The organism is Williamsia muralis NBRC 105860 (assembly GCF_001598915.1).
Classification (GTDB): Bacteria; Actinomycetota; Actinomycetes; order Mycobacteriales; family Mycobacteriaceae; genus Williamsia; species Williamsia muralis.
Genome location: NZ_BDAP01000003.1, coordinates 691,861 through 749,531 on the forward strand (window position 1 = coordinate 691,861; position 57,671 = coordinate 749,531).

Consider the following 57,671-nt stretch of genomic DNA (forward strand, 5'->3'; position numbering starts at 1 on the left):
CATCCCGTACCGGCTACTCCCGATTCCCGATCCTCGATGGCGGCGACCTCGACAACATCATCGGCATCGTCCACATAAAGCAGGCGTTCACCGTCCCTCTGACCGCGCGCGCGACCACGCAACTGGGCACCCTCGCGCGGGACGTCCCCGTGGTTCCGGCAAGTCTCGACGGTGACGCACTGATGCAGCAGATCCGGGCAGACGGATTCCAGGTGGCCGTGGTCGTCGACGAGTACGGCGGCACAGCCGGGATCGTCACCACCGAAGACCTGATCGAAGAGATCGTCGGCGACGTCACCGACGAACACGACGACGAGCAAGCCGACGTCCAGCGCGATGGGGACGGATACATCTGCAACGGACTGCTGCGTATCGACGAGTTGCTGGATGCGATCGGATACCGGGCACCGGACGGCCAATACGACACCCTGGGCGGGCTGTTGATGTTCCAGCTCGGTCGCATCGCCAGAGAAGGTGACGTGATCGATCTCCCCGTCCGTACAACCGCTTCCGAGGACGACGAGGATTCGTCGCTGACGGAGTCGGATCAACGGTGGCAGGCGCGTGTGGTCCGGATGGAAGGTCGCCGGATCGACGTCGTCGCGTTGACGCCGCTGTCCGGGTCAGATGTGGAGCATTCCGATGGGTGATCTCTTCGGTGTTGTCCTGACTGTGTTCCTCCTGGGCGGCAACGCCTTTTTCGTCGCCGCCGAGTTCTCACTGATCTCTGCTCGTCGCGACCGCCTCGAGGCACTCGAGGAGCAAGGCAAACGCCGGGCGCGCACGGTCATCGAGGCAGGCGAACATCTGTCGCTGATGTTGGCCGCAGCCCAGCTGGGCATCACGATCTGTTCGATCCTGCTCGGACGGGTCGGGGAACCGGCGATCGCGCACCTCATCGAAAAGCCATTGGAACTCGTCCACGTACCGCACGGCCTTCTGCACCCGATCGCCTTTGCGCTCGCGTTGTCGCTGGTGGTTGTGCTGCACATCCTCCTCGGCGAGATGGTGCCGAAGAACATCGCGCTTGCCGGCCCCGAACGTTCGGCGATGCTCCTGGTGCCGGTGCACCTGCTGTTCATCAAGATCGCCCGACCGCTGATCGCGTTCTACAACTGGTCGGCGAACGTCTCGCTGCGCATCATGCGGGTGGAGCCGAAAGACGAACTGGACGCGACCGTCTCGGCCAACGAGCTGTCGCAGATGTTGGGCGAGTCACGGCAAGAAGGCCTCATCGACGAAGAAGAGCACGACAGGCTCACGCGTGCACTCCAGACCTCTGGTCGGACGGTACTCGAAGTGGCGATCCCGCTCAGCGAACTGCGCAGTGTGCAGGTCACCAAGGACGCCGAGACCGGCCGTGTCGGGCCAACTCTCGGCTCGATCGAGCAAGCAGTCACCGACACCGGTTTCTCGCGTTACCCGGTGCGCGGCACCGACGGCACCTACACCGGTTACCTTCACCTCAAGGATGTCCTCGACGAGATCCTCGACGAATCGGTGGGTCCCGACAGCATCATCGGTGTCGACAAGATCCATCCGCTCCCGGTCCTGGCGGACCGCACAGCGCTCGACGAGGCCACCTCGGCCATGCGGCGCACCAGTTCCCATCTCGCCGCCGTGGTCGACGACAACGGTCGCACGGTTGCGGTGGTTGCCCTGGAGGATCTCGTCGAGGAGTTCGTGGGAACGGTGCGCGACGAAACGCACCGCGTGTGAGTGGGTTCGTGGCCGTCCAGTCTCCTGTCGCCCAGGACTGGCAGGCCGCCGCACAGGCACATCGTGAGCGGGTCGACTCTCTGCTGAGCCGGCACCCGGGACGAATTCACGACGCCACCGGGGGCGAGGTCGTTCATCCCGTGTGGGGATTCTTGTTCACCTACTACAGCTATCGCCCCGCTCAATTGCGCCGCTGGCACCCCGGTTTCGGACACCCGATCAGCGGTCCCGCCGCTCGCCGCTACCTCGACTACTCCGGATACGCAGAGGTCAACGGGGTGGTCACCGTGGATCCGCGCCACCTCGCCAAGCGACGCGAGACCGTCGAGTACGTCCACGACCTGCTGTCGGCAACCCGCGAACGCCCCGCCCGGCTGAACTGTTTCGGTCTGCATGAGTGGGCGATGGTGTACGCCGCCCCTTCCGAGCAGATCAGGCACGCGGGCGTTCCTCTGCGACTGTCATCCGCCGACACCGACGCAGTGGTCCGTTCCCTGCCGCTTCGATGCACCCACTACGACGCGTACCGCTTCTTCACCGAACCTGCTCGGCCACTGAACCTGACGGTGCTCGACCGGACGACTCAACAGGACGCAGAACAACCAGGGTGCATCCATGCCGGAATGGATCTGTACAAGTGGGCGTTCAAGCTGTCGCCGCTTTTACCTTCCGAGCTCGTGGTGGACGCATTCGAGATGGCACTGCGCTTCCGCGAGCTCGACATGCGGGCAAGTCCCTATGACCTGACGGCGTTCGGATTCGAACCCATCGCCATCGAAGAGGCCGCCGGCCGTAGCGAATACGTCCGGGCACAGTCGGTCCTGACCCATCACGCCCAGATTGTCCGTGCCCGGCTCATCGACCGATGCAGTGCGCTGCTGACCGGCGAGGAGCCTTTTCCTACCCATGAGTAACATAGAGGTCGAAATTGACCTGGATCGAAAGAAAGTGAGGCCGGTTATGGCTCAGCGCGTCACCGTCGACGGCGGCTTGCAGGTTGCGTCCGTTCTTTACGACTTCATCAACAACGAGGTGTTGCCCGGCACCGGCGTAGACCAGGATGCGTTCTGGGCAGGTGCTGCGGCGGTCATCACCGACCTCACCCCACGCAACCGTGAGCTGCTCGCCATCCGCGACGACCTTCAGGCCAAGGTCGACCAGTGGCACCGCGACAACCCGGTCTCGGACCCCGCTTCGTTCGATTCCGACGCCTACAAGGTGTTCCTGACCGACATCGGTTACCTCGCCCCGGTCCCCGACGATTTCCAGATCACCACCTCAGGTGTGGATGACGAGATCACCAGCACCGCCGGGCCGCAGCTGGTGGTGCCCATCCTCAACGCCCGGTTTGCCCTGAACGCTTCGAACGCCCGTTGGGGATCGCTCTACGACGCGCTGTACGGGACCGATGTCATCCCCGAGTCCGACGGCGCCGAGAAGGGCAAGTCGTACAACAAGGTTCGCGGCGACAAGGTCATCGCGTTCGCCAAGGACTTCCTCGACACTGCAGCACCTCTGGAGTCCGGCAAGCACGCCGACGCCACCGGTTACGCCGTCGTCGACCAGCAGGTGCAGGTCACCCTCGCCGGTGGTTCCACCACCGGCTTCGCCGATCCCGCCGCGTTCGCCGGATACTCCGGTGACGCAGCTGCTCCCAGCGGTATCCTCGTGCGCCACAACGGACTTCATCTGGAGATCCAGATCGACGCGGACTCCCCCATCGGGTCGACAGACCCGGCCGGGGTCAAAGATGTGCTGGTCGAGTCTGCGGTCACCACGATCATGGACTTCGAGGATTCGGTCGCCGCCGTCGACGCCGAGGACAAGGTCACCGGCTACCGCAACTGGCTCGGCCTGAACAAGGGCGATCTGGCCGAAGAGGTCACCAAGGGCGGTAAGACCTTCACCCGCGTGCTCAATCCCGACCGCACCTACACCGCTCCTGACGGGTCGGAATTGACCCTGCACGGGCGGTCGCTGTTGTTCGTGCGCAACGTCGGTCACCTGATGACCAACGACGCGATCATCGCCGCCGACGGCAGCGAGGTCCCCGAGGGCATCCTCGATGCGCTGTTCACCTCGTTGATCGGTAGCCACGGCCTCAAAGCCGACGGGCTGCAGAACTCGCGGACCGGTTCGATCTACATCGTGAAGCCGAAGATGCACGGCCCAGACGAGGTCGCCTTCACGGTCGAGTTGTTCGGCCGGGTCGAGCAGGTCCTGGGGTTGCCCACCGGCACGCTCAAGGTCGGGATCATGGACGAGGAACGCCGCACCACGGTGAACCTCAAGGCCTGCATCAAAGCAGCGGCCGACCGCGTTGTGTTCATCAACACCGGTTTCCTCGACCGCACCGGCGACGAAATCCACACCTCGATGGAAGCCGGAGCCGTCGTCCGCAAGGCAGAGATGAAGGCGCAGACCTGGATCAAGGCCTACGAAGACTTCAACGTCGACACCGGCCTGCACGCGGGCCTGCAGCACAAAGCGCAGATCGGTAAGGGGATGTGGGCCATGCCCGACCTGATGGCCGACATGCTCGAGCAGAAGATCGGTCACCCCAAGGCCGGCGCGAACACCGCATGGGTGCCCTCTCCCACCGCCGCGACGCTGCATGCGCTGCACTACCACCAGATCGACGTGTTCGAACGCCAGAACGAGATCGCCAAACGCGATCCGGCGTCGGTCGAGGACATCCTCACCATCCCCCTCGCTCCCCGCACCGACTGGAGCGACGAGGAAAAGCGTGAAGAACTCGACAACAACTGCCAGTCCATCCTCGGGTACGTGGTGCGGTGGATCGATCACGGCGTCGGCTGCTCCAAGGTGCCCGACATCCACGACGTCGCACTGATGGAAGACCGCGCGACACTACGGATCTCGAGCCAGCTACTGGCCAACTGGCTCCGCCACGGCATCGTGTCCGAAGCAGACGTCGTCGCAGCTCTCGAGCGGATGGCACCGGTGGTCGACAAGCAGAACGCCGGCGACCCGACCTACCGGCCGATGGCCGCCGACTTCGAGGCATCCATCGCCTTCCAGGCAGCCAAGGAACTCATCCTCGAAGGCGGCCGGCAACCCAACGGCTACACCGAGCCGATCCTGCACCGGCGTCGGCGCGAGTTCAAGGCCGCCAACGCCTGACCTCCGAAGCGCGGCGCAGGGCGTCGTCGTCTGATAATTTCCTTGTGGCCCGAGCACTGTGCTCGGGCCACAAGGCATTTCTCACCGAAAGTCGAGCACCGTGCTTTCTGACGTCCGTAAACTCGCCCTGCTGGCCGTTGCCGCGGCAGCCCTCACCTTCTCGGCCGCGGGCTGCACCAGCGACGAGACCGGCACAGCCACAACTGCTTCCAGTTCTGCGGCCGTGTCCACCGCAGACCCTTCGGAGACGTCGGAGGCCCCCTCCACCACTTCGGAGGACAGCGGTGAGATCACCGAGATCGACGCCGAGGTCGGTGACTGCGTGAACCTCACCGGCACGATGCTCGACGCGAAGATCGCCCCGGCAACCTGCGGTGCCGTCGACTCCCACTACACCGTCGTGGCGAAGGTCGCCGATGAGAACAGCTGCCCGTCGGACGTCGATCAGACGTACTACGAGGAGCTGAACGGCTCCACGACCGGGGTGCTCTGTCTCGACATCGACTGGGTTGTCGGCAAGTGCTTCGAGATGGGCACCGCGTCGGACAGCACCGTCCAGGTGCCCTGTACCGGGTCCACCGGCGAGCGCATCATCGCGGTCCTGCCCAACACCGTGGACGAGACCGACTGCCCCGCAGAGACAGAGACCTATTACACCTACGACGAACGCAAGAAGATCGTCTGCACCGTCGCACTGTCCTGACCTGGGTTCGTGCCGATGCCTTCGGCGCGGGCGGCTCCACCACCAGGAGATACGACCGCATAGACTGCGCAGCACAAGTCAGTCGGCAACCCGGTGGAGCTGTGACCAGCCTTCGCCGAAGCTGTAGGTTGCGGTGGACATGAACTTCGTGGATTGAGGTGTGCGTGGGCGAGCATCGCAGGGCCGGTGGCAGACGCGGTGTCAGCCGTGGCCTTCTTGTACTGGCCATCGCAGTGGTCGTCGTCGTCGCGCTCGGATTCCTATGGGTTCTGTTGGGCGACCGGATCAACGAACAGGGCAAGGATGCGGCCGCCCGCTGCGTCGAGGGCGATCTCTCGGTGTCGATCGTCAGCGACCCCGGTCTCGCGGTCCCTCTCAAGGCCGTCGCGGACAAGTACAACAAGACGCGTCCCACCGAACGCGACCGTTGCATCACGATCGAGGTTCGCCCAGGCGATGCCAAGGTGACACTGGACGGCCTCACCGGGGATTGGGACACCGCGTCGCGCGGACAATTCCCGGCCGCATGGATTCCGCAGTCGTCCGTGTGGAGTTCACAACTCATCGCTGCCCGGCCGGATGTGGTCGACGGATCCCCGTCGTCACTCGTGACCAGTCCGGTGGTCCTGGCGATACCGGCTGCAGCGGCCGAGGCCATGGACGGCGATGTCGGCTGGATCGAGTTGCCGACCCTACAGCGCTCGACCAAGGCGATGGACGATCTCGGACTCCGCGGCTGGGGCGAACTCAAGATGGCGATGCCCGTTGGCCCGCAATCGGACGCGACGATGCTGGCGGCCCAGGCCATCGCCACCGAGGTGTCGCGCACACCCAGCGGACCGTTGTCTCCGGAAGACGCTGCCTCCCCGCTTGTCTCGTCAACGCTCCGCGCGATGCTCGCCTCAGCGCCGGCGACGGATCTGGGATCGTCCGAGAGCGGGGTGCGGGCACTGCAGCAGCAAGCCGATCCCGCGACAGGCAGTATCCATGCCGTACCGATCACCGAACAGCAGCTGTATGCGATCACCAAGGACGACGCCAACTCTTCGGTGGTGGCGCTGTTCCCCTCCGGGCCGACACCCATGGCCGACTTCCCGGTGGTCGAGATGACCGGTGATCAGGTGGACGCGGCACAACGAGACGCCGTCGGCGCCTTCATCGACTATGTCCACGACCCCGAACAGATCTCGACCATCACCTCACTGGGTTTCCGCGGCGCAGGTCAGCTGCCGCCGGCAACCTCGACCGTGACGTTCCCGGTGACGCCGACACCCATGCCGATGCCGTCGCCCGAGGCACAGAACGCGATCACCGAGGTGCTCACCCGGCGCAGCTGAACCCCGCCCGGTTTCAGGCGAACGCCTCGATCGGCGGGCAACTGCAGACCAGATTGCGGTCGCCGAACGCGCCGTCGATACGCCGCACCGCGGGCCACACCTTCGCTCGGGCACCCGCGGACGGCAGTCCGTTCGGGTACACGGCGACCAGTCGGTCATAGCTGTGCTCCCAGTCCCCGACGAGACACTCGGCGGTGTGCGGGGCACCTCGCAGTGGGTTGTCGTCGGCCGGCCACTGACCGTCCGCCACTTTGTCGATCTCCGCGCGAATAGAGATCATCGCGTCGCAGAATGCCTCGATCTCGTCGAGGTTCTCGCTCTCGGTGGGCTCGATCATCAGCGTTCCGGCGACTGGGAAACTCATCGTCGGAGCGTGGAATCCGTAATCGGCCAGACGTTTTGCGACGTCGTCCACTGTCACGCCCGTGCTCTTGGTGATCGGTCGCAGGTCGATGATGCACTCGTGCGCCACCCGGTTGCCCGCGCCGGTGTACAGCACGGGGTACGAGTCGTTCAGCCGGGCAGCGATGTAGTTGGCGGAGGCGATCGCCGTCAGCGTTGCCTCCCGCAAGCCCTCGGCTCCCATCATCCGGATGTATGCGTAGGTGATCGGCAGGATCGACGCCGAGCCGTAGGGCGCACCCGAGATGGTGAGATCGCCAGGCAGCTCATCAGCCAGTGGATGTCCCGGCAGGAACGGCGCGAGGTGCTCTCGCACTCCGATCGGGCCGACGCCGGGACCGCCGCCACCGTGCGGGATGCAGAACGTCTTGTGCAGGTTCAGATGGCTGACGTCTCCACCGAAGCGCCCCGGGCGAGCCACTCCCACCAGTGCGTTGAGATTGGCACCGTCGACGTAGACCTGGCCGCCTGCGTCGTGCACCGCGGCGCAGATGTCACCGACCTCGTCCTCGAAGACACCGTGGGTCGAGGGATAGGTGAGCATGATCGCTGCCAGATCGGCGGCGTTGGCGTCCACCTTGGCGCGTAGGTCGTCTACGTCCACGTCGCCGTTGTCACGGCAGGACACCACGACCACCCGCATGCCCGCCATGACCGCGGATGCTGCGTTGGTCCCGTGGGCACTCGACGGGATGAGGCAGACCGTGCGGTTCGAGTCACCGCGGCTGCGGTGGTATTCGCGAATGGCCAACAGCCCGGCATATTCGCCCTGCGAGCCCGCGTTGGGCTGGACGCTGACCCGGTCGTAGCCGGTGATCGCGACGAGCCAGTCCTCGAGCGAAGCGATGATCTTGCGCATGCCGGGTACGTCACCTGCCGGAGCAAAGGGATGCAGCCGGGAGATGGTCGGCCAGGTGATGGCTTCCATCTCGGCGGCGGCGTTCAACTTCATCGTGCACGAGCCGAGTGGGATCATGCTCCGATCCAATGCGATGTCCTTGTCGGCAAGACTCCGCAGGTACCGCATCATCGCGGTTTCGGTGCGGTACCTGTTGAACGCCGGATGGGTCAGGTATTCGCTTGTGCGGCTGTCGATCTCAGGCCAGTCCTTGGCGGCGTTCGAGGCGTCGACCCCAAACGCGTCGCGGACCGCGGACACGTGGTCCGCGGTGGTCGCCTCATCGCAGGCGATCGCGACATGGTCGTCGTCCACCAGTCGGAGGTTGATGCCACGTTCCTTGGCTGCGGCGACGACGCCGGCGGCCCGTCCCGGCACGGAGGTCAGCACGGTGTCGAAGAACTTGTCGTGCACCACCTCGACACCACCGGACCGCAGCGCCGCCGCTAGTGTGCGGGCATGCCCGTGCACCCGGCTCGCGATGGCGCGAAGGCCGTCGGCGCCGTGGTAGCTGGCGTACATTGCGGCGATGATCGCGAGCAGCACCTGCGCGGTGCAGATGTTGCTGGTCGCCTTCTCTCGCCGGATGTGCTGCTCACGGGTCTGCAGCGACAACCGGTAGGCGAGGTTGCCGTCGGCGTCCTTCGAGACACCGACGAGGCGACCCGGCAATTGCCGGGCGTGTTTGGCGTGGACTGCCAGGTAACCGGCGTGGGGTCCACCGAAGCCCATGGGCACCCCGAAGCGTTGGGTGGTCCCGAAACACACGTCGGCCCCCAGCTCGCCGGGCGCAGCGATCAGCGTGAGGGCCAGCAGGTCGGCGCCGACGGCGACCAGCGCACCGCGCTCGTGTGCCGCCTCGATGAGCGGCGTGCAGTCGATGACGCGGCCTGACGCTGCCGGGGTCTGCAGGAGGACGCCGAAGAAGTCTCCGTCGGGAAGTCCTTGCGCGAGGTCGGTGGTGACGATCTCGATCCCCAGCGGTTCGGCGCGGGTGGCGATCACCGCTGCCGTTTGCGGGAAGACGTCACTGTCGACGACAAATCGGGGCGACTTGCTCTTGCCAGCCCGGCGCAGCAGGGTCATGGCCTCGGCGGCCGCAGTCGACTCGTCGAGCATCGACGCATTGGCCACCTCCATGCCGGTCAGGTCCGACACCATCGTCTGGAAGTTGAGCAGGGCTTCGAGGCGGCCTTGACTGATCTCGGGCTGGTAAGGGGTGTAGGCGGTGTACCACGCCGGGTTCTCGAGGATGTTGCGGACAAGGACAGGCGGGGTGAGGGTGTCGTAGTAGCCGAGGCCGATCATCGTCGTCGCGACGGTGTTCTCGGCTGCGAGTGCGGCGAGTTCGGCGAGCACTTCGTGTTCGGATGCCGCCGGCGGCAGTGCTTCTAGACCGTTGTCCTGCGGGCCGTCGAGAATGCCTGCAGGCACCACTTGCCGGGCCAGGTCGTCGAGCGAGTCGGCGCCGATGAGCGAGAGGATTCGGCCGAGCTCGCTGTTGTCAGGACCGATGTGTCGATGAGTGAAGGAAGAGCCGGTCATGGTGGGACCTCCGCAGCGGTCACCGACGGGGCGACCACAGGTTGTGCCGACCGAAGCCGGACGCCGGTCCTCCCCCTCTGTCCTATCCACACTGCCCGAGGGACCGGTGGACGCCTGAGAGATTCAGCCGCAGTTGATGCGGCCTTTCACCATGGGCGGACGGCTGATGCCGCCACTCTCCAGAGACGCCGACGACGACACGGTCCTGGGTGCCTGAGAGTTTGACGGAGAGGTGTTGCTCCTTCGGCGGTCACACTGCTGTGACGCTCTCCCGGGTCGCTGCGACGCGGGTTCAGTCTAGACCGACGCCGGGAGACATTGCCGGAGGGGCGATGTTCTAGCCGGTGCGGCGAGCCCGGCTCTTGCGGCGCGAGGCCAGCTCGTCCTCGGGGGCGGCTTCGGTGACACCGCCGTCGGCACGCTCGGCCGGGAAGTCGGCGATGGTTCCGCTCAGTTCACGCATGGCACCGCTGACCGCGATCCCGAAAACACCCTGACCGCCCTGCAGGAGGTCGACGACTTCCTCGGCGGACGTGCACTCGTACACCGTCGTCCCGTCGGAGAACAGGGTGATGCGCGCCAGGTCTTCGACCCCGCGCTTGCGGAGGTGATCGACGGCCACGCGGATGTTCTGCAGCGAGATGCCCGTGTCCAGAAGTCGCTTGACGATCTTCAGGACCAGGATGTCCTTGAAGGAATAGAGCCGCTGGCTGCCGGAGCCTGCGGCGCCGCGGATGGACGGGACGACCAGCGAGGTGCGGGCCCAGTAGTCGAGCTGGCGGTAGGTGATACCCGCGATCTGGCACGCGCTGGGCACTCGGTAGCCGACGAGTTCGTCGGGCACGGTGTCGTTGGGGAACAGTCCCGGGATGATGTCGTCCAGCGACCCCTGCGACGGTCGGTCGATCCGGTGGGCATTCTCCCCTTGGGCAGTCTCCCCCACATGGGCAGTTTCACCGTCGTGTGGCTGATCGCCCACTGGGATCTCCTCGCGTGCTCTGTCGGTGACCGTCCGAGCGACGTCTTGGCGCCGACGGGCCCAAGTTTACGCGCTCTGACTGGTCAAAATCACATCACCGCAATTTTCACGGCCTGGGAATGACCGTAGGTCCAGGAGGGGCGCCGATCAACGCGACTCGCCCTAACCCTGAACCTAAACTCGAGCTTTAGACGATTCGTGACCCCACGGTTTCCGTTCTGTGATCCAAGCCGGCTGCATCACCGTCAGAACGGAAGGCTCATGCGCCTCCGGTGGCCTTGAAGTCGTCCGGCGACACCGAGTCGAGGAACTCCTTGAACTTCTCCACCTCGTCCTCTTTGACCTCGCCTGCCGGTTCGTCGTCGGCGTCGTCGCTGTCGTCATCGGGCATCAGCAACCCGGCTTCGGCGAGTACGGACTCCTCGGCGTAGATCGGCACCTCTGCTCGCATCGCGATCGCGATGGAATCCGAGGGCCGGGCGGAGATGCGCAGATCCCCGGCGAACACCAGGTCTGCGTAGAACGTGCCCTCTTGCATGTCGACGATGCGGACTTCGACGAGTTCATGACCGAGCGCATTGATCAGGTTGACGATCAAGTCGTGCGTCAGCGGTCGGGGCGGCTCGATACCCTTCTGTCGCAAGGCAATCGAGGCTGCTTCGCTCTGCCCGATCCAGATGGGCAGGAAGCGCTCACCACTGGTCTCCTGCAGGAGCAGGACCGGCTGGCTCTGCGGCGGTTCGACCCGGATACCTACAACGCGCATTTCACTCATGCGATCGGCCCTCCCAACGCTTGTGTGGGCGAATGCTGCACCGCCATCAATCCTATGGCAAGTGAGGCCGCGCGACGACCGAGAAAGCCAAGAGTGGCTCAGTCGAGCACTTCGCGGACGGCCTGCTTGACCAATTGGGTGTGCAGTGTCACCGACAGGGCGGCGATCTCTCGCACCATCTCCTCGGCCCGGTCGCGGGCCCCGGTGCCCTTGCCCTTGGCGATGGGTCCGGCGATCTGCGCGACCAGACCCGCCTCGCGTTCCGCCGAGACCTTGAATGCCCGCAGATGCCGCGCCTGGAGACCGAAGTTCGCGAGGGCTGCTGCTGCCGCGACCAGCCGCACAGCATCCTCATCGAAGAAGCCGCGAGGACCCGGCACGAGTAGACCGTTGTCGCACAGTTCGGTGACGAAAGCCGAGTCGACCCCGGTGCGCTCGAGGAGGGTGTCACGGCTGAGCCGGCCACCCCCGCCCTGCGAGAAGTCCGTCGCCGGCGCCACCCAGTTCTTCGCGGAAGACAGCAGTCGGGGCCCGGCTTGTGTATCGGACTGAGCGCCACGATCGATCTCGTCGAGTTGTTCCTTGATCACCTTGAGCGGAAGGTAACGATCGCGCTGAGCAGTGAGCACGAACCGCAACCGCTCGCAGTCCGCCCGACTGAATCGGCGGTAACCCGATGGCGACCGCTCGGGTGTGATCAGACCTTCAGACTCGAGAAACCGGATCTTCGAGATGGTGACATCCGGGAATTCGCCGCGCAGCTGATCGAGGACCGAGCCGATTGACATCGATCCTTCAGATTGCTGCCCCGCCGACGGAGAGGTCACGCGTTCGAGGAACCTTCGTCACCACTGGGGCCGGTCAGGAAGACGAGACGGAACTTGCCGATCTGCACCTCGTCGCCGTTGGCGAGAACGGCGGAATCGACCGGCTCGCGGTTGACGTAGGTGCCGTTGAGGCTGCCCACATCCACCACCTGGAAGTCGTTGTCGCCCAAGCGGAACTCAGCGTGACGGCGACTGACCGTCACGTCGTCGAGGAAGATGTCGCTGTCGGGGTGCCGACCGGCCGATGTGGTGGCCTGGTCGAGCAGAAAACGAGAACCGGCGTTGGGGCCGCGTTTGACGACGAGCAGCGCGGTGCCTGCGGAGAGCCGCTCGACTCCGCTGTCGGCCGATACGGTGGCGGATCCTCCGGTCGACTCCATCTCTTTGATGAAATCGGCCCGGAAGACCGAAGTGGTCTCTACCGGAGCCTCGATGTCCTTCTCGTTGTCGCTCACCAATTCTCCTTCTTCGTAATTGTCCCCGCGGCCCGGAAGGGGGCCAAGTCGTTCCACGGCATTTCGGCGGTCGATCGCTCACACGCCGGATTCGTCCTCATCAAGTGGTTTGGGGAATTACCCGTGACCTAGACCGTACCCTGCCATCGGCCGCAGATGCATAAAGCTGCTGCATACAGTTCCCAAACCGACCCGTCACGGGTTGCCCTATCCGGCAGTGACTTCGCGATATCCGGACGCATCGAGCATCTCACCCAACACGGCGTCGAGATCTGCGTCGTCACCGACGTTGATCTCCACCAACCAGCCCATGCCGTAGGGCTCGGAGTTGACCAGGTCAGGACTTGCTTCGAGCCGGTCGTTCACGTTGGTCACGACTCCGGCGAGCGGACCGAAGATGTCCGACACGCTCTTCGTCGACTCGACCTCGGCGAACGACTCCCCCACGACCACCTCGTCATCCACCGCGGGCAACTGAACGAAGACGACGTCGCCGAGCTGGTCCTGCGCGTAATCGGTGATCCCGACCCGAACGGTCGTGTCGGACACCTTTTTCACCCACTCGTGCTCGGTGGTGTAACGCAGATCGTCGGGAGTCTGCTTGTCGGTCACGTGTGACGCCTTCCGGTTAAGCATTCGCTTCGGGGGTTGAAGGGAGAATTTAGCGCACCATCGGTGTTCATCTCACCGGGGCGAGTTGTCTGGTGAGCTTTTCGCGTGATGCACGGGCGGCATCGTGCGCATCACCTGCACCACCTGTATCCAGTAGAGGACAAACGACCACAGGTACATGCCCGTGCCCCAGATCATGAAGGCCCATCCACAGGGATAGAAGATGTCGCCTATGACCGAATCGAGTTGCCCGGCAAGGATCATCGGGAACCCGTACATCAGCGCGAACGTCGCTGCCTTGCCGATGTAGATCACGGGCAGGGCCGTGAGGCCGCGGCTGCGTAGCAGCGGCGCGCTCGCCAGCAAGAGGACATCGCGGCCGATGAGTACACCGATCAGCCACCACGGCATGATCCCGCGGATCGCCAGGCCGATCGGTATGACCAGCATGTAGAGCCGATCGGCTGCAGGATCGAGGAGGGCGCCCAACCTGGACGATTGGTTCATCAGTCGGGCAATCTTGCCGTCCGCCCAGTCGGACAGCCCCGCGAAGAACAAGATCGCGAACGCCCAGCCGTCGGCTTCCTTCGCCAGCAGAACCCAGAGGAACACCGGCACCATCACGAGCCGAACGGCGCTGAGCAAGTTCGGAACGGTGAATATCCGATTCGTTTCCACAACCGGTTCCGGGCCGATCTCCTCCATGCGAACTACCCTGTCACATCCGCCGCAGTCGGCGTTTCGCGGTTGTCCGGCGCCTCGGTGCCTGCGCTCGTTGTCGTCAGCGCCCGGTCTGACCGTCGATCAGCTCGCGCAAGATGTCGGCGTGACCCGCGTGGCGGCCTGTCTCCTCGATCATGTGGGTCAGAGCCCAACGAACGCTTGGCGCAGGGCGTCCCGGCGCGGAACGTGGCAGACGCGCGGCGAGATCGGCACAACCGTCGAGGACATCGTTCGCCGACTCGACGGCCTGCCGGTACCTGGCGATCACGTCATCGACGCTGTCCGATGCCTCGGCGGTGAAGGTCGACTGCCACCTGGTGACCGTCTCGCCGAGGAATGTCGCCCGTTCCACATGAACGAGATGGTTGAGCAGGCCGAGCAAGTTCGTTCCGGAAGGTACCGCGGCCGCCCGCACCTGCGGTTCGGGAGCGCCTTCCACCTTCGCGATGATCGAGGTCCTCAAGTAGTCGAGGAATCCTCGGAGTACCTCGACTTCGCTGCTACCGGTCCGGGGTGGCGGCGTGTCCCGACGACGCGTGACGCGACCGGACGAGTTCGTGATCCCCATGGCCGGCTCCTCCGTTCGTCCGGCCATCCGCGACGTCGAACAGCCTGCCTGGCCAGCCTCGCCCAGGCGCCTCCGTCTGTCACGAAAACTTGCCGCATCGGCAAGAGCGGCCCGACGCACTCCTGACACCGGACCCGCGGGCCACCTTGCGCAGGCCCGCCCCCGACCGCTAGCGGAAGATGCCGATGATGCCCTGTAGCGCCTTTGCGCCACCGGAGCTGAACGGGCTGTCGTGCACCATGTACGTCCATGTGGTGGTCGAGCGGTGGAGGTCGGCCTGTTCCAGGTCGACACCGTCAGCAGTGATGACAGCTTCACGGAATGTCTTGCGAGCGTTGTCGACTGCTTCCCCGGGCAATCGGCCGAACTCATCGAGGATCAGCTTGTGGAATTCGTCGAGGGGGGACTCACGACCGAGTGAACGCAGGTGGATGCTGGCCCGGACGTCTGAGACGAATGCGAGATGGTCGGCCCATGCGCGGTCGAGATGGAACAGCATGATCTCGCGTGCGGCCTGCTCGAGGACCGCTACGGGGACGGGCTCGGCTTTCTCGACCGGTACCGACGAATCGGAGTCGACAGCGGTCTCAGCAGGTTCGTCGCCCACCGACTTCGTATCGGGAGCTTTGTCCGAATCGGCTGTCTCGGCCGGCTCGGAGGTCTCTCCGGTCAGTTCACGGTATCGATCGTTTTCCAGGTCCTTCAGCTCGGTGAGAGCGGTGTCGGTCGTCAGCAGCTTCATGCGCCGCGCGATCACGATGTCGCGTTGCTGGTTCACCAGTTGGTTGTAACGCCAGGTGTTCGCATGCAGTTCGAGCATGACGCCTTCGGCGACCCGCTGGGCTTGCTCGATCAGGTCGACACCCTTGGAGCCCAGCGACCCGTCCTCCGACGAACTGACCGGGTCGCGTTTGAGGGTGAGGTTGCGCGTGACAACCGGATCCTCCACGCTCGAGAAAAATACCGAGCGGCCCGGATCCCCTTGTCGCCCAGCCCGGCCGCGCAACTGGTTGTCGAGTCGTTCGGTGTCGTGGCGACCGGTACCGACCACGCAGAGTCCGCCGAGTTCGACCACTTCGTCCCGCTCGGACGTCGATTCGCCGTCCTTCTGGCCAGCGGAACCGCCGAGCTTGATGTCGGTGCCTCGCCCGGCCATCTGAGTCGACACGGTGACGGCATTCTTGGCACCGGCCTCAGCGATGATCTTGGCTTCTTGGGCATCGTTCTTGGCGTTGAGGACCACGCTCTGCACACCGGCCCGGCCGAGGAGGTGGGCGAGTTCTTCGGACTCCGCGACGTCGTGAGTACCGATCAGGATCGGCTGCCCGGTTTCGTGGATCTCCTTGACGAACTCGACGACGGCTTCGGCCTTGTTGGCCTTCGTGTCGTAGACCCGGTCGACCTCGTCGACACGGATGTTCTTCGTGTTGGGTGGGATTTGCGACACGGCCAGGTGATAGAACTGCCGGAATTGCTCACCGGCCGCCAGCGCCGTACCGGTCATTCCGCACACCTTCGGGTAACGCCCGATCAGCGCCTGAACGGTGATGGTGTCGATCACCTCGCCCGAATCGGTCTGCGCCAGGCCTTCTTTCAGCTCGACGGCTGCCTGCAGGCCATCAGGCCATCGCTGCAGCTGGGCGACTCGCCCCCGCGAGGCGTTGATGAGGTGGACTCCCCCGTCGCGCACGATGTAGTGCACGTCGCGCTCGAGCAGGATGTGTGCGTGCATCGCCACGTTGACGTGCACGAGCGTGGTACCCACATGCTCTTCGTCGTACAGGTTGATGCCACCGAGTTCTTGTTCGATGAACGCCGCACCCTCGTCGGTCAGGTAGACGTTCCTACCCTCGGCGTCGATCTCGTAGTGCGTCTTCTTCAACTTGCCGACGGCATCGTGAATGGGTTTGTCGGGCACTTCGCCGGTGGTCGCACCGGCGAGGATCAGCGGCACCAGCGCTTCGTCGACGAGCACCGAGTCGGCCTCATCGATGATCGCCACGTCAGGTTTCGGCGATACGAGGTCTTCCGCTCGGGTGGCGAGCTGGTCACGCAGTACGTCGAAACCCACCTCGTTGACCGAACCGTAGGTGATGTCGGTGTCGTAGGCGGCCTTGCGCTCCTCGCGCGTGGAGTTCTCCGACACCGCCGACGACGAGATGGCGAACTGGTCGAACAGAGGCTTCATCCACTCCGCGTCACGAGTGGCGAGGTAGTCGTTCACCGAGACCACGTGAACCCGATGTCCCTGCAGCACATAGCCGATCGCGGCGATTGCACCGGCCAACGTCTTGCCTTCACCGGTGGCCATCTCGATGATGTCGCCCTCGAGCAGCCGAAGCGCACCCTGCAGCTGTACGTCGAACGGCCGCATGTCCAGCGCCCGATCTCCGGCTTCACGGACCAGCGCCAGGAAACGGGCACGGTCCTCTCCTTCGGGGTCGGTGATGTCGAGCTTCTCCGCCTCGGTGGCGAAGTTCTCGTCGCTCAGCTCCGCCGCCCATGAGTCATGGTCGCCGGACTTCTTGATCAAGGTCAGAGACTTCGACTGGTTGCGCGAAGACTGCGCTCCCAGCAGTCGCCACATGTTGTTCGTGAGCTTTCCCACCGAGCCGTACTCCCGTCCATCTGCAAAAGTGCCGTGCTCCACCGTACGCGGAGTGCGTCCGCGGGATACCGTACGCGGCAGGCTTCCCGAGCAATCAGACTCTGCCACTTTCGCGCTGGTCACGGGAGCAATATGATTCCGTCCCGGAGGTGGCCAATGAGCTCGGATCGCGGTTCCGATCGGTCCAGACCGCCGGCAGTCAGGTTCGCGGTTCGCGCAGCGGTCGCCGGCGCGGTGCTGGGATGCGCGGTTGGTCTCGGCGCGTACAACAGCTGGCTCGTCTCGCTCTTGGTGGGCGTTCCGTTGGTGGTCACCGCGCTCGTCATCTCGCCGCGTCCCCGCCGGATCGACGGAATGCTGAAGGCAGGGCAGTCCCGCAAACAGATCCCCGTGACGATCGAGGCACTGACCAGATCAAGCCTCGACGCGTCGGATGTACAGCCCACACTTGTGACGGCAACGATCTCACCGCCCAATGACACCGACTATCGCGCGCGTTGGCTGACGGCGATGCCCAAGCCGGTCGCCGCAACCGTCCTGCAGGACGCCGACACCACACTTCCCTCTGCCCTGATCCCGCCTCGTCCCGACACCTCGCTGTCCTACGACGTAGGTATCGCGCCAGGTAAGGCCACAGAGTTCGGTAATCACCCGCCGAAGTCCACGCTGCTGCAACCTCTGGTCACCCTCCTCGTGGCGATAGCACTGTTCGTCGGTGTCGGCGATGGTTGGCACATCTCGGTGTCGCTGCCGGACGCTGGAATCTCATCCACCTCGGTCGAGGACACCGAATCGTCCTACGATCCTCAACAGCAGATCGATAACTTGTTGCGGCAGGTTCGAACTCTGGGACCGAATGCCGAGAACAGCATTCTCAGTCTTCGCATCACGCGCGACGGTTACGACAGCGCATCCGTGCTCGACCGAAAGACAGGCGAAAGCCTGGACATCGACTACACCGGGTCGAGCAAGACGTGGAGCGGACCGGAGCGCAACCCCACCGATTCGCGAGGGCCACGGACTTTTCGGGCAGATGAGTTGTCGCGGATGCAATTCACCACCATCCGAGCTCAGATGAACGCCGTCATCCCGGAGAGATCTCGGTTCTTCGAGTCGATGACGGTGGTGCGTTCGGGCGATGACCAGCCCGTCCTGGCGACGGCCGACTTCGGCGACGACATCGAGGACGGAGTCGACATCCAGGCGAACACCGAGGGAGTTGTTGCTACCTGGTTCAATCCAGGCGACTTTCAGACTTCGGTGACTCTAGCCGCGGAGATGATGGCCGAGGCCGGTATCCCGACGGACCAGCCGATTCTCAATAGGTTCGAGATCCGTGGAGATCCGGACTCGGCGACGATCTCGGCTGGAGACATACAGAATTCCGGCGGTGTACTCGTGGAGTACACCGACCTCAAATCGAGCGGGTCGCTGAGCCGCGCACCCGGCCACTTTCCTTCGCTGCGTATTTACAGCGAGAACAAGACCGGTCGGCTGCGTGCGGGTTCTTTCGCTTTCACCGACGTGTCGGCGTCTACTTTCGATCAGGTACGAAATGACGCGATGCGGCGCGGCAACGTCGACACGTTCGACCGCGACCTCGTGGACATCGAGGCTTCGCATCGGTATGTACTGGACAAGTATCAGACGGTCATCTCGATCAAATCCGGACCTGACCCGGCCGAGGAGATCTACTCTCTCGACGGCCAGTACATCGCACCGAAGTAGCCCGGCGACACTGCATTTGCCACCGTCTAGTCCGCCTCCAACGCCCTTCGCCGTCCCGCATCGATTTCCTCCATCGCCTGCGGCTGTGGATGAAGGCTGCCGCGGTCGGTCAGGTCGGTGACGATCTGCTTGATCTGGTTCAGGTACTCGGCCTGCTGCTCGCCCTGGACGTTTCGCGCATTCTCCAGCAGCGACAACGCAACCGTGAGTTCTTTCTGGTCGTTCACCTCGAGTAACCCGGTACCCACCGCGCGCCCATATTTCTCACATTCGACCCACGCCTTACGCAGGTCGATGACCGCCTGCTGATACTCGTCGGCACGGTCGATGTTGACCGGGAACGTATCGGTGCGCAGCTCTTGGGCGCGGTTCAACGTCGTGTGGAAGATCTCCACGGTGTCGACCGACACGTCGGTGACGGCCGGGAACCGGATGAGCAGCTCGGGCTCGAGTTCGTACTGGGCGTAGTCCGCCAGCACATCATCGTGTTGTTTGATTGCCGCCTGCCACAACCGTTTTGCGGCTTCCTCGCTGTCGGCGTTCGCGATGCGAGGGATCAACCGGCCAGGCGGGGGCTGTGCAGGTTGATATCCCGGCTCTGCCGCTGCGGGTTTGGCGAGGTCACCTGTGGCCTTACCCACCCTGACCATGCGCTTGGCGGGCTGATGGGCGCGGAGGCGGGCGATCACCTCCGCCGCGGCCGGGTCCGACTCGATCGCCGCGATCTGCCACTCCTGATCCGGGTTGCTCTCGAACCGCAGACGCAGGTACCGGCAGCCTCGGACGTGGAACTGATCAGCGCGCGACGACCGGCTGACGGATGTGTCGGTTGCCAGCTCCGAACTCTGTTTGACCGACAGCAGAGAGTCGAGCGGAAAGGAGTGCAGTGCGGAGTCGGCATTGCCGAAGTGGACCATCTCATCGTCCACGGTGATCGTCACGGCCGGCAGGTCACGGATGCGGCCCAACGCCGCCAGCAGCAGGCCCAGCCCCAATGTCACGATGACGATGAGACCGGTTGTCATGGGCGGGGCATCGACGATCGTCAGTGCGACCAACTCCAGCAGCGAGGCGATCACGAGCGCGCTCGAAGCTGTTGCGAGCCGTTCGTGAGTCGTACTGCGGTACTCGGTTCGGCACGTGACCGATGCGGGGCCGGAACTGCTCGCCACGTCTTGCCTCCTACGGTGCGCCGCACTGCTCACGACGCTTACACCGCGGGACTTTACCTCTGATCGGACAAGGCCTCGCGAACAATCGGGGCGACCTTCTCGCCGTACAGTTCGATGCTTCGCATCTTGGCTTCATGGGACAGGGTGCCGTTGCCGTACTTCATGTCGAAACGGGTGACCTTCAGTGCCCGCACATTCTGAATGATCTTCGCAGCAACGGTGTCCGGAGAACCCACATACAACGAACCGTCCGGGCCTGCCGCCTGTTCGAACTGACCGCGTGTCGTCGCCGGCCATCCTCGTTCCCGGCCGATCCGGTTCATCTGATCGCGGTAGTGGGGCCACAGTTCTTCACGGGCCTGTTCGTCACTGTCGGAGACATGACCCGGCGAGTGCATTGCCACCGGCAGCTCGGCATGCCCGAACTCGGTCAGCGCGCGATGGTAGAGGTCGACGAACGGTTCGAACCGGGCCGGTTCACCGCCGATGATGGCCAGCACCAACGGTATTCCGTATCGCGCCGCGCGTACCACCGACTCCGGCGAGCCACCGACACCGATCCAGGTGGTCAACCCACCCTTCGCGGTTTTCGGGAACACCTCCTGGCCGGTCAAGGGCGCCCGGTGACCACCAGTCCAGGTGATCGGGCCCTCGGATCGCAGCTCGGCGAACAGGTCCAGTTTCTCGGAGAACAACTCCTCGTACTGCGCGAGGTCGTAGCCGAACAACGGGAACGATTCGGTGAACGAGCCGCGCCCCAGGATGACCTCCGCCCGGCCACCAGAGATCGCGTCGAGAGTAGCGAAGCGTTGGTACACGCGGATCGGGTCATCTGAGCTCAGTACGGTCACAGCCGTTCCCAGACGGATGGAATCTGTCTGAGCCGCAATCGCGGCCAGGACCACCTCAGGCGCTGAGACGGCAAAATCCTCGCGGTGATGCTCACCGACACCGAAGAAGTCCAAGCCCACACTGTCGGCGAGAACTCCTTCTGCGACCACATCACGGATGACCTGGTCGTACGAGAGTGGCTCACCATCCGGACCGGCAGTGCGATCGCCGAATGTGTCCAGGCCGAGTTCCACGGCCGACGATTTTGATATGGGCATCGAGGTGTCCTTCTTCCTTCGCGGTCACGTGGGCAACCACATCAAGGCTCCGAAGATTCCCGCGGCCGTCTGAACGCCGGCGGGCTCGTCTGAACGCGCCCGCCAACGGGTTGACATCGGTGGTTCAGTGAAACGATGGTTCCTCTACCCAATCTGCTCGCGTTCATCGTCGCCGCAGTTGTGCTGATAGCCGTTCCGGGGCCCAGTGTGCTGTTTGTGGTCGGACGTTCGATCGCATACGGCAGGCGAGTCGGGCTCCTGAGCGTGCTCGGCAACACCATGGGCCTGATCCCTCAGATCGTCGCTGTCGCCCTGGGCATCGGCGCCGTGGTGTCCGCGTCGGCAACCATGTTCACGGTCATCAAAGCAGCCGGTGCGGTGTACCTGGTCTATCTAGGTGTTCAAGCGATCCGTCATCGCCACCGCATCCACGCGGGCGCCGGCCCCGGCGATGAAGTGACGACGAGGCGCGTTGTGACACAAGGCTTCACGGTTGGCTTCACGAACCCCAAGGCACTGGTGTTCCTGGCAGCCGTCCTCCCCCAATTCGTCGAACCCGCCTCAGGCGCCCCCGGATTTCAGATGTTTGTCCTAGGGGCAGTCTTTGTCGTGATCGGGTTGATCTGCGACAGCGCGTGGGCGATGGTCGCATCGGTCACCCGCTCATGGTTCACCGATTCACCCCGGCGGCAGGCACAGTTGAGCGCAACCGGCGGATTGATGATGATCGGGTTGGGCGGCACGCTCGCGTTGTCCGGCAACAAGGCCTGAGGCGGATCGTCCAGCCCGGTGGTTCACAATCGCTGACGATGCGCTTGCAACCCAGTAGGCTCCCTCCATGGGAAAGAAGGACAGCGGTAAGAAGAGCAAGGCCCAGAAGATCCCCAAAGATGTCTACGAGGCCGAGCTCTTCCGCTTGCAATCCGAGTTCGTGAAGTTGCAAGAGTGGGTGAAGGACACCGGTACCCGGGTCGTCGTGATCTTCGAGGGCCGTGACGCAGCCGGCAAGGGCGGCACGATCAAGCGCATCACCGAATATCTGTCGCCCCGAGTTGTCCGCGTGACCGCATTGCCCGCACCCACCGACCGCGAGCGCGGCCAGTGGTACTACCAGCGATACATCGCCCACCTGCCGGCGCCCGGCGAGATCACCATCTTCGACCGATCCTGGTACAACCGGGCAGGCGTGGAAAAAGTGATGGGCTTCTGCACACCCACAGAGCACTCCCTGTTCCTGCGTCAGACCCCGATCTTCGAACAGATGCTCCTCGACGACGGGATCATCCTTCGGAAGTACTGGTTCTCGGTGTCCGACGACGAGCAACTCCGACGTTTCCGGTCACGACTCAATGATCCTGTGCGGCAATGGAAACTGAGTCCGATGGACCTGGAATCGGTGTACCGCTGGGAGGATTATTCTCGCGCGAAGGACGAGATGATGGTGCACACAGACACCCCGAACAGTCCCTGGTATGTGGTCGAATCGGACGTCAAGAAGCACGCTCGCCTGAACATGATGTCGCATCTGCTGTCCACGATCGACTATCACGAGGTGAAGAAACCGAAAGTCGACTTGCCCGAGAAGCCGATCGACACCGGAACCTATCAACGACCTCCTCGCGAACTTACGACCTACGTCCCCGACCATGTGTCCGAACTGGTCGGCGACGTCGAGACCTGATGCGTCAAAGGCCGCCTATGTCACATAGGCCTCGGTCGGCTGGGTCAACCGGATGCTGTTCCCGGATGGGTCTCTGAACCCGGCGTCGATCCCATATGGCCTTTGCTCGGGTACCTCGGTGAACTCGACCCCGCGGGCAGTGAGCTTCTCGTATTCCGACTGACAATCGTCGGTGGTGAGAAACACCGTGCCGGCGAAACCTTTGGTGACGAGCGAGAGGATCTCGTCGTGCGTGGACTCGCTCACCATCGGTGGTGCCGGGATGGCCATCAGGATGACGGTCACATCGTCCTGCCCGGGCGGCGCCACGGTCAGCCAACGGAATCCACCCAACTCCGGCACGGTCGCGTCGGACCGCACCTCCATGCCCAACTGCTCGGTGTAGAACTTCAGCGCAATGTCTTGATCGTGAACCCAGATCTGCGCTCCGGCGATTCTCATGATGAACTCCTGTGCTCGAGTGGTGTTTACACAGTCGACGCTAACGCCGCGTTGCCGGTCGAGTCTTCTCCCCGTGTGCTGTTCGTCGACTTGCCCGATCTCCAGGATTCGGTTGCTACAGCCGGCTGTCGGGCGCGGGACGACTGAACGTACGAACCACGCACGCGGGCACCATTGCTCGCTCGGCTGCGGCAGGCAGACTGGCTCGATAACGGGCCGGCGTGAGTCCGTAGGTTCGCTTGAAGCTCGTGGTGAAAGACCCGACACTGCGCAAACCGACGGCCACACATACATCCGCCACCGAATAGTCGGTGTTACGCAACAGGGCCGCAGCGCGTTCGAGCCGACGCGTCTGCAGGTAGGTGTGCGGCGTTTCACCGAAAGCACGCGTGAAAGCGCGGCTGAAATGCGCACGGGACAACATCGCGGCCGCAGCCATCTGATCGACGGTCAGTTCGCAGGCGTACTGCGTGTCGATCAGATCTCTGGCGCGGAGCAGATACCGCGACGGGGGAAGACTGCCCACGTGGCCACTATCGCACGCCCAACCGACGCAGACCATCACCCGGAGGTGGCGCTCCGAAGGCCGAACGGCCCCAGACGGGCCGTACCCCTCTATCACCCAGCTCTCACGGCGATCACCGCATGGCCGGCGTCCTCCGAATACGTTGCCGTCACGGTGAAATGGGCGTCGCGGAGGTGCTGTGTGATCTTCGCCTGCCGATCGTCGACAGAGCCCGGACCTTGGCCGTAGACCAGCACCAAACGACCATTGGGCCGAAGCGCGCCACGTAACACAGCCAGCTCATCCTCTGCGGACGACGTCCAGAAGACGTTGACGTTGATCGCAAGCGCTGCGTCGAAAGAAGCGGTGTCGACGCGTAGTGCGCTGAGATCGCTCTGCTCCACTCGCAGTCGTCCATCGGCGACGAAGTCGGCACAGCGTCTGATCGTTCGACTGACCGCTGTGGCCGATCTGTCGATTGCCAGCATGTCGCCGCCGGACAATGTGGCGCACAACAACTGCGCTGCCACACCGTTTCCACAGCCGATTTCGAGCAGCCTCTCCCGGGGCCGTGGCGCCAGGAGTTCAGCCGCCCACAGCACACGTGCAGGTATATCCGCTGCACGCACCTCGACTACCCGACAGAGCGGTCGCTGTCGCTCCAGTACTGCTTGCGCAGGGCTTTCTTGTCCGGTTTGCCCAAAGCGGTCAACGGCAGAGCGTCGGCGACGATGATCTGCTTCGGCGACTGGACCGCACCCTTGCGCTCCTTGACCGCATCCTGGATCTCGGTGGTCATCCGCGCGATCGACGATTCGTCCGTGGGCGCGTCGGACCGAAGCACCACGATCGCGGTCACCGCTTCACCCCACTTCTCGTCGGGAACTCCGATCACGCCGACCTGCGCAACCGAAGGATGTTCGGCAACAACATCTTCCACTTCGCGGGGGAAAACATTGAACCCGCCGGTGACGATCATGTCCTTGGTGCGGTCAACAATGAACCAGAAGCCGTCCTCGTCTTCTCTGGCGACATCCCCGGTGCGAAGCCAGCCGTCTCGAAATGCTTCGGCCGTTGCTTCGGGTAGCCCCCAATAGCCACCCGCCAACAGCGGACCGGCCACGCAGATCTCCCCGGGCTCCCCTACCGCGACCGGCTTGTCGTCTTCACCCAGGAGGGCGGTGCGCAAGAACGCGGACGGACGGCCGCAACTGGACAGCCGCTTTTCATCGTGGGCGTCCTTGGGGAGGTAGCTGATCACCATCGGTGCTTCGGACTGTCCGTAGTACTGCGCGAAGATCGGACCGAAGCGTTCGATGGCCTCGGCCAGCCGAACGGGGTTGATCGCGGATGCTCCGTAGTAGACGGTCTCCAGCGACGACAGGTCGCGCGTGTGCGAGTCGGGATGGTCCATCAAGGCGTACAGCATCGATGGCACCAGCATGGTGGCGGTGATCTTCTGTTCTTCGATGGTGCGCAGCACCTCGGCGGGATCGAACTTCGGCAACACCACCATCGAGCCGCCCTTCATCAGGGTCGGTACGAAGAACGCGGCCCCAGCATGCGACAGCGGGGTGCACATCAGGAATTTCGGGTGCTCCGGCCATTCCCATTCCGAGAGCTGAATCTGCGTCATCGTGGACATTGCCGAAGCAGTCCCGATGACTCCCTTCGGCTTTCCGGTTGTACCACCGGTGTAGGTGATCGACACGATGTGATCGGGGGGAAGATCAGCCGCTTTGAGAGGCTTGGCCTCGAACCGCTGCGATTCCGCGATCACATCCCGGGCGACCTCCGAGAGTTCAGATGGAACCGGGCCCAGCGTGAGTACCTGCTTGAGACTGTCGACACGCTCGAGGAGTGCGGCCGCGCGCTCGACGAACATCGGCACCGGGTCGATGACCAGGGTGGTGATCTGCGCGTCGCTCAGCACATATGCATGGTCGTCGAGCGATCCGAGCGGATGCAGAGCACTGCGTCGCCAACCCTGGGTTTGTCCCGCTCCGATGACCAACAGGACCTCTGGCCGGTTGAGGGCCAACAGGCCGACCGCACTGCCCGATCCGGCACCAAGTGATTCGAACGCCTGGGTGTACTTGCTGATCTGCTCGGCCATCTGCCCCCCGGTGAGGGTGGTGTCGCCGAGGAACAGAACCGGCTCGTTCGCATGGCGGCGCAGCGCCGCGACCATGAGGTGGCCCAGGTGGGTGCCGCCGCGCAGATGGTCGAAATCGGTGGGGGTATCCGCAGAAACTGTCATGTCGTCAGACTAGAACGTGTTACAGATTTGGGGAAGTTCTTCACCAAAACCGCCGGTGATCGGCGTCGTGGTAAAAATGCGCGGTGCGTGAATCGGACCAACAGACCTTGACCGTGGCGGCCGTGTGTTTTTCCGACGACCACCAGAGGATTCTCACCGTGCGCAAGTCGGACACACGGATGTTCATGTTCCCGGGCGGCAAGCTCGAAGCCGGCGAGGACGCGACCGCTGCCGCGATCCGCGAGGTGGACGAGGAGATCGGGATTCGGCTCACTGCTGACGACCTGATGCTCGTGGGCACCTTCCGGGCACCCGCGGCCAACGAGACCGACACCATGATCTCCGCGACGGTCTTCAGCTCACGACTTCCCGCAATCCCCATCGCCTCGGCGGAAATCGCCGAACTGCGGTGGGTGCACCGCACTGATACCGGCGCAGATCTGGCACCGCTGTTGCGCGATCACGTCTTCCCGGTGATGAACGCTCACTGAGATGTTGTTCAGGCGCCACAACCCGGCCTGTCAAGCGCGCGTTCGACCGCTCACCGGCGGCCGCTAATTCGTTTGACCGTCCCTCCTGTTGCGCACATGCTGGACGAGTGCGGTTCCGCCCGATCGAGCGTCACGATCTACCTCTGATCCAGCGATGGCTGGAACAGCCGCATGTGGCGAGATTTTGGAACCACGACACGTCCGACGCGGCCATAGAGCGGGACTTCGGTGGAAGCATCACGGGAACAGAACCGTGTGAGGTCTTCATCGCGATACACGATGGCGCGCCGATCGGTCTGATCCAGCGGTATCTGTTCTCCGCCTATCCCGAGGATCTCGTCGAGATGCAAACCCTGGTCTCCGTACCTCCGAACGCTTTGTCTGTCGACTACTTCATAGGTGTCCCTGATCTCACCGGCCAGGGATTGGGCACTGCCATGATCCGCGAGATGGTCGACAAGTCATGGGTCGATCATCCCTCGTCCGACACGATCATCGTTCCGGTTGCGGTGGCCAACCTCGCTTCCTGGCGAGCTTTGCTCGCTGCCGGCTTCACCCAGATCGCGACCGGGTATCTCACACCGGACAATCCCATCGACGACGGTCGACACCACGTGTTCCGAACGGACCGGCCTTAGTCGGGCGCTTCTCATCGTCACAGCGACGAAATGAGCCCGTTATAGATCATTCGTAGGGTTCGCAGGTCAGGGCTTTCCCAGAACAAGGTGGAGAGTCCGTGCCTGAAGGGTCTAACACATGAGTGGAAACAACATCCGGCTTGCCGCGATCACTGCGGTCGAGGCGTACACGCCGCCTCCCCCCAGCTTCGACACGGCCGAGGCTCCCGGAGACATCTTCGGCGAGAACGTGTTCAACAAATCGGTCATGCTCAAACGCCTACCGAAGAATGTCTACAAGTCCGTCATGGCGACGATCGAAAAAGGGACCACATTGGATCCCGCGATCGCCGACGCCGTCGCGTCAGCGATGAAGGATTGGGCACTGGAGAAGGGCGCAACACATTACGCCCACGTCTTCTATCCCTTGACTGGCCTGACCGCGGAGAAGCACGACAGCTTCCTCGAGCCGGCAAGCGACGGTTCGACACTCGCAGAGTTCCAGGGCAAGACGCTCATCCAGGGTGAGCCCGATGCGTCGAGCTTCCCCAACGGCGGACTTCGCAACACCTTCGAGGCACGCGGGTACACCGGCTGGGATGTGACCAGTCCGGCATACGTACTGGAGAACCCGAACGGCAACACTCTCTGCATCCCAACGGTTTTCGTCTCGATGACGGGCGAGGCCCTGGACCACAAGACCCCGCTCCTACGCTCGCAGCAGGCGATGGGCAAGCACGCCGAGCGTGTGCTCCGGCTGTTCGGCCACTCGAACCCGGGCCACATCGTGGCCTTCTGCGGGCCCGAGCAGGAGTACTTCCTGGTGGATCGACACTTCTTTCTCGCGCGTCCCGACCTGATCAATGCCGGCCGCACTTTGTTCGGCACCAAGCCGCCCAAGGGCCAGGAGTTCGACGACCACTACTTCGGTGCCATCCCCGAACGGGTCCTCGGATTCATGATGGACACCGAACGTGAACTGTTCAAACTCGGGATCCCTGCCAAGACCCGGCACAACGAGGTGGCGCCAGGGCAATTCGAGATCGCGCCGATGTTCGAACGGGGCAATATCGCGGCCGACCATCAGCAGCTCCTCATGACAACCTTCAAGACCGTTGCCAAGAAGCACGGCATGGAGTGCCTGTTCCACGAGAAGCCATTCGAAGGCGTGAACGGTTCGGGCAAGCATGTGAACTTCTCGCTCGGCAACGACAAGTTCGGCAGCCTCCTGGTTCCAGGGGACACTCCTCATGAGAACGCGCAGTTCCTGGTCTTCTGTGCGGCTGTCATCCGCGCCGTACACCTGCACGCAGGGCTGCTTCGGGTCTCCGTCGCCTCGGCCACCAACGACCATCGTCTCGGCGCCAACGAGGCGCCACCGGCCATCGTCTCGATCTTCCTCGGTGAGCAGCTGGCCGATGTGTTCGAGCAGATCGCCAAGGGCGAAGCCACCTCGTCAAAGGGCAAGGGCACCATGATCATCGGCGTGGACACCCTCCCGGTGCTGCCGACCGATCCGGGCGATCGAAACCGCACCAGCTCCTTCGCCTTCACCGGGAATCGCTTCGAGTTCAGGGCGCCGGGCTCGATGCAGACGATCAGCGAACCCATGGTCGTCCTGAACACCATCATGGCCGACTCGCTGGACCACTGCGCGACCGTTCTCGAGGAAGCGGTCAAGGAAGGTGTCCAGTTCGACACCGCCGTCCAGAAGCTGCTCACCGACATCATCACCGAACACGGCGCCGTGGTGTTCAACGGCGATGGCTATTCCGACACGTGGCCGATCGAAGCGGAGTCGCGCGGCCTGCCGAACCTGAAGACCACCGTCGACGCATTGCCAGAACTGATCTCTGCCAAGTCGATCGAACTCTTCTCCAAGTACGGCGTGTTCAACGAGCGCGAGATGCACAGCCGCTACGAGATCGGTTTGGAGCATTACACCCTGACGATCGGGGTCGAGGCCAAGCTCACCCTCGAGATCGGGTCGACCCTGGTGCTACCGGCCGCGGTCAGGTACCAGACAGAATTGGCGACCAACGTCGGAGCGTTGAAAGCGGCAGGCGTGGAAGCAGATCTCACACTCCTCAACGCACTGTCCGAACCGCTGGCAGCGTTGACGAGCGGTTTGACGCACCTCAAGGAAGCTCTGGCGACACACGTAGAGGGAAGCTACGAAGAAGCGGTGCACGTCAAGGACGCACTGCTACCCGCCATGGACGCGGTGCGCGAAGCCGCCGACCAGATCGAAGCGCAGATCGCAGATGATCTCTGGCCGCTGCCGACCTACCAGGAGATGCTCTACATCCTGTAGATCAACCAGCTCTCGGTAACCGGGAACATGCTGTCGAACAGAATCGTCGCCCCCATTCGGGGCGACGATTCTGCCTTTCAAAGGCGCTCAGCTCCAGCGGTTTTCGGTGACGAACTCCGAGATCGGCCGACCGTGTGCCCAATCATCGATCTCCAGGGCAGGCCGGTCGGGAAAATCGGGAACAGGTCCGAGGCAGAGCACTGCGACCGGCTCGGCGCCGGGCGGCAGGTCGAGCAGATCACTGAGGACCTCAGGATCGAACAGCGATACCCAGCCCATCCCGAGACCTTCCGCCCGGGCGGCCAACCACATGTTCTGGATGGCACAGGACACCGAGGCGAGGTCCATTCTCGGCATCGTTCGACGCCCGAAAATGTGCCGGTCGCGGTCGTCGCCGAGTGCCACGACCAGCAGTTCGGCACAATCGAGAACACCTTCGACCTTCAGCTGAAGGAACTCGTCCGACCGCTCCCCCAACGCCTCCGCAGTCCGACACCGTTCTTCGTCGACGATGTCGCGGATCTTCCGGCGCAGCATGTTGTCGGTGATGCGCAGGAATCGCCAGGGCTGCATCAGCCCCACACTCGGGGCCGCATGGGCAGCCTGCAGGAGCCGCGTCAGGACTTCCTCGGGCACCACCGAATCGGGAACGAACCGCCGCATGTCTCGTCGTTCGCCGATGGCCCGGTACACGGCTGCTCGTTCGGAGTCGGCGAAAGCGTGCGGATTCACAGCGCGAATGCCTCCTCGAGTTCGGGCACCAGCGCACGAACGGCCGGGCCGGCGGACTCGGGCCAGACGACAGCCAGCAGTGCGGGATCAGGTAGACCGGCAAGGGGAACGGCGGTGAGTCGATCACGATGATCGTCCGCCATCGACATGCTCAGTATGCCGATTCCGAGTCCCCTGGCTGCCAGTTCCACGATGGCGTCCGGTGCACTTGCCTCCAGCGCGATCACCGGTTCCACACCGTGAGCAAGACATGCTCGGTCGAATGCTGTTCTCAGACCGGTCCCCGCAGGCATGGCGATGATGCGTTGGTCGGCGATGTCGTTCACGCTCAAGCTTTTCCGCCTGTCCAACGAGTGGCCCACAGGCACCATCGCACACAGACCTTCACTCATGATCGTCATCGAGTTGAGCCCGGACGGAAGACTACCGGCCGCACCGATCAGAGCGAGATCGATTGTTCCACTGCGTACTTCACCGACCATCAGGTCCGATGAGCTCTCGCGCAACATCACCTCCACCCCGGGATGCGATCGATGGAACTTCTCCAAGGCGGCAAACAACGGCGTGATGGTGCAACCGGTCACCATGCCGATGGTGAGGTGGCCGCGCAGCAAACCCGCCACCTCGTCGACAGCCTGTTCCACTCCCGCAGCCGCAGCCAGCGCATGCCGAGCCGGTTCGAGTGCCGCACGCCCAGCCGGCGTCAGCCGCACCACCCGACTGGAGCGGTCGAACAATTCGCAGTTCAGCTCCTTCTCGAGCTGCCTGATCTGTGCGCTCACCCCGGATTGACTGATGTGAACCCGTTCTGCCGCACGCGTGAAGTTCGATTCGTCAGCGACCGCGACGAAGTACTCGAGTTGACGTAGCTCCATATCCAGTAATTCTAGTTCGCAGAAGAACAATCTGTTGGACTTCTTGAATGGCGGACGTGAGGCTGAAATCAGTCACATACCGACCAACGAGGAGACATCGTGCCGAATCGAGAAAGGGCGCTGCGCCCTGAGGACCTGACCCGACTGTTCGTCGAACGCTGCAACGCAGGCGACGCGGAGGGGGTGGCATTGCTTTACGAAGACGAGGCTGTCATGGCCTATCCCCCGGGCGAACAGACCGTTGGTCGCGCCGCCATTCAGGCGTTGTGGGAGAAGGTGCTGACGTCGCGGCCACAGTTCGAACCAGAGGCGCCGCTGCCGACACTCATCAGCGGACACATCGCATTGACGTCAACACCACCCCGAGACGGGTCAGGCGCACGAGCACAGGTGGTGCGGCGTCAACCCGACGGCAGCTGGCTCAGGCTGCTCGACCAACCGGAGTTCGTCCCGCCGTCTGCCGATTGACCTCTAACCGGTCAGCGGACCGTGTGGATCGACGAGCAGTGTCACCTGAGCAGCAAACCAGCGACACCACAGATCGCCGCTCCATCGCTGTTCGTCGACCAACATCAGCCACACCCGCCGGGACGCCATCGTCCACACCGCATCGACGATGAGCGTCTCGGGCTCGGCGTCAAGGATCAGCGACAGCGCAAATCGGACTTCGTTGTGACGGGTGCGTTCGCGCTCGGCGAGCCGCGAAGCCGCCTCGGCATCGGTGACAGCCGCCTGATCGAGCACGGCCTGGATGACCGCTGACCGTTCGTGCGCACCGCAGAGCCATCGTGCCCCGGCCGCTACTCGCGCGCGCCGATCGCCGACGCCCATCGCGCGATACTCGGGCATCTCTCGAACTGGGATGGCCCGACCATCAGAGAGCGCACCATCGATACAGGCGTCGAGCAGCGCCAACTTCGATTCGAATTGGGAGTAGACCGTCTGACGCGTGACTCCCGCGGCGGCAGCAACTTTCGCCACCGTGGTGGGCACCCACCCTTCCTCGACGAACATCGCGTGCGCCACTGCCACGACTGCGCGTCGTTTTTCCTGAGCTCGTTCTGCGCGGACCTCCGACGAGTATGTGCGGACCATTCGATCAGCCTATATTCATTTGACTTTACTCGCTGTAATCTCAATTGAACCGATCGATGAGGAGCTCCCATGGCCATTGCCGAAATCACGTCAACTGTCCCCACCAGCCTGGGTGGCCTGCACGTCCGCGCAGTGGGCAATGGTCCACCCGCGGTGTTGTGGCACAGCATGTTCGTGGACTCGTCGAGCTGGGACCGGGTGCTGCCCACCCTCGCCGAACACCGGCGTCTTTTCCTCGTCGACGCCCCCTCGTCGGGTAAGAGCGACGCCCTGGTTCGGCCCACCGACATCGCAGCCTGCGCCTCTGCAGCAGCTGAGCTGATGACGTCGCTGGCCGAAGACCTCGGCGGACCGGTTGACTGGCTCGGCAACGCATGGGGAGGGCATGTCGGAATGCACTTGGCCGCAACACGGCCTGACCTGGTCCGCACTCTCACCGCGATCAGCGCACCGACGACTCCGATCAGCAAGCCGTTGCGTCTTAAGGTCCGCGCCCTCGCCCCGCTGTACCGCGTGTTCGGTCCTCGGGGGTTACCGCGCAAGGCGATCGAGGAGACACTGTTCACCGACCGGACACGGGCGACCGATACAGAAGCGGTCGCCTTGCTGAGGTCTTCGATGCGTCGAGTGACGAACGCGGCGATGGTGAATGCGATCTCCACAGCGATTCTCAATCGGACAGACCTGACGTGGGCGGTCGAGAGAATCGACTGTCCGACTCTGTTCGTCACCACTGATGACCGAGGCGAATGGACGCCTGCGGAGGCCAGAGCGGTCGCGGCGACGATGACCGATGCGCGCGAGGTCACCGTCGCCGATGCCCGCGTGATCCCGGCGATCGAACAGCCCGCGGCTCTGTCCACGGCAGTTATCCAGTTCTGGAATGAGCAGGGCGACAACGTCGTCTGACGCTCGCGGCGTGTTCTGGCCCGGGGGGCGGTAGCGTTCTCCGGATGCTGCCCTTGACGGGAATGACTTCGTGACGAGGCCAACCGTGCCTGTGGCATCGCGCGGGATCGTCGCAATCCTGTTGATGGTCATTCCGCTGAGCCAGATTCCGCTGGATGCATACACTCCTGCGCTCCCCGACATGGCGGCCGAGCTGGGGTCGACAAGCACGACCATGCAGAACACGGTCACCGCCTACATGTTGGGTATGGCGTTGGCCTTCATCCCGGTGGGCGTGATCTCGGACGCGGTCGGGCGCAAACCGGTGTTGCTGGTGTGCCTTTCGATCGTCGTCGCAACGAGCCTGGGTTGTTCGGTCGCAGACGACGTGATCACCCTGCTCGTCCTACGCTTTCTCCAGGGTTGCGGGGCCTGCGCTTGCCTGGTCCTGGCCTACGCCATCGCCGCCGATTGCTTCGCCGGTACTCGACTGATCGCTGTCTCGGGCCTACTCGGCGCGGCGTGGGGCGTGGCTCCGGTCTTGGCTCCGGCGGTCGGCGGACTGCTGGTGCAGTTCATCTCGTGGCGGTGGATCTTCGCTCTCATCGCGCTGCTCGCTGCCTCGGTCGCTGTCCTGGTCACGTTCGCGCTTCCGGAAACGCTCGCAGCCGATGACCGTGATCGGGTGGACTTTCGGGTCACCGCACGTGTCCTGGCCGCCGCGTTACGCCACCGCGTGTTCGTGGTGCTGATCGTCGTATTCGGCCTGATGGCATCAGCGCAGTTGGTGTTCGGTGTGGTCGGCCCATTTCTCTATCAAGAAGAACTGGACTTCTCACCGGCCGCGTACGGCGCGATGGCGTTGATCGTCGGCGGTGCGAACCTATTGGGCGAGCTGGCGTGCGGGACACTTGCGACCCGCATCCGCACCCGACCTCTGGCCTTCGGAGCACTGGGCGTCTTCTTCTGCGGGGCAATCGTTCTCGTCGCCTCCGCAGCGCTGATGGGCGTGAACGCACCGGCCATCACGATCGGCGCCTGTCTCGCATTGGCCGGGTGCGGTGTCTTGTGCCCGCAGATGTACGGGCTTGCCCTGGGCCTGTTCGACCGCAACCTCGGCCTGATCGGCGGGGTGGTGAGTGCAGGGTGTTACCTCATCGTCAGTGCCGCGATGACCACCGCGGGGGTCCTGCCCGAGAACTCGCAAGCACCTTTGGGCTGGCTGTACCTCGGGATCGGAATTGCCGTCGGTGTGCTGCTCCTGTGGTCCACGGCACCAAAACGGGTAGGCGTCCAGTAGCACGCGGAGACACTCATCTGACCCGTCTGCCAGGGTGGGCAGAATGAGACCATGGCTCACCTACTTCACCTCGATTCGTCCGCCGACGTCCACACATCCCGCTCTCGCGAGCTGACCCAGCTGTTCGCGCAGACATGGCTCGCCGCCGACTCGACGAGAACGGTCACCTACCGCGATCTCCATCGCGACCCCATCCCACACCTTTCCGACGCAGGACTGCATTACGCCACCAGGCTGCGGTCCGCCACCGAGAAGCCCAGTGCCGAGTCGGAGGCCCTGCAGTGGCAACTGATCAACGAAGTGATCTCCGCCGACGTGGTGGTTGTCGGTGCACCTATGTACAACTGGTCGCTGCCCTCCACCCTGAAGGCCTGGATCGACCACATTCACGTGCTGGGCACCACAGCGCCTTTCGACACTCCCGACCAACCGTTCGCAGGTAAGCCGGTGGTGGTCATCTCCTCTCGAGGCCTTGTGTACACGCCCGGCACGGCCGAGGAGTCGCTGGACCACACCATTCCGCCACTGACCCAGGTTCTCGGAAAAGCACTGGGGATGAGGGTCGAGGTTGTCGCCGACGACCTCACATTGGTAGGTCGCATCCCGGATCTGGATTCGAAATCGACACAGGCCGCCGAGGCCAGGCGCACGTCCGAGGCGCGCGTCCTTCAACTCGCCGCGCAGCCGTTGAGCTAAATCCCGTCTCCAGGCAACATCGCCCGGACCGCCTCGATGGGGTCGGCCATCGCGGCGGTCTTGTCCGGCCGGTACCTCAAGACGCGTGCGAAACGCAACGCGACACCGCCGGGATATCGAGTGCTCACCTGCACACCATCCAACTCGATTTCCACCACGATCTGCGGATACAAATATACCGTGTGCTGGTCGCGGTTTCGCTCCACCTTCGGGAACTCTTCTGTCTGCCAACGCAACAGCTCATCGGTGAGCCCCTTGAACGTCTTACCCACCATGATCGGCTCCCCGCCATCCGGATCACGAGCACCGAGGTGCAGATTGGAGAGGTAGCCCGTCCGACGGCCGTAGCCCCATTCGGCACCCAGCACGATGAGATCGAGCGTGTGCTCCGGTTTGACCTTCTGCCACGACTTGCCCCGCCGGCCCGCCGCGTACGTCGAGTCGAGGGCTTTGATCATGATGCCTTCATGACCTGCGGCGAGCGCAGCATCGAGGTGGGCCTCGGTCTCCTCGACAGTCGGAGATCGTAGCGCCGGAATCCGATGCTGGGGCGCAAGACGATCGAGTACACCTATCCGGTCGGACAGAGGCCGGTCGAGCAGGTCTTCACCGTCGAGATGCAGGCAGTCGAAGAAATACGGCTGCAGCAATAAATCGCGCTGCGAACTGGCGCCGAACCTGCTCATCGTCTCCTGGAACGGCCGGGGTCGGCCCGAGTCGGCGAGCGCCAGTGTCTCCCCGTCCAGAACCACCGACTCACACGGCAGGTCACGCACCAACTGCACGAGCTCGGGTACCCGTTCGGTGATGTCGTTGAGTGTTCGCGTGAAGATCGCCACGTCATCGCCGTTGCGATGTACCTGGATTCGAGCACCATCGAGCTTGTACTCCACGCTCACGTACCCACCTAGCGCCGAATGCGCCTCGCCGAGCGACTTCGCGGGCGAGGCAAGCATCGGCCGCACCGGCCGGCCGACCTCCAAACCGAATGACTGAAGGGCGGCTGCGCCGCCACTCATTGCCGCGGCCGCGGTCTCGGCAAGGCTGCCCGACAGCATGAACGCCCGCCTCACAACGTCAACCGGCAGATCGGAGGCCGTAGCGATCGCCTCGGTCATCACGCCTTCCAGCGCTCCCTGGCGTACCTCCCCGGTGAGCAGCCGGATGAGGAAGTCTTGTTCACCTGATGTCGCCCTCTCGAACAGGCTGCCCAGCAACTCCTTTCGAAGTTTGACCGAGCCGGCACCGGAGGTCGCGGCCAACTCGTCGAGCAGGTTGTCGACTTCTGCCACCGTCCACGTCGGGGCTGCGGCCGCGTGCGCCCGGGCTCCCGAGAGCGTACGCCAACCGATGCCGAGTCGGCCTTGCAGTGTCTCGCCTGACAGCCAGGCGACCACAGCGCGTACGTCCTGCGGCGCGGCGCCGCGCAACAGATCTGCGATGGCGAGGGTCTTCGCTTTCCGCGAACGGGTTGCGGCGACCGCCGCGCTGGTGGTCACAACGTCATCGAGGTGCATCCGTCAACGGTATCGATCGCTTCGGACAGGACCGTTCAACCTTGCCAGGGAGGGGCCATACCCCAGCCCCAACGTGGCACCGGGGCATGGGGCATCGGCGTGGCGCCGGGCTGGGAGTTCTCCACCGCGATGCGGGTGGCCCACTCGAGGTAGGCGACAAAGGCCGACCTGAACTCCGGATCGCCGGGCAGGCCCACTTCGTCCGCTGCGTCGAGCAGTAGGTCCACCCAGCGCCGGCGTTGCTTGGGCGTGATGGCCTTACCGACGTGATGCGCGAGCATGTTCTCGTAGCCGCCGCCGGGCGCGGTGTATTCGGCAGGGCCACCGAATACCTCGCCCACCCACGAGGCGACATGTTGCGCGTGATGCGCATCCATCCCTGCGAACATCGGCGCCAACAACTCGTCTTGCGGGACCAGTTCGTAGAAACGCGTGAAAAGCTTGTCGAACGCTTCTGCGCCGCCCGCCCATTCGAACAGGGTGGGCGGGACGTCGGCGCCCGAGCCGGTACCGGTCACGCCGGTCAGATCGTAGTGCTGCATCTCGTCGATGGCGCCCACGTAGTTCTTGATCTCGGCGAAGAACGCCCGGAACAGTTCACTGCCACGAAAGCCTGTCAGATGTCCATCCAGGGAGTCCCACGTGATGCGCAGGATGTAGTGGTCGGGCTTTTCGACTGCGCGCGACAACTCGAAGTCGATGCAGTGCTCGGACTTGTGCATGGCGTCGGCGGCGCGGGCGTACGCAGCCTCGAACTCGGCAGCTGATGATTCGTCGATGCGGTACCGGATGTACTCCAGGATCATGGCGGGCCTCCAGCGCAGACGTTACAGCGGGCAGAGGGCCCGCACCGCCAAACGGTGTCGGAGATGCTCCATTTTGAATTGGCCGCAGCACCGGGCTACGACCTGGCCAACTGCCTGAACCGCCATCTCGTGCACCGGGCCGCACCACCGCTTGGCATCATGCTCGTGTGAGTATCCGGCTGCTGGCAACCGACCTCGACGGCACCTTGCTGACGTCTCGACGAACGATCAGTGAACGGTCGGCGGCGGCTATGGCCGCCGCTGCTACAGCAGGTATCCGAGTGGTATGGGCGACTGCCAGAGCGCAACATTCGGTCCGCAACCTTGCTGTCGACAGTGGCTTTCGCGGTTATGCCGTGGCTGCGAACGGCGCCGTGTTGATCGACCTCACCGACGGCGAGGCCACGATCTTCGACCTGCAGGCGATGGCACCGGACGTCGCCGGTACGGCAATCGAACAGGTGCGGACCCTGTTTCCCGGCACCGTGTTCGCCGTGGTCGGCCCGACTCGTTTCATCGCCGACCCGGCCTACGCCGCGCTCTGTGTCTACGCCGACCACCATCGAGATCCGCTGACCATGGAGATGAGCGACACGGCCTCATTGGACGACGAACCGATCGTCAAAGTCGTTGCGCGCCACGCTCACATCCCGAGCGTCGACCTCTTCCGGCAAGTGGCGCAGGCCGGGATCCCCGGCGTGACCCCGACCCATTCCGGCGCGCCCTACGTGGAGATGGCCGCCGAAGGCGTCTCCAAGGCCAGTGGACTCGCCCGGCTGTGTGACGCGTGGGACATCGATCCGACCGAGGTCGCGGCCTGTGGAGACGCGATCAACGATCTGCCGATGCTCGAATGGGCCGGCCTGGCGCTGTGTCCGGCGAACGGCTCACCCGATGCGCTCGCAGCTGCCGATCACATCCTGGCAACCAACGACGACGACGGGGTGGCAAGGTATCTCGAAGGCCTCGTCGATGCCCCCGGTGATACCGGTTAGAGGAAGTTCAGCACCTCGGTACCCCACGCCGCACGCAGATCCCGGTCGAGGTCATCGACCACTTTGTCTTGCCTGTCGATCACCAGGGTCGCACGCTGATCCGGTACGTACGGAGGCCATTCCGGGTCGCCCGGTAGTCCGCCGGGATGACCGTCCACGGCGAAGTTCACCCATCGATTCTGGAGACGGGCAGAAAGCGCCTTCCCCACTTTCAGGCCACCGAGTTTGAACGTGATGTCCTTGCGGCCGGCCACCAGGTTGCCCCAGACATACGGCAATTCGGTGGCATGGGTGGCCCCGACCCGCAAGGCCCGCAGCATCGGTGTGGCCCAGTCGAACCGGTAGAGATACACCGGCGCGACGGCACTGTGCGCTTCGGCGAGCCAGATGGTCGGCATCCGAAAACCGACGTCACGGGCGACAGCGAGCCCGGCTGCCTTCATCTTCAAACCTGAGTAGGCCGAGCCGATCTCGGCCTCACTCGGCAGTTTGAGTTCCGGCTGCTCTGCCGCGATCTCGGCGAACATGGCACGAATCGCATCCGGGGTGATCGGCATCAACGGCGACTTCATCCACTTGAACAGCGCCGCCTCGTCTTTGTTGGTACCGATGATAAGAGGAACGGGGTTCGAGCGGCCGGCACGGGCCGCCGCCAGCGGGTAGTCGGGCAGCAGATCCTTGTCGACCACCGGCGCGAACGCCAGTGTGCCGGGCGTCGCGGCCGGCACATCGCTGAACAGTTCGAGTCCTGCCGACACGAGGCGGTCGACCGGCATGTCGTACAGTGTCGCAACCGAATCCGGTTCGACCCCGACCTTCTGGAGAAAGATGTCGGCGGCGCGTTTCGCCCTTGCGCTGTCGTACACCGAGGTCGCCGGCGAGCTCTGCGCGATCGCACGGGAGAACAGTCCTGACGCAGCCGGAACGGTCAGGAGTGTCGTGACGATGCCCCCGCCCGCTGATTCCCCGAAAAGGGTCACCCGTTCCGGGTCTCCCCCGAAGCCGGCGATGTTGTCTTGAACCCATTGCAACGCGAGGATCACGTCTCGCAGCGCGAGGTTGGTGTCGAAGACCCGCTCAGCGGTACTGAACGACGACAGATCCAGAAATCCCAGCGCGCCGAGTCTGTAATTCACCGTCACCAGCACGACGTCGCCATCAGAGACAAGTGCGCGCCCGTCGTACAACGGCTGACTCGACGTGCCGAAAATGTATGCGCCCCCGTGGATCCAGACCATGACCGGCCGTGGGTCGTCCGGAGTGACCACTGACGCCGACCAGACGTTGAGGCTCAGGCAATCCTCGTCCTTGACGGCGCCGGGTCCGAGCGTGATCACCGGATTGTTCGGTTGCGGCGCCACCGGACCGAACGTGGTCGCGTCGACGACGTCGGCCCAGGGTTCCGGTGGCACCGGCGCCCGCCAACGCCGCTCGCCCGTGGGTGGCGCTGCATAGCGGATACCCCGCCACGACTTGGTGATCCCGTCGTCCAGGCCCCGAACCGGCCCACTGGTGGTTGTCACCACGTTCTCGTCGTCTGCCATGTCTGAGCTCCTACCGAGGAAGGCAATGTCGCTCACACTACGCAAACGGTCGCTTACGCGAATGCGGACAACATCATCCGTCCGGGTCGCGCAAAGAATCTGAGCCGGCGCGGAGGAACTTCTGCCCGTGCGTCAGTTGTGAGCCGCGTTGAATGCCTCGACGATGGCGTTGGGAATACGGCCGCGGTCGGAGACCTCGTAACCGTTCTCGCGGGCCCATTCACGGATGGCGGCCAATTGCGACTTGTCGCTGCGCACTTCGGAGGCGGCCGGCGCCTGCTTGGCAGTGGCCCTCCTCTGACGGCCACCGATCTTGGTGGCCTTGTCGATCCACTTCTGCATGTCTTTGTCGAACTTCTCGGCCGACTTGGGGCCGAGATCGAGGGAGTATTCGACACCGTTGACGGTGAACGTTTCCACGATCACGTCCGAAGGGTCGAGATCGGAACCGTCGAGGTCGTCGGTGATCTGTTCGATGGTTCTGCGTGCCATGTTCTGCGCCCTCTTCGTCGGGGAGGCGGTCCAGCGCCTGATGGGTGGTGACGTCTCGTGTTCGCCCGAACATACCTTTGTCCGCCGCTGTACACCGAACTGGGGATAGCGCTCCCGCGGCGAGTCTGCTGTCGCGCCGCGTCCAGATGCCATGCCACATCTCGACAGCGGTCAGGCGGTGTTGATCAAGCGCCGTCTCCCATGCCGAAAAGGGGCTCCGTGCCGAGTCGGCGCCGAAGTTCCGGAGTGATTCCTGCCGAGCAGGTTTGAAACCCCACGACCGAGGAATCCTTCATGTTGCCTGAATCACTATTCTAAAAGGAAGGGTTGAACATGCCTGCAGGACAAACCGGATTCGATGATGTCTCATTCGATCTGATCTCGGTGCAGTACCACTCACTCAAAGCCGGGCACGACTACGGCCAGTACGTGCGTGATGCCCGCAACGCCGGCCGTGACGACATCGCAGACTTCTTCGAGCAGGTGATGGCTCAGGACTCCGAACGCGCTGAAAAGTGCCACGGCTTCCTGCGCGAACTCCAAAGCTGAATGCGGCAGGTTCAGACCTGTCGCCGACCTTGTCGACGGGGACAACAACCCCAGAATCGGGCCGTCCCCCACCAATCCCTCAACACGCGACCCGCCGCCCGGCGGGTCGTTTTTCGTTGGGCACATCGAGGCTATTTGCGTCTTGACTTATATAAGTGGTCTGTGAAATATAGCTGTGGTGCACGCACTCGACATCCTCGGCGACCCGGTCAGAAGGAGACTGCTCGAGCTGCTCGCGGACGGGGAACGGTCGGCCGGAGAGCTGTCGCAAACTATCGGCAGCGAGTTCGGAATCAGTCAACCGGCGGTGTCCCAGCACCTCCGCGTCCTGCGCGACAACGGTTACGCGACCGTACGTCCCGACGGGGCACGTCGGCTCTACGCGGTCGATGCCGATCCGTTGCGCGCTGTCGATGAATGGCTTGCAGCATTCCGCGGCTTCTGGATGCCGCGACTGGCCGCGCTGGACACCGAGATCGCCCGTGGCAAGCGCGCACGAAAAGGAACAGCCCACCGAGAGGACCTGACATGACCGACGGCCAATTCCCAGATACGGCAAAGCAACTCAGCAGTGTGGACAGGACGGTTAGCGCAAAGGACAACGGCTCGACGATCAGCACATCAGCCCGCCTGACTCAGGTGTACAACACGTCTGTGGCCGACCTCTGGGAAGCCTGCACCACGGCAGACCGCTTGGCGCGGTGGTTCGGCAAGGTCACTGGCGACCTGGTACTGGGAGGCGAATACCACATCGAAGGGAATGCCAGTGGCACCGTCGAAACCTGCGATCCGCCGACGAGCTTCACCCTCACCTGGAAGTTCGGCGAAGAGATCACCTACCTGACCGTCCGGCTCGAAGAAGTCGCCGATGAGCACTCGCGACTTGTCATCGAGCACTCCGGCGACATCGATCCCGATCGGTGGAGGCAGTACGGGCCGGGCGCGGTCGGGATCGGCTGGGATCTCGGTCTGCTCGGTCTCGCGCTGCACCTCGAGACCGGGGCCGATGCGCCGGCCGAGACCAGCGAGTGGGCCCAGACCGATGCCGCCCGGCAGTTCATGTCCGAGAGCAGTCGTCGTTGGGCAGACGCGCATATTGCTGCGGGTGCATCGCAGGATGCCGCGCGTTCAGCCGAGATGCGAACCACGGCCTTCTATCTGGGCACAGAGGTCCCCGGGTCGTGATTCGATGACGTTCTCTCACGCGAGCGCGGGCAAGACCTCCTTCTCGAAGAGTTCGATTCCCGAAAGATCGTATGCAGCCTCAGGGAAATAGAAGATGCCGTAGGAGAGACCATGGCCTTTGAGTACGGTCAGCTTCTCGATGATCTGCTCAGGGGTTCCCACCCCTGGTAGTCCGCGAAACGCTCCGAGGGCGCCCTCGGCCGCATCCGCGCCGACGTGCGGGGTAAGTCGATCCTTGAGCGTGCTCAACCGCTGTTCCACCTCGGCCTCGGTGGAACCGATCGCGACGTTGTAATTGGCAGACCGGACGATGGCGTCGAAGTCAGAGCCGACGGCTTCGCAGTGCGTCCGCAGGATGTCGGACTTTTGTACAAATCCTTCGGGGGTGCCATCGAAGTTCGTGTACTGCGCGTACTTCGCGGCGATCTTCAAGGTGACCTTCTCGCCCCCACCCGCGATCCACAGAGGAATGCCGCCCTCCTGTAGAGGAAGTGGACGGACGATTGCACATCGACCTGGTAGTGCTTCCCATCGAGCGAGGCCGAGCCTGTGCTCCACGCTTGCCGCATGATCTGCACCCCCTCGTCGAGCCGGCCCAGTCGCTCCCCCGCCGACGGGAAGCCATAACCGTAGGCCCGCCACTCGTGCTCGTACCAGCCGCCACCGATCCCCATCTCGACCCTTCCGCCCGAGATGAGATCGGTCGTGGCGGCCACCTTCGCGAGATATGCCGGATTTCGGTAGCTCATCGCCGTGCACATCTGGCCCAGCCGAACACGTGACGTGGACGCTGCGAGCGCCGACATCAACGTCCACGCCTCGTGGGTGGCCTCGTCGGTGGGAGCTGGAACCGTGTGGAAGTGGTCGTAGACCCACACCGAGTCCCACGGACCGTTGTCGGCGCGCACCGCAAAATCACGCATCACCGGCCATTGGTCGGCGGGGTCGATCCCGACGAGGTCCAGACGCCATCCCTGAGGCACAAACAATCCAAATCGCATGACCGCCATCGTAATGGAAGCGCTTCTGAGTTCTCGGGGTTCAACAGCGCGCCACCACCGTGCAAAGTGGTGAAGGCGGGCGAAGATCAGGCGTGAGGAATCGAATCCACGCCCGTCACAACACCTTTCGGCACACGTTCGCCGACTACACCGGTTCGTAGATGCCCGTCACCGGTGCACCGACGGTCTTGTATTCATGAATGGCAAGACCGCATGGAGTCTTCTCATGGCGGATGAGTTGTAGACCTGCGGGCGTTCCCCCGGCAGGGAACAACCGCCGTCCTGAACCCACCACCACCGGAGCGATCACCAGCCGGATCTCATCGACCAATCCCGCGGCTAGCATCGACTGTCCGAGCCGGGCACTCCCATGGATCTGGAGGTCGCGACCCGGTCGGGATTTCAACTCGGCGACCTGCCCCGCCACGTCACCGGACAAGATCGTCGTCGGGGACCAGGCGGCAGTAGTCAGAGTTTGGGAGGCAACGTATTTCGGGAGCCCGTTCATGTTCTTCGTGAATGGATCGTCGGGGTCGGTGATCGCCGGCCAGTCACGCGCGAAGTTCTCATATGTGCGCCGACCCAACAACAAACCGTCCGCTTGGTCGAGCCATCTCGCGGCAATCGTGATGAACTCTTCGTCCATGTGCGGAACCAACCAGCCGCCTCCCGTGAACCCGTCAGTGGTGTCTTCGTCGGGAGACCCGGGGCCCTGGCAGACCCCATCGAGTGACACGAACTGCATGAGCGTCAGTTTCATCAGCTGGGCTCGCCTTCGACGAGATCCGCGAGCTGCCGCGTGACAGTTCCCCAACCGTCATGAAAGCCCATGCGCTCGTGGCTGTCTCGATCCGCAGCGGAACAGTGCAGGGCCCTGGCCTCATATTCGGTGCCTTCAGGGTGGTCGGCAACGGTGATGATTGCAGTCATGAATGCGTCCGCAGATGGGCGCCAGCCGGCTATGAGGCTGTCGGTGAACACAATCCGCCGGAACGGGTCGACCGCCAGGAAACAGCCGGTGATGTGTGGTTCGAATCCACCCCCGTCTTCCCTGATCTCTGTACGAAAAGAACCGCCGGGCCGCAAATCCATCTCGCGCACCCTGCATACCGTCGGATGGGGAACCCACCACTTCTCGAACTTGGCAGGATTTGTCCAGGCGTCCCATACCGCGGCTGCCGGAGCCTTGATGACCCTGGAGATGACGAGGTCGAGCTCGGGGTTGGCCTGTGTTGTCATGTCATTTCTCCTGATGTTGTTGCGTCGCTACTTCATTGACGACAAAGCTCTCGAGTCGATCGGTGCGTTGTTGCCACAGGGCACGCTGGCTTTCCAACCAATCCTGTGCGACATCGAACTGCCGTTGCTCGATGACGCAGGTGCGAACACGGCCGACCTTCATCGTGCGTATCCAGCCACTGTCCTCGAGTTGCCGGATGTGTTTCATGAAGGAGGGCAAGGCCATGTCGAATGGCTGGGCGAGCTCGCTGATACTCGCCGGCCCCTCCCCCAGGCGCCCGATCACCGCCCTGCGGGTGGGATCAGCGAGGGCTTGGAAAACCCCGTTCAATTGCTCCGAATACTGAGCCATAAGGCAAACTATCAGCAGACGGATACTTAGCGCAAGGGCTAAGTGTCACCCGGGTCGTCCCGCGACCCCGTTGCGCCCACCCCTGGGCAGGCGAAGGGGTCGAGATGATTTGGGTCAGCGCCGCGACGGTTCGCCGTAACCGGTGACCGTGGTGAGGATGAAAACCGAGTCCTCGATCGCGGTCACGCTGTGCCGATGGTGCGTGAGCCCACGAAGTTCACCCACGTTCAGGACGACCTCACCCTCATCCGCGGTCACCTTGACCCTGCCGCTGAGTACAAGCATGCTCGCCGCCGGCGGCGAATTGTGTTCGCCGAGTTCGGTACCGGCAACCATCGCCATCAACGTCTGACGTAGCGGACCGTCATGGACAAGGATGTCGGCACTGCGGCCATGCGAATCGTCGCGCGCGATGTCCAGGTGCTTGCGAGACAGATCTTCCAAGGTGGAGCTCGTATCGACCACGTCGTCCTCGCTTCATGATGTGCGCTCGAAGTTCTCCGCCCACGCTATCGCGTCACGGCTCACCGAGGCGACCACACGCCCGATCCGGCCTCCGCGCGACCCGAGTTGCAGAATTGACCGCAGCGGTCGGGAATTGATAGAACCTCACTCATGTTAATTGAGTCAGATTCACTCAACTCTTAACAAGGAGGCTCCGCGAATGCCCGCATTCTTCGGCCCCGATGGCCCGCGTCGCATCGACATCAGTCGGCTGATGAGCAGGTCCACCCAAGACCTCATCGCCGAGTCCGCCAGGTTCGCCTCCGGTCGGGGCGACACAGAACTCGACGCTCTACACGTTCTGCGCGTCATGACCGCCACGGAGCCCACAAAAACGCTGATGGAGCGCGCCGGGGCCGACACGACGGCGGTGGCAGACACCATCGAACAGCGTCTTCCTCAGGGAACGCCGACCAATGGTTTCACCACCACCTCACTGAGCGCTGCACTGAAAACCGCTGTGTTCGAGGCTCACCAACTCGCCCAGACCTTGGGCTCGACGTACATCGACCCAGAACATCTGTTCCTCGCCCTCGCTGCCGACCATGACAGGGCTGCGGGTCGTCTGCTCGCCGCTGCCGGCATCACACCCGAACACCTGCAGACCGCACTTCAGGGCGGCTCGGTCGCTGCTGAGTCCACGACAGCCACCCCGACGCTGGACAAGTTCGGATTCGATCTGACCGAGAAAGCCCGCGGTGGGGGCGTCGACCCGGTCATCGGCCGTGCCGACGAGATCGAACAGACCATCGAGATCCTGTCTCGACGTACGAAGAACAACCCGGTACTGGTAGGCGAAGCCGGTGTCGGCAAGACCGCCATCGTCGAAGGTCTCGCCCAACGGATCGTCGACGGCGACGTGCCTGATCGTCTCGCAGGCAAGCGCATCGTGCAGCTCGACCTGTCGAGCATGGTCTCGGGGACCCGGTACCGCGGCGACTTCGAAGAGCGGTTGACAAAGGTAATCGATGAGATCGCAGCGAACAAGGACGAACTCATCGTCTTCATTGACGAAGTGCACACCATCGCAGGTGCCGGTGCCGGAGCCGAGGGGTCGATGGATGCCGGAAACATCCTCAAGCCCAAGCTCGCTCGCGGTGAACTGCACATCGTCGGTGCCACGACGCTCGACGAGTACCGGAAGAACATCGAAAAAGATCCCGCGCTCGAGCGTCGATTCCAACCGGTGACGGTGCCCGAACCCAGCGTCGAGGACGCGGTGGCGATCCTCGACGGACTACGCGGGCGGTACGAGGAACACCACGGGATCCGATACTCCGATGAGGCGATCCGCGCCGCCGTCGAGCTGTCCGCCCGTTACATCGGGGACAGGTTCCTGCCGGACAAGGCGATCGATCTCATCGACCAAGCCGGTGCGCGGATGCAACTGGCTTCACCGACCACTGACCTGGAGGCGATCCAGAAGCAACTGACCCAACTCGAGGCGGCCAAAGAGCAGGCGGTCGCGGCGGAGGACTACGAAAAGGCCTCCGCATTGCGTGACGAGACCGCCCGGCTCCAGGCACGTCTGTCGGGCGGGCCGTCCGAGGCAGGCGAAACACCTGAGGTGACCGCTGAACACATCGCCGAAGTGGTCGCCCGTGTCACCGGGATCCCGGCGAGCCAGATGACCGAGCAGGAACGGGAGCGTCTGCGCCGCCTCGAGGATGAGTTACATCAGCGTGTTGTCGGGCAAGAGGATGCGGTGAAGGCCATCGCGCGTGCGGTTCGCCGGAGCCGTACCGGGATGAGCGATCCGGATCGGCCCGTGGGCAGTTTCTTGTTCCTCGGACCGACAGGCGTCGGAAAGACCGAATTGGCAAAGGCGCTGGCAGCCTCGCTCTTCGGCGACGAGAAGAAGATGCTCCGACTCGACATGAGCGAGTTCGGAGAACGTCACACGGTCAGCCGACTGATCGGGGCTCCCCCCGGGTACGTCGGGTACGGCGAGGCGGGGCAGCTCACCGAACAGGTGCGCCGGAACCCGTATTCGGTGATCCTTCTCGACGAGATCGAGAAGGCGCACCCGGACGTGTTCAACACGCTGCTGCAGGTGCTCGACGACGGTCGTCTCACCGACGGGCAGGGTCGCACCGTCGACTTCAAGAACACCGTGCTGATCATGACCAGCAACCTGGGATCGGACATCATCTCCAGCAAGTCCGGTGGACTCGGGTTCAGCTCCGGTGACGCCGAAGCCGCGGAACGGCCGGTGCGTGAGCGGGTGATGGCCCGACTGCGGGAGTCGATGCGACCGGAGTTCCTCAACCGGATCGACGAAATCGTGGTCTTCCGCAAGCTCGACACCGAGCAGCTGCACAAGATCACCGACCTGCTCCTGGCCGACAGCCGCAAGCGGTTGGGCGCCAAGGGAATCGACATCGAGTTCTCTGATGCTGCCGTCGACTGGATCGCAGAGCACGGGCACCAGCCCGAGTTCGGCGCACGACCACTGCGTCGTTCGATCCAGCGTGCAGTCGATGACCGGATTGCAGACCTGCTGTTGGACGAGGTGCTCGTCGACGGTGGCAAGGTCTCCGTGCAGGTCACCGACGACCAACTGGACCTGTTGGTCAGCTAGGTCGCGGCGTCGATGCCTCGTCCGGTACGCCGGGCGGGGCATCACCGCGTTCGGGCCCAGAATGATCGGGTTCGAGCAGAAGATCGACAACCACCGGCGCGTGGTCACTGGCCTGCACTTCGCCGGCCGACGGCAGCACCTTGCGAGCATCGGCTCGGCCGAAATGCGCCGAGGCATAGATCCGGTCGCTGTTCGCGGGTGCACCTGCCGTGGCCTCGAGTAGGCCGACCGACGCAAAGATCTGGTGCTCACGCCGGAACTCCGGCGATCCGTCTCGCACATTGAAGTCGGCGCCCATGATGGTGGGTCCCGACCAGGTGTGGGCCGTTGCCGCGATCGGGTCGACCTGACGCCGCTGCTCGTCGATACCGTGATGAGGCGGGCTGAAATGTCCTGAGAGCACGCGGATCTCGCGCCCCGCACGGGTTCGCACCAACGCGTCCGTGGCCACCCGCGGTTGGTACTCGATCACTCCTCCGAACGGCACCCACGACCGGTGAACTCTTCCACTCACCATTCCCGCGTACGCGTCGGACGCTGCCCGAAAACGGCGGAGAGCGCTGTCCCCCAACGCATCCCCGACCCGAAGTCCTCGAGCATCGGTGATGTCGAAACCGTTGAAGGTGAGAATCCCGGTCCCCTCACGACGGCCGTTCACCTTCTCGATCGCCGGAGTCATCACGGCGCCCGTCGGTGTCAATCGCTGCGCCAGCTGCTTCAACGTGTCCGTGTAATTCGACCGGGTCGCGAAATGGTCCAACTCCTGCAGGAGCACGATATCCGGGTGCTCGCGCCGGATGGTCGCGGCGAGGTGGTCCAGACGACCAGGCGTGGCGAAGAATTGACCAGGCCCGCCCATGCCGCCATGCACGTTGTATTCCATGACACGTACGTGCTCGGTTGGGCCGGAATCCTGGACGCGCGCACGGGCGTTGGGGGCGTCGCCGACCTCGTGAACTCTGATCTCGCTCACCAGTAACCCTGTCGCCGCGCCCGCCGAGGTGCCTGCTCCTGCCCCGAGGCCGGTCATCGCGCCCACGAGACACCCGACGGCAGCTCCGGCGAGAACCGATGGCCCTCGAGAACGAACGTGTCGTCCGGCCATGTCGATCGCGCCGGGTACGTAGGCCGGCGCATCCAGTGGCGGCAGACTGCCACCCGCTGCGAGCGGATGATCTCGCAGCACGTAGATCTCTGTGTCGACTACAAGTGTCACCGGAATCCCCCGCGGGTCGTGCCGGTCAGGCCGCGAGTGAGAACACGGCAACCAGGAAGTCGGAGTCGTCCGTGAACGGACGCAGGTCCCAGGTGGACAAGAGAACGTCAACCGAGAGTCCGCTGCTGGTTGCGTCATCGAGGAAATCAGCAAACGGGTAGTCGCGGCCTGCACCGAACCCGACGACGACCCGGCCGTCCGGTGCGACGTGCCGGGCGAAACCGGCGAGGACGTCGCGGCGGGTGGATGGCGCAACAAAGGTCACCACATTGCCCGCACAAACGATGACATCGAAGTCAGCTGTCACCCCTCGGGCCGGCAGATCAAGGTCGGCGAGGTCCCCGACGAGCCAGGTCGGGCCCGGATGATCGTGCTCGGCAGCGTCGATGAGGACAGGGTCCACATCGACGCCGACGACCTCATGACCGGCGTCGTGGAGGTGGCCGCCCACCCGGCCCGGGCCGCAGCCGGCATCGAGAACACGACTACCGCGGGCGAGCATCGCATCGATCAGCCGCGCCTCTCCGACGATGTCCTGGCCGCGGGCCGCCATCGTGCGAAACCGCTCGACATAACGTGTGGAGTGCGCCGGATCGGCCTCGACGATCTTCTCCCACTGGCTGGGCGTGCGTTCGCTCATTCGGGCTCCTGACTCAGATCGTCCACGCGGTGTTCCGTACCCAACCGTATGTGGCCTGGTGAAGGAGCCGTCGCGCGAGCGGCGGTTTCCTACCGTCCGAAACCTGCGTCTCGCAGAGCCTGTGCCAGTGAACCGTTCGACGGCGCCGCCGCCGGCTTTCCGGTTGTGTTGTCGCGCTTCGGCTTTCTCGGCTGACCGGCGTTCTTGGGCCGTCGTTGCCCCTGCCCACCCGGGCGATTGTCGGACGTACCGCCGGAACGAGGCGTGTCGTCGTCGAGTCGGAGGGTCAGTCCGATTCGCTGGCGTTCGACGTCGACCTCCAACACCTTCACCCTCACCACCTGTCCCGACTTCACGACCTCGTGCGGATCGGAGACGAACCGGTTGGCCATCGCCGACACATGCACCAATCCGTCCTGGTGCACGCCGACGTCGACGAACGCCCCGAACGCAGCGACGTTGGTCACCACACCTTCGAGGATCATTCCCGGCTTGAGGTCGGCAACCTTCTCGACACCCGCGGCAAACGTCGCAGTGGTGAATGCCGGTCGCGGGTCGCGGCCGGGCTTCTCGAGTTCGGCGAGAATGTCCGAGATCGTCGGTATCCCGAATCGTTCGTCGGCGAAGTCGGCCGGCCGGATCGATCGGAGGGTGCGCTCGTTGCCGATGAGTTCGGCCAAGGTCACGCCTGATCGGTCCAGGATGCTCCGGACCACCGGGTAGGCCTCGGGGTGGACACCCGACGCATCGAGAGGGTCGTCCCCATCGCGGATTCGAAGAAAACCGGCACACTGCTCAAAAGCCTTGGGACCCAAGCGAGGAACCTTCAGCAATGACTTACGACTACGAAACGGGCCAGTGGTGTCGCGGTGAGCGACAATTGCCTCTGCCAGAGTCGTCGTCACTCCGGAAACGCGCGAGAGCAACGGCACGGATGCGGTGTTCAGATCAACGCCGACTGCGTTCACGGCGTCTTCCACCACCGCATTGAGGCTGCGCGCCAGTGTCCCCGGCGTGACGTCGTGCTGGTACTGGCCGACGCCGATCGACTTCGGTTCGATCTTGACCAGTTCGGCCAGTGGGTCTTGCAGTCGCCGCGCGATCGACACTGCACCTCGCAGCGATACATCCATATCCGGCAGTTCATGTGAGGCGTATTCGGAGGCGGAATACACCGAGGCGCCCGCCTCGCTCACCATTGCCTTGGCCGGGACGTCAGCTCCCGAAGCCCGGATATCGGTGATCAACTCGGCGGCGAGGGCATCTGTTTCTCGTGAGGCAGTGCCGTTGCCCACTGCGATCAGTTCCACTTTGTGTCGTGCAACCAATGCGGCGAGTGTCGCCTTGGCGACGTCCCACTGCTTCTGGGGTTGATGTGGGTAGATCGCGCAGGTGTCGAGAACCTTGCCGGTTCCGTCGACCACCGCGACCTTCACGCCGGTACGGAAACCCGGATCAAGTCCCAACGTCGTGCGTGCCCCGGCCGGTGCGGCGAGCAGCAGGTCGCCGAGATTTCGGGCGAACACAGCGACGGCGTCTTCTTCGGCGCGTGCACGCAGACGCACACGCGCGTCGACCATTGCGGTGATCATCAACTTGGTGCGCCACGCCAACCGCGCGGTGCTCAGCAGCCACTGGGTCGCCGGGCCGGTATTGGCTGTGTCGACGCCCAGGGCCGCCGCGGCGAGCGCCTGATAGCTCTCGTCGTCCCCACCGTCGAGGGTGAGCGACAGCGCCTCTTCCTTCTCGCCGCGCATCACGGCCAGCACGCGGTGGGAAGGCACCTTGTCCAGCGGCTCAGAGAAGTCGAAGTAGTCCCGGAACTTCTGCGCGGCAGCACTTTTCGCCATCTCCTCAGTTCTCGCCGTGGTGCGTAGCGATCCTTCCGCCCAGAATTTCTCGCGAATCGTGCCCACGAGTTCGGCATCCTCTGAGATGCGCTCGGTGAGGATGTGACGGGCGCCCTCGAGAGCAGCCGCGACGTCGGCGACAGTCTCTGAGATATACCCGGCGGCAGCATCCTCTGGCACAACGCTCGGATCGGAGACCAGTCGATCCGCGAGTGGTTCGAGCCCGTTCTCCCGCGCTATCTGCGCCTTCGTCCGACGCTTGGGCTTGTACGGGAGGTAGATGTCTTCGACGCGGGACTTGGTCTCGGCGGCATTGAGCGCAGCCTTCAACTCGTCGGTGAGCTTGCCCTGCTCGGCGATGGATGACAACACCGCGGCCCGACGCTCGTCCAGTTCGCGCAAGTAGCGTAGGCGCTCTTCGAGCGTGCGCAGCTGGGCGTCATCGAGGCTGCCGGTCACCTCTTTGCGATAGCGAGCGATGAACGGCACTGTAGAGCCTTCGTCGAGCAGCCGGACAGCGGCCGCCACCTGCGCTTCCCGGACCGCCAGTTCTTCGGCGATGCGGGTGTTCACGGACTTCACGGGTTGGCTCGAATTCACTAGCAGAACCCTACCCAACGATCAGCCGAGTCCGATCTCGATGGTCGGCGTGTCGGGCTGGGGGTGGGACGTATGGCCACTGTCGCGTGGCGACACCTCGGTGGCTCACCCAGTCGAGAACATGTCCGTCGAACTCAGTACCGCACAGACCACAGCGGGGAGTCTTGCAGTCGTCGGGTGGGGGTCGCGGTGAGCAGGTCGAATCGGTGCGGGTCGGAGGTGACGGCTGCGGCGGCCCCCTCGACAGCCGATCTCGTTCCACTCGGGCCCGAGGTGAACACCAGATACGCATTGCCCGCTCGTGCAGTGTGCACCTCGGCGACCACTTCTCCTGTCTGAACAGGCGCCAGACGACTGCGCAGCAAGCTCAACCAGTGAGCGGAGGACATGGTCGTGTCGACGACCCGAGCATGCACGATCACGGGTTCGCCGCGACCATCACGGTTGCCGGCGTTGTTGCCCACCGGCCACCTCCGTGCTCGCCTCAACGACCCGACCCCTCGACGGATCGCTGAGGATGTTCTCTCCACCTCGTCCCTCAGCCCACGTGCCTCAGACAACTTCTCCCCCTGCCAGTTTGAGAAATCACCTGTCCCTGCGCACCCGCGGTTCGTGCGTTCTTGCGATTCCCTGTCGGCAAGAACGCGGCACCACATGATCGGCACCCACGCGCATCGGTGCAGTCAACCTGTCCGGGAGAGATGCGCGGCCTGCTGACCGGCACATGCCTCCGCTGACCCGACGCCGTCACACGTGAGCGGACAGGTGAAGAACTCGCGATCGGAGCCGATCGACCTCGACACATGCACTCCACGACTGACCGTGCGTCAACAACGCTATTCATTCCTTGCGATCGAACTCGGAACCCCAGAGTTCGAGAAATTGCTCCCGGCTGGGAGCGCAAAAGTGATCTTAAGGGACATTGTTGCAGGGCCGCAACAAATTAACTATCTGTCTTTTGTTCACCGGAAGAGCGGAGGATACGCAATCGCTGAATGGGGCCCCTACGCCGCTCGCGATCACGAAATCAGCGCACGATCAAACCGCCTGCGGCCGCAGGTAAGCAGAGCTGAATGACGGTTGAGGGCAGAGAATCACCAAGGCGAGTGCAGACCGAGGTGGCGGAGGACCGCCGACTGCACCGCACCTGCATCCGGGCCCAACCACGCGGAAAGGTGGCTGCCCGCGTCGATTGTCATCAATTGACCGTTGGGCAGTGAATCGGTTGCGTAGACGGATTGCTCGAACGGGACATCTGCATCAGTTCGGGCATGCACCATCAACACTGGTGCGGCGACGGCGTCCAACGGTAGGTCTAGTGTGCGAAATTGCTCGAAGTCGTTGTCGAACCCTGCTTTCCGGTTCCCGGTCACCATGCTGAACAGTTCCGTCGCAAATTGCCGCTGCCCGGGGTCCGACATGATCTGCGCAGTCAGCTGTTTCGCTTGCGCGCGAGTCATGTCACCTTCGCCGGCAACCAGCGTCGAGATCGCGGTGGCGGCAGCCTTGTCGACGAGAGCGTTCGCGAACCACGTACCGAGCCGGGTGAAAAGCATTCTCTCCTCGCCCATCTCGAGCCGGCCACGTAACGTTCGAGCAGGATTGAACGTCGTACTGACGCCGGCGATGACCGCGACGGCTGCCACACGGCCAGGATGGGCGGCCGCCAGCTCATAGCTGACCGGCCCGCCGCCCGACCAGCACATGACACCGAATCGGTCGATACCCAATGTCGACATGAGCTCGGCCACCTGGTCCGCTTGCGCTGACGGAGTCCGATTGCGTTCTGCCAGTGGAGTGTTCAGATACCCGGGCCGCGAGATAGCGATGATTCGATGATGAACTGCCAGGAACCTGCTCATGAGGACACCTTGATCGCAGCCGCCAGGCGATCCGTGCAGAAACAGCACTGGCGGGCCGGCGCCTGTATCGGTGTACTCGATTGGCCCCTGCGAGGTGTCTGCAACGACAGCTGCCACGTCCGCCTTGTCCTGACCGTGTCGCGCCATGTCGCGGCTCCTTCGCCGAGTCAGCACTTTCAAGGACAGTAACGCGCTCCAGCACCCGTAGGGCGCCGAACCGGCGTGCCCGTACGGCTCGGTCTTATCCCGTGGCGTCAGACCCACATCGGATGAGAGGCTGTGAATCACTTCCAGGAGGTGAGTCCCATCGACCGGCCACATCAGAATGATCAGACCCGGCGTCTGACGCACGCGTTGCATGACGCTGACTCGTCGACTCGCTTGCGAACGGCGCTCGCAGCGGGCACCGAGCCGCACGCTGAGTTTGTCAGCGTTCTGGTGGAGTGCTGCGCGTTCGAGTCGGACTTCTACGTCCGGGACATGCTGACGTGGGCACTGACCCGCCATCCTGCTGAGATCGTCGTCCCGCTCCTGCTGGCTGAGCTGCATTCCACGACGGCGCAGGCCCGCAGTCAGGCCTTGCACACCTTGTCGAAGATCGGCGATCGCGCGACATGGGCTGACATACCCCTCGAGCTCGTGCACGATGCCGACGACGAGGTGGCCCGAGCGGCGTGGCGTGCCGTTGTTGTCCTGGTTCCCGACGGGCACGAACACACCGTGGCGCTTGAGCTGGCAACGGAACTCGGTCGCGGCGACCGTGAAACCCAACGGAGTCTCAGCCGGGCGCTGATCGAACTCGGCGACACAGTTCCCGGCATCCTCGATACCGCAAGCGAGAGCGGCAATCCCGCGGTACGCGCTCACGCCAGGGCGACCCAACGCCTCTGGGATGACCCCGACAGCGCATTCACCGTGACAGTCGAGGATGCCAAGAAGATCGCCAACGCCGGACCGCTGCCGGACCAGGACGCATAGCTCGACCCGGGGGCGTCGCGCACCGACCACCGGCACAGCCGCGATGAGGCCATGACAGGGCTTGAGCACTTGAGCAGATCGCGCCGGAGGGGTAGACCGAACAGGTGCCGGAACTGCCAGAGGTCGAAAACGCGAGACAGGTCGTCGAGAAGGCGCTCAATCGCGTCATTGTCGACATCGACGACACCGACACGTTCGAGTGCCGTCCGCATCGGCCGGGCGAGATCGCGGGTGCACTGAAGGGCGGCAAGCTGACCGATGCTCGTCGCCGGGGCAAGGCCATGTGGTGCGAGACGACGATCGCCGACGGCTCCGCTGGTCCGACGCTTGGTATCCACCTCGGCATGGGCGGGCGAATCATCGTCACCGCACCGGACGGCGACCAGACCTCACAGTACGGCGGCGGGGACCCGCACGTCGGTGAACGCGACACCGACAAGCCTGAATGGACGCGCTTCGCCATGACGTTCGAAGACGGAGGTCAACTCAGGCTCTTCGACAAACGCCGCCTCGGCAGGGTTCGCCTCGAGCCGGACATCGACGCGCTCGGGCCTGATGCCGCTGAGATCTCGCGGGAGGATTTTCGTCTCCGAATCGGTTCCAGCGGAGCACCTCTCAAGGCACGGCTGCTCGATCAGGCCGCGATCGCCGGCGTCGGCAATCTCCTCGCCGATGAAGTCCTGTGGCAGAGCGCGCAGTCACCGGCGCGGCGTTGCAAAACCCTCACAACCGACGAACTCGACGAGCTACGTGTCGTCCTGCGCCGCGCCATCCGATCCGCGATCAAGAAAGGCGGCGTCCACACCGGCGAGATCATCCCGTACCGCAAGTCCGGCGCCGTGTGCCCTCGATGCGGTGCACCGATGTCGCGGGGCACGGTGGGCGGACGCACGACGTGGTGGTGTTCGAAGGAACAGTCGTGACCTCCGGATTCACATGGCGATAGATCGGAATATGCAGTGACAGACTTTGACACGCTGGTCGTCGGTGCCGGGATAGCCGGATTGACCGTCGCACGAATCCTCTCGGGAGAGGGCGGGCGCGTGGTGATCCTGGAAGCTCGCGATCGGGTGGGCGGACGCGTCTGGACGTCGCGTGCCGACGGCGACGTCATCGACTACGGCGCATCGTGGATACACGGGGTCGACAACAACCCGGTTGCCGACGCAGTCGACGCTTTCGGCATGCGCACCGTGGAGTTCACCGTGGGCAGCTTTCAACCAGGCGGGCCAATCGCCTACTACTCCCCCGCCGGCACCCGATTGAATGCCGAGGAGACGGAGCGTTTTGTGGCCGACATCCATCGGTTCGACGAGCAATTCAGACTTACCGTCGCCGCTTCGGAGCCGGGTACATCATACGGCAGGGCAGTCGAAGCCGCTCTGGCGCAAATTGATTGGAGCAACCAACGCGCGATGCGCGTCCGCGAGTTCATGCGGCATCGGACCGAGGAACAACTCGGTGTGTGGCTTGACGACCTCGACGCACATGGGCTCGACGACGATGCGATCGAGGGAGCAGAAGTCGTCTTCCCCGACGGATATGACGTACTCGCCACCAGCCTTGCCGAGGGACTCGACGTTCGACTCGAGCACGAGGTCACGCGAGTGCAGTGGGGGCAGGCCGGTGCCTCCGTCGACACCAGCCGCGGTCGCTTCTCTGCCGACCGGGTGGTGGTCACGGTGCCGATCGGTGTGCTGAAGTCGCCAGAGTTCGTCTTTGATCCCCCACTACCCGAGGCACACAATAAGGCTCTCGCCAGGCTCGGGATGAACGCTTTCGAGAAGGTGTTCTTGCAGTTCCCGCGCAAGTTCTGGGATGAAGACGTCTATGCGATACGCCAACAAGGGGAAGCCGGCCGCTGGTGGCATTCCTGGTACGACGTGAGCTCGACGGCGGGTTCTCCGACCCTCCTGACATTCGCCGCCGGCCCGTGTGCACGAGAGACACGCAAATGGTCGGACGCGCAGATCGCCGACTCCGTCCTCGATGCACTCCGAAAGCTGTACGGCGACCGCGTCGTCGAACCCCAACGGGTACACGTCACGCGGTGGCAGGACGACCCGTACTCGCGGGGTTCGTACTCCTACATGGCAGTGGGCTCGGACCGCGTGGATCACGACGATCTGGCCATACCGATCGACGACGTGCTGCACCTGGCGGGCGAGGCAACCTGGACCGACGATCCCTCCACGGTGACCGGTGCGCTGAAGTCAGGGCATCGTGCTGCGGAGCAGATCCTGGGTCGTGCCGTCCCGTTCGAGAAGATCTGGGCCGAGCCCGGGCACTGAAAAGGCGGCTCCGGATTTCTCCGGAACCGCCTTGACCTTTGCCATCACTGTCGGGCTGACAGGATTTGAACCTGCGACCACTTGACCCCCAGTCAAGTGCGCTACCAAACTGCGCCACAGCCCGTTGCTGATCCGTGAGGAGCAGCGTCAGAAAGACTATCTGACGGGCGGCCTCCGATGCCAATCGGTTCCCGGAGTGCCGCCCATCAGCTACTTCTTGCGCTCTCGCTTCTCGCGAACGCGCACGTTCACCCGGACAGGTGAGCCGTC

The 57,671-nt window shown here is 63.8% G+C and carries 56 protein-coding genes, 1 tRNA gene, 1 pseudogene and 1 riboswitch (2 of these 59 only partly in view); of the genes and pseudogenes, 24 read left to right on the forward strand and 34 right to left on the reverse strand.

Going from position 1 to position 57,671, the window contains the following annotated elements:
* The 6 genes from WIMU1_RS15230 to WIMU1_RS15255 all read left to right on the forward strand — a co-directional run.
* Positions 1–650, forward strand: partial view of a hemolysin family protein gene (locus WIMU1_RS15230; RefSeq protein ID WP_062798394.1) — the 3' portion only. The gene continues 739 nt to the left of window position 1, outside the view; the window shows 650 of its 1,389 coding nt (coding positions 740–1,389); its start codon lies beyond the left edge, outside the window; the stop codon is at positions 648–650.
* Positions 643–1,719, forward strand: coding sequence for a hemolysin family protein (locus WIMU1_RS15235; protein WP_023958061.1), 1,077 nt, complete (start codon positions 643–645; stop codon positions 1,717–1,719). The genes WIMU1_RS15230 and WIMU1_RS15235 overlap by 8 nt, the downstream gene beginning before the upstream one ends.
* Positions 1,716–2,633, forward strand: a complete 918-nt coding sequence (locus WIMU1_RS15240; protein WP_062798396.1) for a hypothetical protein — start codon at positions 1,716–1,718, stop codon at positions 2,631–2,633. The genes WIMU1_RS15235 and WIMU1_RS15240 overlap by 4 nt, the downstream gene beginning before the upstream one ends.
* A 46-nt stretch (positions 2,634–2,679) precedes the next feature.
* Complete coding sequence (locus WIMU1_RS15245) at positions 2,680–4,863, forward strand: malate synthase G (protein WP_062798397.1); 2,184 nt, start codon at positions 2,680–2,682, stop codon at positions 4,861–4,863.
* Positions 4,864–4,963: 100 nt separating this feature from the next.
* On the forward strand, positions 4,964–5,566 hold the full coding sequence (lppU, locus tag WIMU1_RS15250) for an LppU family putative lipoprotein (RefSeq protein ID WP_062798399.1): 603 nt from the start codon (positions 4,964–4,966) through the stop codon (positions 5,564–5,566).
* A gap of 164 nt (positions 5,567–5,730) precedes the next feature.
* Positions 5,731–6,903, forward strand: a complete 1,173-nt coding sequence (locus WIMU1_RS15255) for a substrate-binding domain-containing protein (RefSeq protein ID WP_062798401.1) — start codon at positions 5,731–5,733, stop codon at positions 6,901–6,903.
* 13 nt (positions 6,904–6,916) lie between these two features.
* Here the strand turns inward: WIMU1_RS15255 and gcvP are convergent, their stop codons facing one another.
* The 9 genes from gcvP to secA2 form a co-directional block, all read right to left on the reverse strand.
* On the reverse strand, positions 6,917–9,748 hold the full coding sequence (gene gcvP / locus WIMU1_RS15260; protein ID WP_062798403.1) for an aminomethyl-transferring glycine dehydrogenase: 2,832 nt from the start codon (positions 9,746–9,748) through the stop codon (positions 6,917–6,919).
* A gap of 190 nt (positions 9,749–9,938) precedes the next feature.
* Positions 9,939–10,032: riboswitch (glycine riboswitch) on the reverse strand.
* A 53-nt stretch (positions 10,033–10,085) separates the two neighbouring features.
* Positions 10,086–10,727, reverse strand: a complete 642-nt coding sequence (locus WIMU1_RS15265) for a MerR family transcriptional regulator (protein ID WP_023958051.1) — start codon at positions 10,725–10,727, stop codon at positions 10,086–10,088.
* A 259-nt stretch (positions 10,728–10,986) separates the two neighbouring features.
* Positions 10,987–11,502, reverse strand: a complete 516-nt coding sequence (locus tag WIMU1_RS15270) for a bifunctional nuclease family protein (RefSeq protein WP_062798404.1) — start codon at positions 11,500–11,502, stop codon at positions 10,987–10,989.
* Between the two features lie 98 nt (positions 11,503–11,600).
* Complete coding sequence (gene ftsR, locus WIMU1_RS15275) at positions 11,601–12,290, reverse strand: transcriptional regulator FtsR (protein WP_062798665.1); 690 nt, start codon at positions 12,288–12,290, stop codon at positions 11,601–11,603.
* 35 nt (positions 12,291–12,325) lie between these two features.
* Positions 12,326–12,784: a glycogen accumulation regulator GarA gene (garA, locus tag WIMU1_RS15280; RefSeq protein WP_030162599.1), complete on the reverse strand. Its 459-nt coding sequence runs from the start codon at positions 12,782–12,784 to the stop codon at positions 12,326–12,328.
* Between the two features lie 207 nt (positions 12,785–12,991).
* Positions 12,992–13,396 (reverse strand): glycine cleavage system protein GcvH, encoded by a 405-nt coding sequence (gene gcvH, locus WIMU1_RS15285; protein ID WP_062798667.1) that lies wholly within the window; start codon positions 13,394–13,396, stop codon positions 12,992–12,994.
* A 72-nt stretch (positions 13,397–13,468) separates the two neighbouring features.
* Positions 13,469–14,101, reverse strand: a complete 633-nt coding sequence (locus WIMU1_RS15290) for a CDP-alcohol phosphatidyltransferase family protein (protein WP_023958041.1) — start codon at positions 14,099–14,101, stop codon at positions 13,469–13,471.
* 76 nt (positions 14,102–14,177) lie between these two features.
* The gene (locus WIMU1_RS15295) at positions 14,178–14,687 is read right to left on the reverse strand and encodes a DinB family protein (RefSeq protein ID WP_062798406.1); all 510 of its coding nucleotides are present in this window, start codon (positions 14,685–14,687) and stop codon (positions 14,178–14,180) included.
* A 169-nt stretch (positions 14,688–14,856) separates the two neighbouring features.
* The gene (secA2, locus tag WIMU1_RS15300) at positions 14,857–17,295 is read right to left on the reverse strand and encodes an accessory Sec system translocase SecA2 (RefSeq protein WP_062798668.1); all 2,439 of its coding nucleotides are present in this window, start codon (positions 17,293–17,295) and stop codon (positions 14,857–14,859) included.
* A gap of 156 nt (positions 17,296–17,451) precedes the next feature.
* Here secA2 and WIMU1_RS15305 point away from each other — a divergent pair, with 156 nt between their 5' ends.
* Complete coding sequence (locus tag WIMU1_RS15305; protein ID WP_062798408.1) at positions 17,452–19,023, forward strand: hypothetical protein; 1,572 nt, start codon at positions 17,452–17,454, stop codon at positions 19,021–19,023.
* Positions 19,024–19,049: 26 nt separating this feature from the next.
* Here the strand turns inward: WIMU1_RS15305 and WIMU1_RS15310 are convergent, their stop codons facing one another.
* Complete coding sequence (locus WIMU1_RS15310) at positions 19,050–20,195, reverse strand: hypothetical protein (protein WP_062798410.1); 1,146 nt, start codon at positions 20,193–20,195, stop codon at positions 19,050–19,052.
* A 53-nt stretch (positions 20,196–20,248) separates the two neighbouring features.
* Complete coding sequence (locus tag WIMU1_RS15315; protein ID WP_062798411.1) at positions 20,249–21,304, reverse strand: LLM class flavin-dependent oxidoreductase; 1,056 nt, start codon at positions 21,302–21,304, stop codon at positions 20,249–20,251.
* 135 nt (positions 21,305–21,439) lie between these two features.
* On the opposite strand from WIMU1_RS15315, the gene WIMU1_RS15320 reads away from it, so the two are divergent.
* Together WIMU1_RS15320 and ppk2 are read left to right on the forward strand one after the other, a co-directional pair.
* On the forward strand, positions 21,440–22,075 hold the full coding sequence (locus WIMU1_RS15320) for a LysE family translocator (protein ID WP_062798413.1): 636 nt from the start codon (positions 21,440–21,442) through the stop codon (positions 22,073–22,075).
* A 67-nt stretch (positions 22,076–22,142) separates the two neighbouring features.
* A complete protein-coding gene (ppk2, locus tag WIMU1_RS15325; RefSeq protein ID WP_023958027.1) occupies positions 22,143–22,985 on the forward strand; it encodes a polyphosphate kinase 2 in 843 nt (280 codons plus the stop codon).
* A gap of 15 nt (positions 22,986–23,000) precedes the next feature.
* Here ppk2 and WIMU1_RS15330 read toward each other — a convergent pair whose 3' ends face one another.
* From WIMU1_RS15330 to fadD8, 4 genes are all read right to left on the reverse strand, one after another.
* Positions 23,001–23,429, reverse strand: a complete 429-nt coding sequence (locus WIMU1_RS15330; protein ID WP_062798670.1) for a VOC family protein — start codon at positions 23,427–23,429, stop codon at positions 23,001–23,003.
* A 112-nt stretch (positions 23,430–23,541) separates the two neighbouring features.
* Positions 23,542–23,952 carry a helix-turn-helix transcriptional regulator gene (locus WIMU1_RS15335; RefSeq protein ID WP_062798415.1) on the reverse strand — a complete coding sequence of 137 codons (411 nt, stop codon included), beginning with the start codon at positions 23,950–23,952 and terminating at the stop codon, positions 23,542–23,544.
* A 92-nt stretch (positions 23,953–24,044) separates the two neighbouring features.
* Positions 24,045–24,560 (reverse strand): class I SAM-dependent methyltransferase, encoded by a 516-nt coding sequence (locus WIMU1_RS15340; protein ID WP_307714987.1) that lies wholly within the window; start codon positions 24,558–24,560, stop codon positions 24,045–24,047.
* Between the two features lie 5 nt (positions 24,561–24,565).
* On the reverse strand, positions 24,566–26,191 hold the full coding sequence (fadD8, locus tag WIMU1_RS15345) for a fatty-acid--CoA ligase FadD8 (protein ID WP_062798418.1): 1,626 nt from the start codon (positions 26,189–26,191) through the stop codon (positions 24,566–24,568).
* Between the two features lie 83 nt (positions 26,192–26,274).
* Here fadD8 and WIMU1_RS15350 point away from each other — a divergent pair, with 83 nt between their 5' ends.
* From WIMU1_RS15350 to WIMU1_RS15360, 3 genes are all read left to right on the forward strand, one after another.
* Positions 26,275–26,682 carry an NUDIX hydrolase gene (locus WIMU1_RS15350; protein ID WP_062798419.1) on the forward strand — a complete coding sequence of 136 codons (408 nt, stop codon included), beginning with the start codon at positions 26,275–26,277 and terminating at the stop codon, positions 26,680–26,682.
* Positions 26,683–26,789: 107 nt separating this feature from the next.
* Positions 26,790–27,320 (forward strand): GNAT family N-acetyltransferase, encoded by a 531-nt coding sequence (locus tag WIMU1_RS15355; RefSeq protein WP_062798421.1) that lies wholly within the window; start codon positions 26,790–26,792, stop codon positions 27,318–27,320.
* 118 nt (positions 27,321–27,438) lie between these two features.
* On the forward strand, positions 27,439–29,613 hold the full coding sequence (locus WIMU1_RS15360; protein ID WP_062798423.1) for a glutamine synthetase III family protein: 2,175 nt from the start codon (positions 27,439–27,441) through the stop codon (positions 29,611–29,613).
* Between the two features lie 87 nt (positions 29,614–29,700).
* Here the strand turns inward: WIMU1_RS15360 and bluB are convergent, their stop codons facing one another.
* Positions 29,701–30,345, reverse strand: a complete 645-nt coding sequence (bluB, locus tag WIMU1_RS15365) for a 5,6-dimethylbenzimidazole synthase (protein ID WP_116915207.1) — start codon at positions 30,343–30,345, stop codon at positions 29,701–29,703.
* Complete coding sequence (locus tag WIMU1_RS15370; protein ID WP_062798427.1) at positions 30,342–31,220, reverse strand: LysR family transcriptional regulator; 879 nt, start codon at positions 31,218–31,220, stop codon at positions 30,342–30,344. The genes bluB and WIMU1_RS15370 overlap by 4 nt, the downstream gene beginning before the upstream one ends.
* Positions 31,221–31,319: 99 nt before the next feature.
* On the opposite strand from WIMU1_RS15370, the gene WIMU1_RS15375 reads away from it, so the two are divergent.
* The gene (locus WIMU1_RS15375; RefSeq protein WP_062798428.1) at positions 31,320–31,688 is read left to right on the forward strand and encodes a YybH family protein; all 369 of its coding nucleotides are present in this window, start codon (positions 31,320–31,322) and stop codon (positions 31,686–31,688) included.
* A gap of 3 nt (positions 31,689–31,691) precedes the next feature.
* Here the strand turns inward: WIMU1_RS15375 and WIMU1_RS15380 are convergent, their stop codons facing one another.
* On the reverse strand, positions 31,692–32,315 hold the full coding sequence (locus WIMU1_RS15380) for a TetR family transcriptional regulator (protein WP_062798430.1): 624 nt from the start codon (positions 32,313–32,315) through the stop codon (positions 31,692–31,694).
* 69 nt (positions 32,316–32,384) lie between these two features.
* Here WIMU1_RS15380 and WIMU1_RS15385 point away from each other — a divergent pair, with 69 nt between their 5' ends.
* From WIMU1_RS15385 to WIMU1_RS15395, 3 genes are all read left to right on the forward strand, one after another.
* The gene (locus tag WIMU1_RS15385; protein ID WP_062798432.1) at positions 32,385–33,224 is read left to right on the forward strand and encodes an alpha/beta fold hydrolase; all 840 of its coding nucleotides are present in this window, start codon (positions 32,385–32,387) and stop codon (positions 33,222–33,224) included.
* Positions 33,225–33,309: 85 nt separating this feature from the next.
* The gene (locus WIMU1_RS15390) at positions 33,310–34,503 is read left to right on the forward strand and encodes a multidrug effflux MFS transporter (protein WP_245969003.1); all 1,194 of its coding nucleotides are present in this window, start codon (positions 33,310–33,312) and stop codon (positions 34,501–34,503) included.
* Between the two features lie 51 nt (positions 34,504–34,554).
* A complete protein-coding gene (locus WIMU1_RS15395) occupies positions 34,555–35,199 on the forward strand; it encodes an FMN-dependent NADH-azoreductase (protein ID WP_062798436.1) in 645 nt (214 codons plus the stop codon).
* Here the strand turns inward: WIMU1_RS15395 and WIMU1_RS15400 are convergent.
* Positions 35,196–36,716 carry an ATP-dependent DNA ligase gene (locus tag WIMU1_RS15400; protein WP_062798438.1) on the reverse strand — a complete coding sequence of 507 codons (1,521 nt, stop codon included), beginning with the start codon at positions 36,714–36,716 and terminating at the stop codon, positions 35,196–35,198. The two genes, WIMU1_RS15395 and WIMU1_RS15400, sit on opposite strands and share 4 nt — an antisense overlap.
* A 35-nt stretch (positions 36,717–36,751) precedes the next feature.
* Positions 36,752–37,522, reverse strand: a complete 771-nt coding sequence (locus WIMU1_RS15405; protein ID WP_062798440.1) for a group II truncated hemoglobin — start codon at positions 37,520–37,522, stop codon at positions 36,752–36,754.
* A 167-nt stretch (positions 37,523–37,689) separates the two neighbouring features.
* Here WIMU1_RS15405 and WIMU1_RS15410 point away from each other — a divergent pair, with 167 nt between their 5' ends.
* On the forward strand, positions 37,690–38,517 hold the full coding sequence (locus WIMU1_RS15410) for an HAD family hydrolase (protein ID WP_062798443.1): 828 nt from the start codon (positions 37,690–37,692) through the stop codon (positions 38,515–38,517).
* Here WIMU1_RS15410 and WIMU1_RS15415 read toward each other — a convergent pair.
* On the reverse strand, positions 38,514–40,061 hold the full coding sequence (locus WIMU1_RS15415) for a carboxylesterase/lipase family protein (RefSeq protein WP_062798444.1): 1,548 nt from the start codon (positions 40,059–40,061) through the stop codon (positions 38,514–38,516). The two genes, WIMU1_RS15410 and WIMU1_RS15415, sit on opposite strands and share 4 nt — an antisense overlap.
* A 132-nt stretch (positions 40,062–40,193) precedes the next feature.
* Positions 40,194–40,553, reverse strand: a complete 360-nt coding sequence (locus WIMU1_RS15420; protein WP_023957995.1) for a histone-like nucleoid-structuring protein Lsr2 — start codon at positions 40,551–40,553, stop codon at positions 40,194–40,196.
* A 333-nt stretch (positions 40,554–40,886) separates the two neighbouring features.
* On the opposite strand from WIMU1_RS15420, the gene WIMU1_RS15425 reads away from it, so the two are divergent.
* The 3 genes from WIMU1_RS15425 (at position 40,887) to WIMU1_RS15435 (ending at position 42,287) form a co-directional block, all read left to right on the forward strand.
* A complete protein-coding gene (locus WIMU1_RS15425) occupies positions 40,887–41,102 on the forward strand; it encodes a hypothetical protein (RefSeq protein WP_062798446.1) in 216 nt (71 codons plus the stop codon).
* Between the two features lie 178 nt (positions 41,103–41,280).
* Complete coding sequence (locus tag WIMU1_RS15430) at positions 41,281–41,634, forward strand: ArsR/SmtB family transcription factor (RefSeq protein ID WP_062798672.1); 354 nt, start codon at positions 41,281–41,283, stop codon at positions 41,632–41,634.
* A complete protein-coding gene (locus WIMU1_RS15435) occupies positions 41,631–42,287 on the forward strand; it encodes an SRPBCC domain-containing protein (RefSeq protein ID WP_062798448.1) in 657 nt (218 codons plus the stop codon). Before WIMU1_RS15430 ends, WIMU1_RS15435 begins: the two co-directional genes overlap by 4 nt.
* 15 nt (positions 42,288–42,302) lie before the next feature.
* Here the strand turns inward: WIMU1_RS15435 and WIMU1_RS15440 are convergent.
* The 5 genes and pseudogenes from WIMU1_RS15440 to WIMU1_RS15460 all read right to left on the reverse strand — a co-directional run bounded on the left by WIMU1_RS15440 (position 42,303) and on the right by WIMU1_RS15460 (position 45,344).
* A pseudogene (locus WIMU1_RS15440) lies at positions 42,303–43,288 on the reverse strand (LLM class F420-dependent oxidoreductase).
* 145 nt (positions 43,289–43,433) lie between these two features.
* Positions 43,434–44,048 (reverse strand): dihydrofolate reductase family protein, encoded by a 615-nt coding sequence (locus WIMU1_RS15445; RefSeq protein ID WP_062798449.1) that lies wholly within the window; start codon positions 44,046–44,048, stop codon positions 43,434–43,436.
* Positions 44,048–44,527, reverse strand: a complete 480-nt coding sequence (locus tag WIMU1_RS15450) for an SRPBCC family protein (RefSeq protein ID WP_062798451.1) — start codon at positions 44,525–44,527, stop codon at positions 44,048–44,050. Before WIMU1_RS15450 ends, WIMU1_RS15445 begins: the two co-directional genes overlap by 1 nt.
* A 1-nt stretch (position 44,528) precedes the next feature.
* On the reverse strand, positions 44,529–44,879 hold the full coding sequence (locus tag WIMU1_RS15455; protein WP_062798452.1) for an ArsR/SmtB family transcription factor: 351 nt from the start codon (positions 44,877–44,879) through the stop codon (positions 44,529–44,531).
* Between the two features lie 114 nt (positions 44,880–44,993).
* Positions 44,994–45,344 (reverse strand): cupin domain-containing protein, encoded by a 351-nt coding sequence (locus tag WIMU1_RS15460; RefSeq protein ID WP_062798454.1) that lies wholly within the window; start codon positions 45,342–45,344, stop codon positions 44,994–44,996.
* Between the two features lie 199 nt (positions 45,345–45,543).
* Between WIMU1_RS15460 and WIMU1_RS15465 the strand changes: the two genes are divergently transcribed.
* A complete protein-coding gene (locus tag WIMU1_RS15465; RefSeq protein WP_062798456.1) occupies positions 45,544–47,964 on the forward strand; it encodes an ATP-dependent Clp protease ATP-binding subunit in 2,421 nt (806 codons plus the stop codon).
* On the opposite strand, the gene WIMU1_RS15470 is transcribed toward WIMU1_RS15465, so the two are convergent.
* The 5 genes from WIMU1_RS15470 to WIMU1_RS15490 form a co-directional block, all read right to left on the reverse strand.
* Entirely contained in the window at positions 47,957–49,180 is a 1,224-nt protein-coding gene (locus WIMU1_RS15470; RefSeq protein ID WP_062798458.1) for an endonuclease/exonuclease/phosphatase family protein, read from the reverse strand. The two genes, WIMU1_RS15465 and WIMU1_RS15470, sit on opposite strands and share 8 nt — an antisense overlap.
* 25 nt (positions 49,181–49,205) lie before the next feature.
* Entirely contained in the window at positions 49,206–49,820 is a 615-nt protein-coding gene (locus WIMU1_RS15475) for a class I SAM-dependent methyltransferase (protein WP_062798459.1), read from the reverse strand.
* Between the two features lie 89 nt (positions 49,821–49,909).
* Complete coding sequence (locus tag WIMU1_RS15480) at positions 49,910–52,252, reverse strand: Tex family protein (protein WP_174548746.1); 2,343 nt, start codon at positions 52,250–52,252, stop codon at positions 49,910–49,912.
* Between the two features lie 152 nt (positions 52,253–52,404).
* Positions 52,405–52,734, reverse strand: a complete 330-nt coding sequence (locus WIMU1_RS15485; RefSeq protein WP_062798463.1) for a hypothetical protein — start codon at positions 52,732–52,734, stop codon at positions 52,405–52,407.
* 630 nt (positions 52,735–53,364) lie between these two features.
* Positions 53,365–54,279, reverse strand: a complete 915-nt coding sequence (locus WIMU1_RS15490) for an alpha/beta fold hydrolase (RefSeq protein ID WP_062798465.1) — start codon at positions 54,277–54,279, stop codon at positions 53,365–53,367.
* 159 nt (positions 54,280–54,438) lie between these two features.
* Here WIMU1_RS15490 and WIMU1_RS15495 point away from each other — a divergent pair, with 159 nt between their 5' ends.
* The 3 genes from WIMU1_RS15495 (at position 54,439) to WIMU1_RS15505 (ending at position 57,401) form a co-directional block, all read left to right on the forward strand.
* Positions 54,439–55,110 carry a HEAT repeat domain-containing protein gene (locus WIMU1_RS15495; RefSeq protein WP_120802978.1) on the forward strand — a complete coding sequence of 224 codons (672 nt, stop codon included), beginning with the start codon at positions 54,439–54,441 and terminating at the stop codon, positions 55,108–55,110.
* 104 nt (positions 55,111–55,214) lie between these two features.
* On the forward strand, positions 55,215–56,033 hold the full coding sequence (locus tag WIMU1_RS15500) for a DNA-formamidopyrimidine glycosylase family protein (protein WP_062798468.1): 819 nt from the start codon (positions 55,215–55,217) through the stop codon (positions 56,031–56,033).
* Positions 56,034–56,069: 36 nt separating this feature from the next.
* On the forward strand, positions 56,070–57,401 hold the full coding sequence (locus tag WIMU1_RS15505; protein ID WP_062798470.1) for a flavin monoamine oxidase family protein: 1,332 nt from the start codon (positions 56,070–56,072) through the stop codon (positions 57,399–57,401).
* Positions 57,402–57,451: 50 nt separating this feature from the next.
* Here WIMU1_RS15505 and WIMU1_RS15510 read toward each other — a convergent pair.
* Positions 57,452–57,525: transfer RNA gene (locus tag WIMU1_RS15510), tRNA-Pro, on the reverse strand.
* Between the two features lie 86 nt (positions 57,526–57,611).
* Positions 57,612–57,671, reverse strand: partial view of a ribosome biogenesis GTPase Der gene (gene der, locus WIMU1_RS15515; protein WP_030162491.1) — the 3' end only. 1,368 nt of this gene lie beyond the right edge of the window; the window shows 60 of its 1,428 coding nt (coding positions 1,369–1,428); its start codon lies beyond the right edge, outside the window; the stop codon is at positions 57,612–57,614.

Coding starts and splice junctions, on each gene's coding strand:
- WIMU1_RS15235 (WP_023958061.1), top strand. CDS start 643: ATGGGTGATCTCTTCGGTGTTGTCCTGACTGTGTTCCTCCTGGGCGGC.
- WIMU1_RS15245 (WP_062798397.1), top strand. CDS start 2,680: ATGGCTCAGCGCGTCACCGTCGACGGCGGCTTGCAGGTTGCGTCCGTT.
- gcvP (WP_062798403.1), bottom strand. CDS start 9,748: ATGACCGGCTCTTCCTTCACTCATCGACACATCGGTCCTGACAACAGC.
- WIMU1_RS15270 (WP_062798404.1), bottom strand. CDS start 11,502: ATGAGTGAAATGCGCGTTGTAGGTATCCGGGTCGAACCGCCGCAGAGC.
- ftsR (WP_062798665.1), bottom strand. CDS start 12,290: ATGTCAATCGGCTCGGTCCTCGATCAGCTGCGCGGCGAATTCCCGGAT.
- WIMU1_RS15290 (WP_023958041.1), bottom strand. CDS start 14,101: ATGGAGGAGATCGGCCCGGAACCGGTTGTGGAAACGAATCGGATATTC.
- WIMU1_RS15295 (WP_062798406.1), bottom strand. CDS start 14,687: ATGGGGATCACGAACTCGTCCGGTCGCGTCACGCGTCGTCGGGACACG.
- WIMU1_RS15305 (WP_062798408.1), top strand. CDS start 17,452: ATGAGCTCGGATCGCGGTTCCGATCGGTCCAGACCGCCGGCAGTCAGG.
- WIMU1_RS15315 (WP_062798411.1), bottom strand. CDS start 21,304: ATGCCCATATCAAAATCGTCGGCCGTGGAACTCGGCCTGGACACATTC.
- WIMU1_RS15320 (WP_062798413.1), top strand. CDS start 21,440: ATGGTTCCTCTACCCAATCTGCTCGCGTTCATCGTCGCCGCAGTTGTG.
- ppk2 (WP_023958027.1), top strand. CDS start 22,143: ATGGGAAAGAAGGACAGCGGTAAGAAGAGCAAGGCCCAGAAGATCCCC.
- fadD8 (WP_062798418.1), bottom strand. CDS start 26,191: ATGACAGTTTCTGCGGATACCCCCACCGATTTCGACCATCTGCGCGGC.
- WIMU1_RS15360 (WP_062798423.1), top strand. CDS start 27,439: ATGAGTGGAAACAACATCCGGCTTGCCGCGATCACTGCGGTCGAGGCG.
- WIMU1_RS15370 (WP_062798427.1), bottom strand. CDS start 31,220: ATGGAGCTACGTCAACTCGAGTACTTCGTCGCGGTCGCTGACGAATCG.
- WIMU1_RS15380 (WP_062798430.1), bottom strand. CDS start 32,315: ATGGTCCGCACATACTCGTCGGAGGTCCGCGCAGAACGAGCTCAGGAA.
- WIMU1_RS15385 (WP_062798432.1), top strand. CDS start 32,385: ATGGCCATTGCCGAAATCACGTCAACTGTCCCCACCAGCCTGGGTGGC.
- WIMU1_RS15395 (WP_062798436.1), top strand. CDS start 34,555: ATGGCTCACCTACTTCACCTCGATTCGTCCGCCGACGTCCACACATCC.
- WIMU1_RS15400 (WP_062798438.1), bottom strand. CDS start 36,716: ATGCACCTCGATGACGTTGTGACCACCAGCGCGGCGGTCGCCGCAACC.
- WIMU1_RS15405 (WP_062798440.1), bottom strand. CDS start 37,522: ATGATCCTGGAGTACATCCGGTACCGCATCGACGAATCATCAGCTGCC.
- WIMU1_RS15415 (WP_062798444.1), bottom strand. CDS start 40,061: ATGGCAGACGACGAGAACGTGGTGACAACCACCAGTGGGCCGGTTCGG.
- WIMU1_RS15420 (WP_023957995.1), bottom strand. CDS start 40,553: ATGGCACGCAGAACCATCGAACAGATCACCGACGACCTCGACGGTTCC.
- WIMU1_RS15425 (WP_062798446.1), top strand. CDS start 40,887: ATGCCTGCAGGACAAACCGGATTCGATGATGTCTCATTCGATCTGATC.
- WIMU1_RS15435 (WP_062798448.1), top strand. CDS start 41,631: ATGACCGACGGCCAATTCCCAGATACGGCAAAGCAACTCAGCAGTGTG.
- WIMU1_RS15445 (WP_062798449.1), bottom strand. CDS start 44,048: ATGAAACTGACGCTCATGCAGTTCGTGTCACTCGATGGGGTCTGCCAG.
- WIMU1_RS15450 (WP_062798451.1), bottom strand. CDS start 44,527: ATGACAACACAGGCCAACCCCGAGCTCGACCTCGTCATCTCCAGGGTC.
- WIMU1_RS15455 (WP_062798452.1), bottom strand. CDS start 44,879: ATGGCTCAGTATTCGGAGCAATTGAACGGGGTTTTCCAAGCCCTCGCT.
- WIMU1_RS15465 (WP_062798456.1), top strand. CDS start 45,544: ATGCCCGCATTCTTCGGCCCCGATGGCCCGCGTCGCATCGACATCAGT.
- WIMU1_RS15475 (WP_062798459.1), bottom strand. CDS start 49,820: ATGAGCGAACGCACGCCCAGCCAGTGGGAGAAGATCGTCGAGGCCGAT.
- WIMU1_RS15490 (WP_062798465.1), bottom strand. CDS start 54,279: ATGGCGCGACACGGTCAGGACAAGGCGGACGTGGCAGCTGTCGTTGCA.